46 protein-coding genes and 4 tRNA genes (1 of these 50 only partly in view) are annotated in these 57,671 nt (G+C 55.6%); 23 read left to right on the top strand and 27 right to left on the bottom strand.

Annotated features, from left to right (window positions below; translation table 11 throughout):
• On the top strand, window positions 1-148 hold the 3' end of the coding sequence (locus IE156_RS08270; RefSeq protein WP_189392039.1) for a glucosamine-6-phosphate deaminase. It extends 617 nt beyond the left edge of the window; only the last 148 of its 765 coding nucleotides appear in the window; its start codon lies off the left edge, out of view; it ends in the stop codon at window positions 146-148.
• Here the strand turns inward: IE156_RS08270 and IE156_RS08265 are convergent.
• The 5 genes from IE156_RS08265 to IE156_RS08245 form a co-directional block, all read right to left on the bottom strand.
• Window positions 101-1,531 (bottom strand): efflux transporter outer membrane subunit, encoded by a 1,431-nt coding sequence (locus IE156_RS08265; protein ID WP_229841117.1) that lies wholly within the window; start codon window positions 1,529-1,531, stop codon window positions 101-103. The two genes, IE156_RS08270 and IE156_RS08265, sit on opposite strands and share 48 nt — an antisense overlap.
• Window positions 1,532-1,533: 2 nt before the next feature.
• Window positions 1,534-3,492 (bottom strand): ABC transporter permease, encoded by a 1,959-nt coding sequence (locus IE156_RS08260; RefSeq protein ID WP_189392038.1) that lies wholly within the window; start codon window positions 3,490-3,492, stop codon window positions 1,534-1,536.
• The gene (locus IE156_RS08255; RefSeq protein ID WP_189392037.1) at window positions 3,486-4,664 is read right to left on the bottom strand and encodes an efflux RND transporter periplasmic adaptor subunit; all 1,179 of its coding nucleotides are present in this window, start codon (window positions 4,662-4,664) and stop codon (window positions 3,486-3,488) included. The genes IE156_RS08260 and IE156_RS08255 overlap by 7 nt, the downstream gene beginning before the upstream one ends.
• Before the next feature lie 524 nt (window positions 4,665-5,188).
• Window positions 5,189-7,387 carry a TonB-dependent receptor gene (locus IE156_RS08250; RefSeq protein WP_229841115.1) on the bottom strand — a complete coding sequence of 733 codons (2,199 nt, stop codon included), beginning with the start codon at window positions 7,385-7,387 and terminating at the stop codon, window positions 5,189-5,191.
• Window positions 7,388-7,396: 9 nt separating this feature from the next.
• Window positions 7,397-8,509 (bottom strand): YncE family protein, encoded by a 1,113-nt coding sequence (locus IE156_RS08245; protein WP_189392036.1) that lies wholly within the window; start codon window positions 8,507-8,509, stop codon window positions 7,397-7,399.
• Window positions 8,510-8,727: 218 nt separating this feature from the next.
• On the opposite strand from IE156_RS08245, the gene mutS reads away from it, so the two are divergent.
• The 7 genes from mutS (at window position 8,728) to bioD (ending at window position 19,426) form a co-directional block, all read left to right on the top strand.
• Window positions 8,728-11,364 (top strand): DNA mismatch repair protein MutS, encoded by a 2,637-nt coding sequence (gene mutS, locus IE156_RS08240; protein ID WP_229841113.1) that lies wholly within the window; start codon window positions 8,728-8,730, stop codon window positions 11,362-11,364.
• A 143-nt stretch (window positions 11,365-11,507) separates the two neighbouring features.
• A complete protein-coding gene (locus IE156_RS08235) occupies window positions 11,508-12,698 on the top strand; it encodes a JmjC domain-containing protein (protein WP_189392035.1) in 1,191 nt (396 codons plus the stop codon).
• Between the two features lie 496 nt (window positions 12,699-13,194).
• A complete protein-coding gene (locus IE156_RS08230; protein WP_189392034.1) occupies window positions 13,195-14,439 on the top strand; it encodes a benzoate/H(+) symporter BenE family transporter in 1,245 nt (414 codons plus the stop codon).
• Window positions 14,440-15,015: 576 nt separating this feature from the next.
• Entirely contained in the window at window positions 15,016-16,209 is a 1,194-nt protein-coding gene (locus IE156_RS08225) for a cytochrome P450 (RefSeq protein ID WP_189392033.1), read from the top strand.
• Window positions 16,209-17,375, top strand: a complete 1,167-nt coding sequence (locus IE156_RS08220) for an aminotransferase class I/II-fold pyridoxal phosphate-dependent enzyme (protein ID WP_189392032.1) — start codon at window positions 16,209-16,211, stop codon at window positions 17,373-17,375. The genes IE156_RS08225 and IE156_RS08220 overlap by 1 nt, the downstream gene beginning before the upstream one ends.
• Window positions 17,376-17,381: 6 nt before the next feature.
• Window positions 17,382-18,722, top strand: coding sequence for an adenosylmethionine--8-amino-7-oxononanoate transaminase (gene bioA / locus IE156_RS08215; protein WP_189392031.1), 1,341 nt, complete (start codon window positions 17,382-17,384; stop codon window positions 18,720-18,722).
• Window positions 18,719-19,426: a dethiobiotin synthase gene (gene bioD / locus IE156_RS08210; RefSeq protein ID WP_189392030.1), complete on the top strand. Its 708-nt coding sequence runs from the start codon at window positions 18,719-18,721 to the stop codon at window positions 19,424-19,426. The genes bioA and bioD overlap by 4 nt, the downstream gene beginning before the upstream one ends.
• 2 nt (window positions 19,427-19,428) lie before the next feature.
• Here bioD and IE156_RS08205 read toward each other — a convergent pair whose 3' ends face one another.
• The 6 genes from IE156_RS08205 to IE156_RS08180 form a co-directional block, all read right to left on the bottom strand.
• Window positions 19,429-19,821, bottom strand: a complete 393-nt coding sequence (locus IE156_RS08205; protein ID WP_189392029.1) for a FecR/PupR family sigma factor regulator — start codon at window positions 19,819-19,821, stop codon at window positions 19,429-19,431.
• Window positions 19,814-20,131, bottom strand: coding sequence for a sigma-70 region 4 domain-containing protein (locus IE156_RS08200; protein WP_189392028.1), 318 nt, complete (start codon window positions 20,129-20,131; stop codon window positions 19,814-19,816). Before IE156_RS08200 ends, IE156_RS08205 begins: the two co-directional genes overlap by 8 nt.
• Before the next feature lie 306 nt (window positions 20,132-20,437).
• Window positions 20,438-21,571: an NlpB/DapX family lipoprotein gene (gene bamC, locus IE156_RS08195; RefSeq protein WP_189392027.1), complete on the bottom strand. Its 1,134-nt coding sequence runs from the start codon at window positions 21,569-21,571 to the stop codon at window positions 20,438-20,440.
• Window positions 21,568-22,473 carry a 4-hydroxy-tetrahydrodipicolinate synthase gene (dapA, locus tag IE156_RS08190; RefSeq protein ID WP_189392026.1) on the bottom strand — a complete coding sequence of 302 codons (906 nt, stop codon included), beginning with the start codon at window positions 22,471-22,473 and terminating at the stop codon, window positions 21,568-21,570. The genes bamC and dapA overlap by 4 nt, the downstream gene beginning before the upstream one ends.
• 79 nt (window positions 22,474-22,552) lie before the next feature.
• Window positions 22,553-23,203, bottom strand: coding sequence for a site-2 protease family protein (locus tag IE156_RS08185; RefSeq protein WP_189392025.1), 651 nt, complete (start codon window positions 23,201-23,203; stop codon window positions 22,553-22,555).
• 160 nt (window positions 23,204-23,363) lie between these two features.
• Window positions 23,364-23,990, bottom strand: coding sequence for an L-threonylcarbamoyladenylate synthase (locus tag IE156_RS08180; protein WP_189392024.1), 627 nt, complete (start codon window positions 23,988-23,990; stop codon window positions 23,364-23,366).
• A 194-nt stretch (window positions 23,991-24,184) separates the two neighbouring features.
• Here IE156_RS08180 and IE156_RS08175 point away from each other — a divergent pair.
• The 4 genes from IE156_RS08175 to paaX all read left to right on the top strand — a co-directional run bounded on the left by IE156_RS08175 (window position 24,185) and on the right by paaX (window position 27,454).
• Window positions 24,185-24,260: transfer RNA gene (locus IE156_RS08175), tRNA-His, on the top strand.
• A gap of 363 nt (window positions 24,261-24,623) precedes the next feature.
• On the top strand, window positions 24,624-24,854 hold the full coding sequence (locus IE156_RS08170) for a hypothetical protein (RefSeq protein WP_189392023.1): 231 nt from the start codon (window positions 24,624-24,626) through the stop codon (window positions 24,852-24,854).
• An 11-nt stretch (window positions 24,855-24,865) separates the two neighbouring features.
• Window positions 24,866-26,335, top strand: coding sequence for a phospholipase D-like domain-containing protein (locus tag IE156_RS08165; protein ID WP_189392022.1), 1,470 nt, complete (start codon window positions 24,866-24,868; stop codon window positions 26,333-26,335).
• A gap of 159 nt (window positions 26,336-26,494) precedes the next feature.
• Window positions 26,495-27,454 (top strand): phenylacetic acid degradation operon negative regulatory protein PaaX, encoded by a 960-nt coding sequence (gene paaX / locus IE156_RS08160; RefSeq protein ID WP_189392021.1) that lies wholly within the window; start codon window positions 26,495-26,497, stop codon window positions 27,452-27,454.
• A 137-nt stretch (window positions 27,455-27,591) separates the two neighbouring features.
• Here the strand turns inward: paaX and IE156_RS08155 are convergent, their stop codons facing one another.
• The 3 genes from IE156_RS08155 to IE156_RS08145 all read right to left on the bottom strand — a co-directional run bounded on the left by IE156_RS08155 (window position 27,592) and on the right by IE156_RS08145 (window position 30,042).
• On the bottom strand, window positions 27,592-29,310 hold the full coding sequence (locus tag IE156_RS08155; protein WP_189392020.1) for a cation acetate symporter: 1,719 nt from the start codon (window positions 29,308-29,310) through the stop codon (window positions 27,592-27,594).
• On the bottom strand, window positions 29,307-29,615 hold the full coding sequence (locus tag IE156_RS08150) for a DUF485 domain-containing protein (RefSeq protein ID WP_189392019.1): 309 nt from the start codon (window positions 29,613-29,615) through the stop codon (window positions 29,307-29,309). The genes IE156_RS08155 and IE156_RS08150 overlap by 4 nt, the downstream gene beginning before the upstream one ends.
• A gap of 350 nt (window positions 29,616-29,965) precedes the next feature.
• Window positions 29,966-30,042, bottom strand: a tRNA-Arg gene (locus tag IE156_RS08145).
• 331 nt (window positions 30,043-30,373) lie between these two features.
• Here IE156_RS08145 and IE156_RS08140 point away from each other — a divergent pair.
• Window positions 30,374-31,615: a phospholipase A gene (locus tag IE156_RS08140; protein WP_229841111.1), complete on the top strand. Its 1,242-nt coding sequence runs from the start codon at window positions 30,374-30,376 to the stop codon at window positions 31,613-31,615.
• 8 nt (window positions 31,616-31,623) lie between these two features.
• On the opposite strand, the gene IE156_RS08135 is transcribed toward IE156_RS08140, so the two are convergent.
• The gene (locus tag IE156_RS08135) at window positions 31,624-32,577 is read right to left on the bottom strand and encodes a LysR family transcriptional regulator (protein ID WP_373296510.1); all 954 of its coding nucleotides are present in this window, start codon (window positions 32,575-32,577) and stop codon (window positions 31,624-31,626) included.
• 127 nt (window positions 32,578-32,704) lie between these two features.
• On the opposite strand from IE156_RS08135, the gene IE156_RS08130 reads away from it, so the two are divergent.
• The 4 genes from IE156_RS08130 to IE156_RS08115 all read left to right on the top strand — a co-directional run bounded on the left by IE156_RS08130 (window position 32,705) and on the right by IE156_RS08115 (window position 39,025).
• Window positions 32,705-36,262, top strand: coding sequence for an indolepyruvate ferredoxin oxidoreductase family protein (locus tag IE156_RS08130; protein WP_189392016.1), 3,558 nt, complete (start codon window positions 32,705-32,707; stop codon window positions 36,260-36,262).
• Window positions 36,263-36,506: 244 nt separating this feature from the next.
• Window positions 36,507-38,396, top strand: a complete 1,890-nt coding sequence (locus IE156_RS08125) for an LTA synthase family protein (RefSeq protein ID WP_189392015.1) — start codon at window positions 36,507-36,509, stop codon at window positions 38,394-38,396.
• A 59-nt stretch (window positions 38,397-38,455) separates the two neighbouring features.
• Window positions 38,456-38,532: transfer RNA gene (locus IE156_RS08120), tRNA-Pro, on the top strand.
• A 232-nt stretch (window positions 38,533-38,764) separates the two neighbouring features.
• Window positions 38,765-39,025 carry a hypothetical protein gene (locus IE156_RS08115; protein ID WP_189392014.1) on the top strand — a complete coding sequence of 87 codons (261 nt, stop codon included), beginning with the start codon at window positions 38,765-38,767 and terminating at the stop codon, window positions 39,023-39,025.
• Window positions 39,026-39,059: 34 nt separating this feature from the next.
• On the opposite strand, the gene IE156_RS08110 is transcribed toward IE156_RS08115, so the two are convergent.
• Both IE156_RS08110 and IE156_RS08105 read right to left on the bottom strand, forming a co-directional pair.
• Window positions 39,060-39,476 (bottom strand): c-type cytochrome, encoded by a 417-nt coding sequence (locus tag IE156_RS08110; RefSeq protein WP_189392013.1) that lies wholly within the window; start codon window positions 39,474-39,476, stop codon window positions 39,060-39,062.
• A gap of 2 nt (window positions 39,477-39,478) precedes the next feature.
• The gene (locus IE156_RS08105; RefSeq protein WP_189392012.1) at window positions 39,479-41,101 is read right to left on the bottom strand and encodes a flavin monoamine oxidase family protein; all 1,623 of its coding nucleotides are present in this window, start codon (window positions 41,099-41,101) and stop codon (window positions 39,479-39,481) included.
• A 285-nt stretch (window positions 41,102-41,386) separates the two neighbouring features.
• Here IE156_RS08105 and IE156_RS08100 point away from each other — a divergent pair.
• Window positions 41,387-41,463: transfer RNA gene (locus IE156_RS08100), tRNA-Pro, on the top strand.
• Window positions 41,464-41,561: 98 nt separating this feature from the next.
• On the opposite strand, the gene IE156_RS08095 is transcribed toward IE156_RS08100, so the two are convergent.
• On the bottom strand, window positions 41,562-42,005 hold the full coding sequence (locus IE156_RS08095) for a PACE efflux transporter (RefSeq protein WP_189392011.1): 444 nt from the start codon (window positions 42,003-42,005) through the stop codon (window positions 41,562-41,564).
• Between the two features lie 97 nt (window positions 42,006-42,102).
• Here IE156_RS08095 and IE156_RS08090 point away from each other — a divergent pair, with 97 nt between their 5' ends.
• The gene (locus tag IE156_RS08090) at window positions 42,103-43,008 is read left to right on the top strand and encodes a LysR family transcriptional regulator (RefSeq protein WP_189392010.1); all 906 of its coding nucleotides are present in this window, start codon (window positions 42,103-42,105) and stop codon (window positions 43,006-43,008) included.
• Here the strand turns inward: IE156_RS08090 and IE156_RS08085 are convergent.
• Window positions 42,992-43,717, bottom strand: a complete 726-nt coding sequence (locus tag IE156_RS08085; RefSeq protein WP_189392009.1) for a transporter substrate-binding domain-containing protein — start codon at window positions 43,715-43,717, stop codon at window positions 42,992-42,994. The genes IE156_RS08090 and IE156_RS08085 overlap by 17 nt on opposite strands.
• 81 nt (window positions 43,718-43,798) lie before the next feature.
• On the opposite strand from IE156_RS08085, the gene IE156_RS08080 reads away from it, so the two are divergent.
• Window positions 43,799-44,200 carry a DoxX family protein gene (locus tag IE156_RS08080; protein WP_189392008.1) on the top strand — a complete coding sequence of 134 codons (402 nt, stop codon included), beginning with the start codon at window positions 43,799-43,801 and terminating at the stop codon, window positions 44,198-44,200.
• A gap of 121 nt (window positions 44,201-44,321) precedes the next feature.
• Here the strand turns inward: IE156_RS08080 and IE156_RS08075 are convergent, their stop codons facing one another.
• Genes IE156_RS08075 through IE156_RS08065 form a run of 3 tightly spaced genes read right to left on the bottom strand, consistent with a single transcriptional unit; the run spans window position 44,322 to window position 46,892 of the window.
• Complete coding sequence (locus IE156_RS08075; protein ID WP_189392007.1) at window positions 44,322-45,683, bottom strand: sensor histidine kinase; 1,362 nt, start codon at window positions 45,681-45,683, stop codon at window positions 44,322-44,324.
• Entirely contained in the window at window positions 45,680-46,345 is a 666-nt protein-coding gene (locus tag IE156_RS08070; protein ID WP_189392006.1) for a response regulator transcription factor, read from the bottom strand. Before IE156_RS08070 ends, IE156_RS08075 begins: the two co-directional genes overlap by 4 nt.
• Before the next feature lies 1 nt (window position 46,346).
• The gene (locus tag IE156_RS08065; RefSeq protein WP_189392005.1) at window positions 46,347-46,892 is read right to left on the bottom strand and encodes a PepSY domain-containing protein; all 546 of its coding nucleotides are present in this window, start codon (window positions 46,890-46,892) and stop codon (window positions 46,347-46,349) included.
• Between the two features lie 228 nt (window positions 46,893-47,120).
• Here IE156_RS08065 and IE156_RS08060 point away from each other — a divergent pair, with 228 nt between their 5' ends.
• Together IE156_RS08060 and IE156_RS08055 are read left to right on the top strand one after the other, a co-directional pair.
• Complete coding sequence (locus IE156_RS08060; protein WP_189392004.1) at window positions 47,121-47,531, top strand: hypothetical protein; 411 nt, start codon at window positions 47,121-47,123, stop codon at window positions 47,529-47,531.
• A gap of 267 nt (window positions 47,532-47,798) precedes the next feature.
• Entirely contained in the window at window positions 47,799-49,424 is a 1,626-nt protein-coding gene (locus IE156_RS08055; protein WP_189392003.1) for an acyl-CoA synthetase, read from the top strand.
• Window positions 49,425-49,790: 366 nt separating this feature from the next.
• On the opposite strand, the gene pstB is transcribed toward IE156_RS08055, so the two are convergent.
• From pstB to ppk1, 5 genes are all read right to left on the bottom strand, one after another.
• Window positions 49,791-50,570 (bottom strand): phosphate ABC transporter ATP-binding protein PstB, encoded by a 780-nt coding sequence (gene pstB, locus IE156_RS08050; protein ID WP_189392002.1) that lies wholly within the window; start codon window positions 50,568-50,570, stop codon window positions 49,791-49,793.
• Window positions 50,571-50,603: 33 nt separating this feature from the next.
• Entirely contained in the window at window positions 50,604-51,467 is an 864-nt protein-coding gene (gene pstA, locus IE156_RS08045; protein ID WP_189392001.1) for a phosphate ABC transporter permease PstA, read from the bottom strand.
• Between the two features lie 12 nt (window positions 51,468-51,479).
• Window positions 51,480-52,418 (bottom strand): phosphate ABC transporter permease subunit PstC, encoded by a 939-nt coding sequence (gene pstC / locus IE156_RS08040; protein WP_189392000.1) that lies wholly within the window; start codon window positions 52,416-52,418, stop codon window positions 51,480-51,482.
• A gap of 220 nt (window positions 52,419-52,638) precedes the next feature.
• Complete coding sequence (gene pstS, locus IE156_RS08035) at window positions 52,639-53,682, bottom strand: phosphate ABC transporter substrate-binding protein PstS (RefSeq protein WP_189391999.1); 1,044 nt, start codon at window positions 53,680-53,682, stop codon at window positions 52,639-52,641.
• Window positions 53,683-53,779: 97 nt separating this feature from the next.
• Window positions 53,780-55,852 (bottom strand): polyphosphate kinase 1, encoded by a 2,073-nt coding sequence (gene ppk1 / locus IE156_RS08030; protein ID WP_189391998.1) that lies wholly within the window; start codon window positions 55,850-55,852, stop codon window positions 53,780-53,782.
• 240 nt (window positions 55,853-56,092) lie between these two features.
• Here ppk1 and IE156_RS08025 point away from each other — a divergent pair, with 240 nt between their 5' ends.
• Window positions 56,093-57,583 (top strand): Ppx/GppA phosphatase family protein, encoded by a 1,491-nt coding sequence (locus tag IE156_RS08025; protein WP_189391997.1) that lies wholly within the window; start codon window positions 56,093-56,095, stop codon window positions 57,581-57,583.
• The last annotated feature ends 88 nt before the right edge of the window (window positions 57,584-57,671 follow it).

The raw sequence follows: 57,671 nt of genomic DNA, 5'->3' as shown, positions 1-57,671 counted from the left end.
TAATTACCAGGAAGGCGGCGTCACCCCTGAACTGCCTTTCACGGCATTAAAGCAGCACGCCAACGCCCACATCTTGCTGGACGAGGCGGCTGCCAGCCTGCTAGACCCCAGCCTCTGCCACCGTCCCCTGATCAGCCAGGCTGCTTGAACCGGCTTGCCAGCCCCCGCCCAGCGCCCGAAAGAGCGCCGCGCGGGACTGTAGCCGGGATTGCATCAAGCTGACACGCAAGTCCTGAGCCGAATACAAGGTGCGCTGTGCATCTAATAAGGACAGCAGCGTTTCCGAGCCGGAGCGATAACGCGCTTCGGCCAGTTGAAACGCCAGTTGCGCCTGCTCCCACTCCTGCTCCATGGTTTGCGCCTGTGCATCCAGGCTATGCAACTGTGCCAGCACGCCTTCCACGTCCATATACGCCTGCACAATAGTCTGGCGATACTGCGCCAGCCATTCCTGCAGACGGGCATCGCTTAAGTCTTTGCCTGCTTCCAGACGGCCTGCGTTGAAAATAGGCGCAACCAAACCACTGATCAGGCTGTAGACGGGATGGCGCAAACTGTCTTCCCAGTGATTACCTGAAGCGCCTGCCCGAACGCCCAAGGTCAGGCTGGGATACATGGCAGCGCGGGCCACATGGACATCCGCATGGGCGGCTGACAGTTGAGATTCAATACGAGCAATATCCGGACGCTGCGACAAGAGTTGCGAAGGCAGCCCTGCATCCAGCACCGGTACCTGCAAAGTGGCAATATCTTCCTGCGGCTCGGGCATGATTTCGGTACGACCCAATAAGGTCGTCAGATCCACCCGCGTGCGTATGGCCTGCTCTTCCAGCACAAATAATTTACGTTGCTGTGACGCCAGCAACTGACGCTGTTGGGCCAGTTCCAAGGGCGATGCGGCCCCAGCCTGCAAACGTGCTTCAAGCAAACTCAACAAACGTTGTGCAACGGCCAGATTCTGACGAGCAATAGCCACGCGCTGTTTATCACCCAAGGCTTGCAGACTTAAATGCACCACCTGAGCCTGTACGCTGACACGCAGCACATCCAACTCATACGCTGCCGCCTGGGCCTGGAACAAAGCACTATTGGCCTGGGCACTATTCCGTCCCCACAGGTCCAACTCATAGCTCATGAAAACACCGGCCACATACTGCGAACGGCTATCACCATGACTAGAAGAAAACGGTGCGTCTCGCTGGGCAGACAGATTGCCCTGCAATTCGGGCAATAAGCTGGCACCGGCAATCCGCGCTTGGGCCTGGGCCTGCAAGATACGAGCCTGGGCCTGACGCAGCACAGCCACATCCTCCAACGCTTCCTGCATCAAGGTATTCAAGGCCGGACTGTTATAGGCACGCCACCACTCTGGTTCCACCTTGGCAAGCACCGGGCTGGGAGCTGCCTTGCCTTGCTGTTGATACGCCTGCGGCAAGGTGGGCGCGGTCTTTTCCAGATCAGAGGACAAAGACGTGCAGGCTTGCAGCAAGAGGCAGCTTACGGTTCCCAACATCCATCGGTAATGAGCCATGCTTACTCTCCTGCCAAGGCTTGAACGGGGTCCAGAGCGGCCGCCGTACGTGCTGGCATATAGCCAAAAACCATGCCCGTCACAACAGCGCAGCCAAAGGCGCCCAACGCTGCCCGCAAGGAAAACACCACATCCACCCCACCAAAAATCAAACCAATGCCCACAATGGCTCCCGCCAGAACACCCAGGCATCCGCCTGTAATCGTCAACAAGACCGCCTCAGTCAGGAACTGGCGCATGATGTCGCTTTGTCGTGCGCCCGTTGCCATGCGTATGCCAATTTCCCGTGTGCGTTCACGCACCGTCATCAGCATGACGTTCATGACGCCAATCCCCCCCACGACCAGCGACACGGCCGCAATCAAGCCCAGCATCATGCTCATGGCCTGACGGGTTGACGCTTCGGCCTGCAAGCGGGCAGCCGCATTACCAATGGAAAAGTCTTCCCGACCACCATGGCGCTGAGTCAGCAATTGGCGCATGTCCTGCTCGGCTTCCAGCACCGTGGAGCTATCCTGGGCATCAATCACCACGTAATCGGGCTGCGTCTGCGCCTGATACACACGGGCACGCGCTGCGTGATACGGCACAAACACCATATCGTCGTAGTCTTGCGCACCAGAGTCTGCACCACGCTCTTGCATCACACCGATCACTTCAAAGGGGGAATTGCCGATCAGCAGCTGCTGGCCCAAGGGCACCTCCATATCCGGGAAGAAATGCTTGGCGGCGCGATAGCCCAAGACCACCAAAGGAGCCAGATCCCGGTCCTCGGCATCAGTGTAGTAACGCCCTTGGGCCAGCTGCCAGCGGTGAATATCCGGCATGCTTTCATTAGCCGCAAACACATACACTTGGCGGTCCACACTACCCCGCCGCACGGTGATGGGGTCACCAATAACCGGCATCACTCGTCGTATCAATGGCAGCTCGCCAATCGCCTCCAGATCTTCCTCGGTCAGTTGTCCCTTCGCAACCCCATTGGGTGGTGAAGAACTGCTTAAGTAAATGATGGTGGTACCCATCGTGCCCATCTGATCCATCACGCGTTGGCGGGCACCTTCACCTACCGCCAGCATCACGATGACCGAAGCCACCCCGATAATCACACCTAACAAAGTCAAGGCCGTGCGATGACGGTTGATGAACATGCTGCGCAAGGCGCTGCGGGCGGCATCTTTGATTTCCGAAAACCAGGGCGAACGCCGGTGCTCGGGCTGGGGTAAAGGCTGTTTGGGCTTGCTCTGCGGGGCCGTTTCAGGACGGCTATCCGAGAGGATGCAGCCGTCACGGATTTCAATAATCCGGTCAGCCATGGCAGCGACCTCATGGTCGTGCGTAATCAGAATAATGGTGTGTCCGGAATCCGAGAGCTTACGCAGCAAGGCCATCACTTCTGCACCACTGCGCGAATCCAGTGCCCCGGTCGGCTCGTCGGCCAGAATAACCCGGCCACCATTCATCAAGGCACGGGCAATGGACACCCGCTGCTGCTGGCCGCCGGATAACTGATTCGGCCGGTTATCCAACTTATCCGACAGCCCCAGGCTGCTGAGTAATTCTGCAGCACGCGCAGCACGCGCGTCCTCCTCCATTCCCGCATAAATGGCGGGCATCTGGACATTTTCACTGGCGCTTTCAGTCGGAATCAGGTGATAGCCCTGAAAAACAAAACCAAAGGTTTCACGGCGCAACTGGGCCAGCTCGTCTGGACTGAGCTGAGCGACATCCCGACCTTGAAATAAATAGGTGCCGCTGCTGGGTTTATCCAGACAACCCAGCAGATTCATCAACGTCGATTTGCCCGAACCCGACGCCCCGACAATCGCCACAAACTCGCCAGGCTCAATACTCAGGCTAACGTCAAACAGAACTTGCACGGCGGGCTTAGTGCTGGGCGGGCCGCCGTAGATACGGTTAATGTCGCGCAGCTCAATCAAAGGCGGCGCTGCCTCTACCATTGCAACCACCGCCAGCCACGTTCAGGCATGACCACCGCCAGCACGACCTGTTCACCTTTGCTAAGACCATCCAAAACTTGTACCTGATGGCGATTACGCACGCCCAGGCTAACCGGCTTTTCCTGCAATTTCCCCTGCGCCAGCACCGGCACGGTGTAAGCGTCCGGACCACGCTGCGGATCGGCACGCAAGGTCACCAAAGGCACGACCAAGGCCTGGTCGGCACGATCAATTTCAAACAGCACTTGAGCGGTCATCTGCGGCATGAGTTCGCCATCTTCATTGTCCACATCAAACAGCACCGTATACATGATGGCTTGAGTGGCGGCCGGCGTCGTGGCGGCGCTGTCTTCCTGAGTACTGCCTTCAGGCGCAGGCATGATTTGACGCACCTTGGCCTGCCATTGACGCGCCTGAGTCTCACCCTGCTCGCCCAAGGTCGTGAAAGTGACAGTCATGCCGGGTTTGATGCGGCGAATGTCGGCCTCGGACACGCTGGTCCAGACCGTCATGGTGCTCAGATCCGCAATACGCAAGATATTCGGTGTTTGATAGGTGGCGTTCAGTGTTTGACCTTCACGCGCCTGCACACCAATGACCGTGCCGCTCATGGGGGCGTAGATACGCGTATAACCCAAGCGGGCCTCGTCCGCTTTCAGCGTGGCCTGGGTCTGCTCCATCTGTGCTTGCACATGCGCCACCCGAGCTTGAGCCGAGGCCTGATTAGCCTGGGCGATCTGTATATCTTCCTGGCGGCTGGCCTGCTGACGCTCCAGCTGGCGCTGACGGCTAAGTTGCTGACGTGCCAACAAAAGTTGCGCCTGCTGCTCGGCCAATTGAGCACGATACGCCGCCAAAGAAGCGCGTCCAGCATCGACGGTGGCCTGTTGCACACTGGGATCAATTTCAACCAGCAACTGCCCCTGCTGGACTTGATCACCCGGCGCGACTGGTAGGGCCGTAATCTGCCCCGAAACCTGCGCCCCAACATCCACATAGCTGCTGGGTTTCAAGGTTCCTACCGCCGCAACGGTGGCACGAATATCGCTTTGCTCTACCGCCACCGTTTCAAACTGCTCTGCCGAACGTCCGGCCTGTACGGCCAAGGCCCCCAGTACCAGCACGGCCACCAGGGCCAAGGCCCAGCGGCGCTTTACTGCTTTGGACTTCATAAATAATCCCGTTAAAACCGTAGATCTACACCCGCCCGAATCATGCGCAGCGAGTGATTAAAAAAGTAATAGTGGCCAAAGAGGCGGATGCTTGCTCACACTGAAACTGGCTCAACGCTGCTAAACAGACAGCGAGGGGCATCACCGAAATGGTGCAGTCAAGTGGGCAGGACAAGCGTTCCTTTTTCAGGCCTTCCCTATAAAGACGTTTGAGAGCCCACTTTCCGGACATTTATTTTGTAAAAGTTATAGCTATGGGCTTCAAGTAACATGGGCAAAGCTGAAATAGACCCTTTAAATGAGAATGAATTCTATTATCAACTAGTAACAAAAGGCAAGCTTAAAAAGAAGTGGAATTCAAGCCTTAGCTTTCATTTTCTGGAACACCCAAGACCCGCCCCTGCTCTTGGGCTCAATTACTTTTTGATGGCCTGTTCGGGCATAAAACGGGGAATCACATAAGTACACTGCCAGGCAAAACAATGCGACAGAAAACAGGCAGGGGGGCTACCCCTGCCATAGCCTTAAAACTCGGCAGAAACACTCAGCATGAAGGTACGAGGCTGCGATAAAACCAGGTAACCATTATTGGGATAACCGCCTACCGAAGCCCAGTAAGCCGTATCAGCCACATTCTCCACACTGGCCCTGAACGTCATCGGCACGCCAGACACCTTGCGCTGATAGCTGGCCCCCAGATCCCAACGTACCCAACCGGGCACCCGGATCGCATTGCCCGCATCGGCATAGCGTGCACCGGTTGCCAGCAATTGCGTATCCAGAGACAAGCCTGTCACCTTGGGCACATCCCAGGTCAAGCCCAGGCTACCTTGCCAGCGCGGGACGCCAATAACGCGCTGACCATCGCTAAGCGGATCACCGGTATTTTTCTGCTTGGCATCCAAAGCCGTCACGCCACCCAGAACCCGCAGCGTATCGCTCAACTGACCGTAAAAGCTCAGCTCCACCCCGTCATGACGATCCTTGCCCGACTCCACAAAGCGCAGATCATTATTCACGACACCTCGCGGCTTGGTCGTGGTGAAAAAGCTCAGCCCCCCGCCCATGGAGCCATTGTCATACTTAATCCCCAGCTCTTTTTGTTTGGCTACAAACGCCGACAAGCGCTCTCCGCCATTTTGAACAGGCTGATTGTCAAAGCGGGTAGGAGCCAACGCCCCTTGCGCCAGACTTTCGGTGTAATTACCGTACAAAGCCCATTCTTCATTCAGCTTGAACACCAGACCCACGGCAGGGCTGGTATGTTGCTGGCGATCCTTGCGCTGCAAAGCCTGGGTGCCATAGTCATAGCTGCGCGTTTCCATAATTTGATGGCGCACACCCAGCATGACTTCCAGCCTGTCATCCCAGAGGTACATCAAGTCACCCAGGGTATAGCTGCTTAACTTAGTTCGTCCGACCAAAGCAGGCGACCCTAGATCGCCCCCCGAAAAGGAGATGGGAGCAGGAGCATAGTTCACCGGTTCATACAGATTGCTGTCCTGCACACTGCCCATGGCCCAGGCGTTTTTCTCTTTGTGCTCATACAAAGAAGCAGCCGCAACCAGCTCATGCAGCACAGGCCCGGTTTCAAAACTGGCCCGCAAACCCAGCTCGCCCGTTTTCACTTCGTCGCGCCGGGAGTTGTCAAAGCGCGAGAAAGTGGACTTGCCCGATACCGCATCCGTCACCGTCAAACCCGCTAGCTGGTTTTCTTCCTTGCCATGTTTCATGCCATAGGCGGCCCACAGCGTGATGGAGTCATTCAGGTCATACTCGCCGCGCACCGTCCCAAAAGTGGTTCTTTCATTGGAGTAAGTCCAGGGCTGGGCAAAGTTGCGCTTGTTCGAAGGCAACTCCGGCAAGGCCGACAAGCCTGCCTGCAAGGTGACATTGGGCCGAACTTCACGCAGTTTGTGCTCCTGATAACCTAGGTCAGCCGACAAGCGCACGCGCTCGCCACGCCAATCCATCCCGACGGTGTACATATCCAGCTTGGTGTGCTCATTATCGACAGCGGTATTGCCACTACGCTTGATGGCATTCAGGCGGATACCCGCAGCATCATCGGCAAAACGGCGTGAGATATCCGCCTTGATCTGGCTCTGGCCACCACTGCCATAGCCCACGCCCACCTTAGTTAAGGGGTCTTCACCAGCTCGTTTGGGCAATACATTGATCGTGCCGCCAATGCCGCCCCCGGATGGCGCAGCACCGTACAGAAAGCCGCCTGCTCCCCGCAGCACTTCAATGCGTTCGGCCAGTTCAGCTGCTGTCGCTTGTCTAGGCAGCAAGCCAAACAGGCCGTTGTAGGCAATATCATCCGAGGCGGTCAAAAAGCCCCGAATAAAGAAGCTTTCCTGGAAATTACCAAAACCACGCGCCACCCGCACAGAAGGATCATGGCGCACCACATCCGCTACTGTCGAGGCCTGCAACTGTTCGATATAACGACTGGTATAACTATTGACGCTAAACGGCGAGTCCATATTTCCCAGAGAGCCGAGTATCCCTACCCGCCCCCCGCTGGCAAGCTGTCCACCCGCATACTCGGGCAGCAAACCCTGGCGCGACGCATCAGCACTGGCATTAACCGTAATGGTCGACAGTTCCCGAGGGCCAGCCGCCTCTGGATTATCCTGCGCAACGGCTTGAAGGTGGATAGCAAACAGGGACAAGACAATTGAACGTCCCAGGCAAGGTTTGAAGAGACTTGGCATCATGAGCACCTATCAACCTTTGATATTCTTCAGGTCAATACGCACCACGCTTTCCCGCTTGCTGGCTTTATATTGCGGCGTGAAAGGAGCTTTAACCGTGACGTACAACTGACTGTCCGGGCCCAGCTCCAGGCTATTGGGATTGTCGGGCAAGTTGTATTGCGCTTTGACCGCATAGTTTGCGCCATCCAGTACCGACACCTTGCCCTGCTCGCGATGAGTCAAATACAACTCGTCGCGATCCGCGTTATAGAGGATGTCGAGCGCATCACCCACCGGCAACTCCTGCAGCAGCTTGCCGTTGCGGGCGTCCAGCACATACACGGTTTTCTGTTCTTTGGTCTCTGTCACGTACAAGCGATGGCGGCTGGAATCCAGCGCAAAATTCAAGAGCAAAGCCGGTTTGACGCCCGCCGGTTTCCAACGCTGCTCGATCTTGTTGGTCTGAGTATTGACCACCATGACCTCGCCATCGCCATTGGCGGCATACAGACGGTGCGAGGCTGAATCCACCAACAGGCCAGTAACCCACTTGCCTGCATTCTCTATAGTCTCGACCAAGTCCAGAGTACGATCATCCAGCACCCAGATCACGGCGGGTGCGCCTACAGCCCCTACATAGACACGGCCCTGCTGCGGGTCATGACGAATCGTGCGCGGGCCCATTTTGGTGTCATCAAAACTGGTATTGCTAAAACGCACTCGCTCTATCTTCCCGTCTTCTTTCAGCTCCACTTTGGAGACAGCAGCGGCCAGACTATTGGTCACGTACAAGGTGTCGCCCGAGGCATTGGTAGCCAGACCAAAATTGCTCTCATCGGTGTAAATCGTCCCTTTCACATCCAGAGTCACAGGGTCCAACTTGTAGATCACACCGCCGCGAACCGACGGCACTCTCTCTGCCGAAGCGACGTATAAGGACTGATCAAAGGGGCTATAAACAGTTTGATAAACCCCATAGGCCAGATCCTTGCGCAAGGCTCCTTCTGCCGTAATGGAGGTTTTTTGCGCCAGCTCGGGCGTCAGAGGCAACGAGACAAGCCCAGAGGGCTGGGCGTGAACAAGCGAGGCTGCACTCAACAGAGCAGCAGACAAGACAGACAAGGCAAGGCGGCGTGTAAACATGGCGATATCCCGTTTATAGAAATAGAAGTGATAATCATTTGTATTATTGCATCAAGCACTTCTACGCTCAAAATCGGGACACCGATCCTCTATGGGCACAAGTGCGCGAGACTAAATAAGCCACTTCCCTATCCCCCCACTTGACTGCGCTCGCTACAATATCCACTCAGCCGCCTTTTGGGCGGCCTTGTTGTTGAATTCCCTACCTGTACTGCGCTATGACTTCTGCTGCCGATCTGTCCGCCCACACGCCCATGATGCGTCAATACCTACAGCTCAAAGCTGAGGCTGGCTCGCATCTGCTGTTCTATCGGATGGGAGACTTCTATGAGATGTTCTATACCGATGCCGAACGCGGTGCGCGCCTGCTGAACCTGACGCTGACCAAGCGCGGTTCCTCCAATGGCGAGCCCATTCCTATGGCGGGCGTGCCCTTTCATGCCATGGAAGGCTATCTGGCACGCCTGGTTGCTTTGGGCGAGTCCGTCGCTATCTGCGAGCAGATCGGTGACCCTGCCACCAGCAAAGGCCCGGTCGAGCGCAAGATTATGCGTGTGGTCACTCCCGGCACACTGACCGATGACGCCCTGTTGCCCCCCAAAGCAGACCGCCTGATCGCGGCCTGCACGCTGATTAAAGTGCAGCGTCAGGACATGGTAGGGCTGGCCTGGATGAACCTGGCCAGTGGCGAATTTCTGGTCAGCCAGTGCGAGCCGGATATGCTGGACACGGAGCTGAACCGCATCGGCCCGGTAGAACTGGTCTACCCCGAATCCTTGCGCCCTGCCCCGGTACTGCCCCAAGCCAGTTGCCACACCTTGCCGGACTGGCACTTCGCCCAGGACGGATCGCGCGAAACCTTGCTAGATCACTTCGACCTGGATTCCTTGGCCAGCTTTGGCCTGGACGATCTGCCCGCCGCCACCGCCGCTGCCGGAGCCTTGCTGCGCTATGTGGGTAGCACGCAATCGCAATCACTGGTCCACATTAGCCATATACGGGTACAGCACAGCTCGGACTTTTTGGTACTGGATGCCGTCACCCGCAAGAATCTGGAAATCACCGAAACCATTAGCGGTGAAACCAGCCCGACACTGTTTTCCACCCTGGATCATTGCCAGACCCCGATGGGCAGCCGTTTGCTGCGCCGCTGGTTGCACCATCCGCTACGTTTGAATCAAGCGGTGCAACAGCGCCAGGATGTGGTTTCCCTGTTCTTCCAAACCCAGCAATCAGCCAGTTTGAATGCGGGCGACCCATTGGGGGTACTGCGCCAAGCTTTGCGCCGTTTCCCGGACCTGGAGCGCATTGCAACGCGCATTTCGCTACGCAGTGTGCGCCCTCGGGAACTGGCCAGCCTGCGCGATGCGCTCGCTACCCTGCCCCAATTGCGCCATGAGCTGGAGCAGAGCTTTAGCCACTCCGAACACCTGCAGGCCCATTTGCTGAACCTGGCCCTGGACCCGGAACTCGCGACATTGCTGCACGCCGCCATCACCCCTGAACCGGCCCTGCTGATACGCGATGGGGGCGTGGTTGCTGACGGCTATGACGCCGACTTGGATGAACTGCGTAGTCTGGCCAGTGATAGCGGCGATGTGTTGGTCAAAATCGAAGCCCGCGAGCGCGAGCGTACCGGTATTGCTACCCTACGTGTCGAATACAACCGCGTACACGGTTTCTTTATTGAGGTTAGCCGTGGTCAGGCCGATAAAGTCCCCGACGACTACCGCCGCCGTCAGACCCTGAAAAATGCTGAGCGCTTCATCACGCCCGAACTGAAAGAATGGGAAGACAAAGTCCTGTCCGCCAAGGACCGCAGCCTGAGCCGCGAGAAATTCCTGTTCGAAGAATTGCTGGACAAGCTGAAAAGCTATGCTGGCCCTTTGGCACTGTGCTCCAGCGCACTGGCCGAGCTGGATACCTTGTCTTCCTTGGCCCTGCACGCACTGGACAATAACTGGACGGCGCCGGAGCTGACTGAACAGGCAGGTATCTGGATTGAGGCAGGCCGCCACCCCGTGGTGGAACACAGCATCGAACGCTTCACACCAAACCACTGCGAGATGCATGCCCAGCGCCGCATGCTCCTGATTACCGGCCCCAATATGGGCGGTAAATCCACCTATATGCGTCAGGTTGCCCTGATCGCCCTGCTGGCACGCATCGGCAGTTTTGTACCGGCCAGCAGCGCCCGTATTGGGCAGATTGATCGCATCTTCACCCGTATCGGTGCGGCCGATGATCTGGCTGGCGGCCGCTCCACCTTCATGATGGAAATGACTGAGGCCGCTGCCATTCTGTCAGGAGCCACCCCTTACAGCCTGGTGCTGATGGATGAGATCGGCCGTGGTACATCTACCTACGATGGCCTGGCCTTGGCTTGGTCGATTGCGCATCGCCTGCTCAGCCACAATCAGGCATTAACGCTGTTTGCTACGCATTACTTCGAGATCACCCGTCTGCCTAACGAACTGCCTGCTGCTGCCAACGTGCATCTAGCCGCCGCCGAATCGGCATCCGGCATTGTGTTTCTGCATGAAGTACAAGAAGGTCCAGCCAGCCGCAGCTACGGGATTCAGGTCGCGCAACGTGCCGGCATCCCCTCGGCTGTCATTCGTCAGGCCAGCCGTGAACTCAGCCGTCTGGAAGCGCAGAATGATCCCAGCGCACAGCTGGATTTATTCCATGCAGGCTCTGCCCCGGAAGCCTCAGTGGCAGAGCCTGATCCCACTACAGATCAAGCACTGGAACTGATGGATCGGTTCAAACGGCTGGATGTGGATGAACTCAGCGCACGTGAGGCGCTGGATCTGCTGTATCGCTGGAAAAAAGAGATGAAAGTGGCTGGCTAAGCAATCCAAAAGGGAGCCCACGAGGCTCCCTTTTTTATTCTTCAGTCCCACTTGACTCACGGTTCTCAATTTTGCTGCTCATACACCGTGACAGGCCGGATCAGTTAAGCTACGGACTAATTTAATTCTTGTTCGGGCAGTTCATGAATATCGACCAGCCATTGACCCTGTTGGGTGGCATCAGCGCGCATGAGTTCATGCAAACCTACTGGCAACGCAAACCTTTATTGATACGCGGCGCCATTCCTAACTTCAAGCACTCGCTGAGCATAGACAATATCCGTGAACTGGTAACGCGCGAAGAAGTCGAGTCGCGCCTGATTACTCATGACGGCGAAGACTGGGAGATGGAAACCGGGCCCTTTGACGAACTGCCTCCCGCTTCCCAGCCCAACTGGACTGTCTTGGCCCAGAGCGTGGATCTGCACGACGACAATACTGCTGCCCTGATGCGCCAGTTCCGTTTCATTGGCGATGCCCGCCTGGACGATGCCATGATCAGCATCGCCTCCGATGGCGGTGGCGTAGGCCCACATTTCGACAGCTACGATGTGTTCTTGCTGCAAGCCCACGGCAAACGTCACTGGCGTATCAGCCAGCAAAAAGATCTGAGCCTGTTGCCCGACCTGTCCTTAAAAGTTCTGCGCCATTTCCAGGCCGAAGAAGAATACGTGCTGGAGCCCGGCGATATGCTGTATTTGCCTCCTCACGTCGCACATGACGGCATCGCTATTGGCGACTGTATGACGATCTCCATCGGCTTTCGTTCACCGACTCAGGCCACCCTGATCCGTGGCCTGATGGATGCGGTTTCGGACCAACTGGCCGCTGCTAGTGGTGAAGGCTTTGGTTTGTATGCCGACCCACCGATTGCCATGCCCGAGACCATGCAAAACCGCTACACCGACTCGGATGCCATTGCCAGCAGCACTCCTGCCGCTTTGCCGGAAAATCTGATTCAAAAATCGCTGGAAGCGCTGCACGCCGTCCGTTTTGATGAGTCCCTAGCCTCGCGCTTTCTAGGTGTCTGGCTGACTGAACTGCCTAGCAATAGCTGGTTCGACATTGCCGAAGAACCCATCGACCTGCACGACACTGATCTACCCGCTGGCCGTTTGGTGCTGGATCGCTGCTCGCGCATGATGTATCGCGGCGATGAGCTATACATCAACGGCGAGGTCGCCTCTTGCCCTGCCAGCCCTGCCCTTAAGCAACTGGCCGATCAGCGCGAGATCCAGATTCCGGGCAATGTTTTTGCAGAACTGGATGAAGACGAACGCGAAATGCTAAATGCTTGGCTGGATGACGGCTGGCTACAGTTTCTGGAAGGCTGAAAGCTAAGCCTTTAGCTCACTCAGGCAGGTTCAGAGAAAAGGCGGGACAGCGTGCATGCTGTCCCGCCTTTTCTCTGAACATCCACTGTATTATTCACAGCACGCAGCGCGAATAAATACCATTGTGAACTTCGCCTTCCACTATGCACAAACCCGCTTCAGGCACTGAGCCATTCCCTTTTCAAGGCGAGCGAGCAAAAGCTGGAAACCTGTATTATTCGGCAACGAGACTTCAAGCCACACAAATCTGATAATGCAGCTGGCAAGATGAGCTATTCGTCACAAGGCCCACCCTCAGCGGCTTTGCTACTCATCCCAAATCGACCTTTGGCCACATTCAGCATTCACGCAGCCACCCAAAAAAATTCAGTCAGGCACCTGCCCATCTTAAAAGTGGTCTGCCCTACATGCCAAAAGCGTCCTATCTAGCCAGTCCATTTAATCGCTATAAATAGTGCTTGTTTGTCATCTCTCCTTTTGGAAAGCGCTGAGCACTATGTCTACCTCTCGATCATCCTTATCCCATTTAGTCAGCGATCTGATCCCGCCCATTGTGGCCGGTCTGATCTCGGTCATCGTTAATTACGGTGGTACTTTTATTCTGGTTTTCCAAGCTGCCAAAGTCGCCGGGCTCAGCCCCGAGCTGACTGCCTCCTGGGTATGGTCGATCTCTATTGGTGTCGGTGTCACCGGCCTGCTTTTAAGCTGGGTTTCGCGTGAGCCCATCATCACAGCGTGGTCCACCCCTGCAGCGGCTTTTCTGGTTACCGCCCTGGCCAGCACACCCTATGAAGAAGCCATTGGCGCCTATTTAATATCGGCCGCAGCATTCGTGGTGCTGGGCCTATCATCGTACTTCGAGCGTTTGATCCGCCTGATACCCAACGGCATTGCTGCTGGCCTGCTGGCCGGGATTTTGCTGCAATTTGGCATTGGTGCCTTTGGCAGCATGACGCTGGACCCGAAGCTGGCCGGTTTGCTGATTCTGGCCTACCTGATCATCAAGCGGTTTTCCGCACGCTACGCCGTCGTGGGCATTCTGATTTTGGGCCTGGCATTCCTGCTCTTGGAGCACCGCGTCGACCTAAGCGGCCTGAAACTAGAACTGGCAGCCCCTGTTTTCACCATGCCCGTGTTCACTCTCAATGCCTTGCTCAGCGTGGCCTTGCCCTTGTTTCTGATCACTCTGACTGGCCAATACATGCCCGGCATGCTGGTGCTACGTAACGACGGTTTTCGTACCAGCGCCAACCCCATTGTGTGGGTAACAGGACTGGGCTCGCTCATCATGGCCCCCTTTGGCTCTCATGCCATGAACGTCGCCGCCATTACCGCCGCCATCTGCACGGGCCCCGAAGCGCACCAAGATCCCTCCAAGCGCTGGATCGCCGGGATTGCGGCAGGTGTGTTCTACATTCTGGTCGGTATCTTCGGCTTAACTCTGGCAGCCGTATTTATGGCCTTCCCCGCAACCTTTATCACGACCCTGGCTGGCTTGGCCTTGCTGGGCACGATTGGCGGCAGCTTGGCAGGTGCCATGGCAGAACCGAAATCGCGTGAAGCCGCTTTGATCACTTTCCTGGCCTCGGCAGCCAATATCACCCTATTTGGGATTGGCGGGGCCTTCTGGGGGCTGGTGATTGGTCTGCTGGCATATTTCATTTTGAATGGGAAATTGCCGCAGCGGAAAACGGAGAAGCTGGGGAATGAAGCGCTTCCCACTGCACCAGATACTCGTTGATGAAGCCGCACAGGCACTGACCTGAACGCCTGAAATCACGCCCATTGGCTTTTACTTAAACAATGCCGGTACTACAGGACCCGACGCCTGAAATGTCAAATCATCAGGCGGCCTCTTAAACCGCGACGTTGAGAACAGCAAAGAAGCCCGGCCTTGCACCGGGCTTTTTCTATCTCTTTTTGGTTTGATCAGTGCGTTGGTAAAAGTGGATTCTCTTACTACTTTCCTGAATCGCCACAAAGCAGGCCTCACTCCACAGGCACAGCACACGTCCCCTGGATTCATCTCAGCAGCCAGCAAACGTTCCTTTAAGTCATGGATCTCTTGGCTCACTCAGAAAAACACGGTTCACCTAGAGCAGACAAGCTGTCCAAACACATTGAAACTACAATTCTTCCACCCTAGTTTATTGTGAAAAACAGTTACATAAAAACCACTAAAAATCAGTAAAAATACCAAACCACATGCTAAACACCCCAAAATAAACTGAAAGAACTAATAGTCACAATCTCCTGACTGTCTCATTGCCAGCCAAATGCTAGCCTGCGCTGGCTTTGGTTTTCAGGAAACAGTGTCATGCTTGGCGATTTCAATCTTGCGTCCCCCTATGCGGCTTATGCCTGTCTTCGTCAGGGGCCTCCTTTGGTGTGGGATGCAAACTTCTGTGGTGGGGCCTGGCTGGTTCACAGGCACAGCGATGTACAAGCCTCATTGCGCCATCCTGATTTAAGCGTGCGGCGTGTTGGGGGATGGGTGTCTCAAGCCGGTGCAGCGCCCTCGCCTCGTCTACAGGCTTTTAAGGGCTTGATGGCCAGAACGCTGGTGTTCCTGGATCGCCCTCGTCACACCCGCGTACGGCGCGTCGTCAATACGGCCTTTAGCCCAAAATCACTAGAAACACTGCACAGCACGATCGAGGAGCGCATCACGCAGATCCTCCTAGGCCTGGAGCAAAAGCTACAACACGGTCCCGCTGACCTGGTTGATGAAGTCTGTCGTCCTTTACCCGCTTTGGTCATGATGGATTTGCTCGGTTTAGAGCAGCTACCTTTAGCTATTTTCCAGGTCTGGTCGGAGCAACTAGCTCGTTTTATCGGGCAGGCCACGCCTGATGTTCCCTTATTGATGGACACCCAGAACGCCTTGCTGGATATGGCGGATTTTTTAGGCAATACATCCAATCTGCGTGAGGGCGGTCTTGCTTGGCAGCTTTTACATGACGAGCACCTGTCCCTACACGGCAGGCGTGAGCGTCTGGCGCAGTCCTGTATGTTGCTCTTTGCTGGCTATGAAACCTCCCGGCATCTGCTCAGCACGCTTTTTCAGACCCTGCTCAGCGACACCAGCAAGCTGCGTAGTCTACAAACGCAGCCTGAAAACATTCCTGCTGCCATCAAAGAAGTATTGCGCCACGACAGCCCGATTCAATATACGGCCAGACGCCTGATGCGGGACCAACACTGGCACGGCCAGCACTTGCGCAAGGGGCAGTTACTGCTTCTGCTGTTAGGCGCGGCCAACCGAGACCCTGAGGTTTTTACTGAACCTGATGAATTGGATTTCAGCCGCAACAATCAGGCCGAACTCTCTATGGGCCACGGTATTCATCACTGTTTAGGGGTTGCTTTGGTGCATCTGGAAGCGCGGCTCACCCTAGAAAAAGCCCTCCCCCTGCTGTCCCGCCTTCAACTCGGCCAAGGGCAGCGCATTGACTTACCTGCCTACCGTGGCTGGAATAGCCTGCCGGCCCAATTACGTGAATCGCAATAATGAGTGCCTTTCTTTCCCATGTGGATCAGCAACTGGCCGCTTTAAAAGCAAAGAAGCTCTGGCGTCAACGCGCTATTAGCCGTCCTTTGCCGAACGCACTTATTGAACGCAATGGACAGGTCCTGCTGAATTTTGCTGGCAATGATTATTTGGGCCTAAGCCAGCACCCCAGTCTACAAAAGCTGGAACCACAAAGCGTGGCCGGAGCAACGGCCTCTCCCTTGATTTGCGGTCATCACCCACTTGCTCACGCACTGGAGCAGGAATTGGCGCAATGGAGCGGCTTTGAGGAAAGCCGTCTATTTGTCAGCGGCTATCAAGCCAGCCTGGGGGTGATTCCTGCGCTGGTAGGGCCCGGCGACACAATCTTGTGCGACAGGCTCAACCATGCCAGCCTGATTGACGCCAGCCGACTGTCCGGTGCGCGCTTGCGTGTCTATCCCCATCGGGATATGGAACGCCTGGATGATTTGCTCAGCCGCCCAAGCACGGGGTTCAAGCTCGTCATTTCAGATAGCTTGTTCAGCATGGATGGCACGCTGGCCCCCGTCGATCAACTGCTTGATCTCTGCGAGCGCCATGATGCCTTGCTGTATCTGGACGATGCACACGGTTTAGGCGTATTGGGTGAAAACGGTCGCGGCGCGCCCGAGTGCTTTTTGCTTAGCCCCGCAAAACGCCAGCGCCTTGTCTATCTAGGTACTTTTGGCAAGGCAGCTGGTCAAGGCGGGGCCTTTGTCGCCTGCTCCCACGCCTTGGCGGACTGGTTTACTCAGTCCGCCCGCAGCTATGTGTACAGCACAGGACTGGCTCCCGCCCACTGCGCCGCGCTTCGCACTTGCTTGCACTTGATCAAGCAAGCCCAGCCCCAGCGCTCTTTGTTAAATGAGCACATTCAGACGCTCCAGACCCTGGGTCAAGACCTGCCCTGGGGCCTCGTCCCTTCAGACACGCCTATACAAAACCTGCTGATTGGTGAGATCGAACCCACCTTAAGGCTGTCCGAACTGCTGTTGGAACAAGGCATTTGGGCCCCCGCCATACGTCCACCTACTGTGCCTCGCCACCAAGCCCGATTACGCCTTTCTCTGTCTGCCGCCCACAAGCGTCAGGACATTGAAAAACTCGCTCAGGCTCTACATGAAGCCGGTCACTCTTTACGGTAAGTTGCCATGACACCAAGCCCCCTCTCTTCCCTGGCCCAGCGCAGTTTAAAGACTGTCTGGCACCCCTGCACGCAAATGCAGCATCACGACCAAGGTGTGCCACTGCTGGCAATCAAACGTGCCCAAGGAGCCTGGCTTTACGATACCGACGGCCATCGTTATCTGGACGCCATCAGCTCCTGGTGGGTGAATCTGTTTGGGCACAGTCATCCGCATTTGGTAAAGGCGATCACAGATCAGGCTCAGCAGTTGGACCACATCATGCTGTGCGGTCTGACACATGAACCCGTGGTGCAGTTATCCGAACAATTGACAGCCTTAAGCAATCATCATTTAGGCCATGCTTTTTATGCCAGTGACGGCGCCTCGGCTGTCGAAATTGCACTTAAGCTCAGCCTGCATTACTGGCGCAATCAAGGCCAGGAACACAAACATCGTTTTGTAAGCATCGAGCAGGCTTATCACGGCGAAACACTAGGAGCCTTGGCGGTAACGGATGTGCCTTTATTCCGTGAAAATTACGGCTCGCAGCTGAGCAAACAATACACCGCTGCCAGCCCCGACTTGCGCCAAGCAGCCAGCGCCGAGGAGCAAACCCAGATCACTGAAAAAGCCCTCCAATCGCTGGAGCAGATTCTGGATAGTCATCAAGACATTGCTGCTGTGATCCTGGAGCCGCTGGTTCAATGTGCAGCAGGCATGAAAATGCATTCCCCCGACTATCTACGCGGTGTTCGCGCTCTGTGCGACCACTATCAGGTGCATTTGATCTTGGATGAAATTGCCGTGGGCTGCGGGCGCACGGGCACCTTTTTTGCCTGCGAACAAGCCGGAATCTGGCCTGATCTGCTGTGCCTGTCCAAAGGAATCACAGGTGGGGCCTTGCCCTTGTCCGTAGTGCTGTCCACATCGGCGCTCTACCACGGTTTTTATGACCCAGACTTGCGCCGTGGCTTTCTGCACTCACACTCTTACACCGGTAATCCCTTGGCTTGCCGTGCCGCTTTAGCGAGCCTGCAATTATTTCAGCAGTACCCCGTCTACGAGCTGCAAAGAAAACTGGGACAGCAGATTGATGAAGGATTACAGGCTTTGGCGCTGCGCTCCCCCAAGATGCAGCATCTGCGTCGCACGGGCGTGATTTGGGCATTCGACCTGGATATAGGCCAACCCCGTTACGACCATCTAAGCTTTGCGCGTCGCTTTTACCGCTCGGCGCTGCAATATGGGCTCATGCTGCGCCCCATCGGCAATACGGTCTACCTGATGCCCGGCTATCTGTGGACTGAAGCCGAAGCCCAACATCTGTTAGATGGCTTAGGGCATTTATTGAAGGAATACGCATGAAGACCTGTTTCGTCACAGGCACGGATACGGAAATTGGTAAAACCTTAGTCAGCTCGGCCCTGCTTCATTTATTCGGCCAAGAAGGGGCACGTACGCTAGGCGTCAAACCGATTGCATCCGGTGCAGAGGACAGGGATGGCCGTTTGCATAATGAAGATCTGGACGCCCTGGCGCGACACTCTACTGTCAGGCTTGCCCCTGAAAGACTGACACCCTATCTGTTTCAGGAAGCCGCTGCGCCACACATTCTGGCAGCCCAGGCCGGCAACTATTTGGAGCCCGCTCTTATCCAGCAAACTATTCAGCAACTGAATGGGCAAGCCGACTATATGGTTGTTGAGGGTGTGGGCGGGTTCATGTTGCCATTGGGCCAAGGACGAACGGGAGTGGATTTGGCACAGACCCTGCAGCTTCCGCTGGTGCTGGTCATCGGTGTGCGTTTGGGGGCCTTGAATCACGCTTTGCTGACGGTTCAAGCCATACGCGCCAGTGGCTTGCCTTTGTTAGGCTGGATCGCCAATTGCATCGATCCGGAGATGGGCTATCTCCAGGAAAATCTGCAGACCTTGCACGATTACCTGCCCGGCCCTTGTCTGGGAGTGATTCCCCGGCTGGATTCACCCAATCTGGACGAGCGTATTCAACAGGCAGCGCAATATCTGCATTCACCGTGGGTAGATCAAGGCAGAGTCAACGCGGGATAGTCTTAAAGAAAGTAGCTACCCACGCTGCCTAACACAGCCACGCCCAACAGTAGGCAGATCGCTCCGCTCAAGGCAAAGCGCAGGGCGGGATTAGCGGACCAGGCATCCACGCAGACATTCATCCAACGCTGACGCCAGCCACCTTGCCCTGCTGCCCCCCCTGTTTTCCTGGAGTCAGCGCGCAAGCGATTCAGTTGCTCGGCGCTGATTCCGTCCATCGCCTCCCACTCCAGCTTCCAGCGCAAGAAAGCAGCCTGATGTTCGGGATCAATGGAAAGCCAGGCTCGGAACGCGGACTGGCTGCGGGCATCGCCCTGGTGCTTGGGATCGTGGTGCTTTAGCAGCCAGCTCAAGGCCTGTTCATCAATATGCTGCATGCGCTCGTCCTTAGACATACGAGCCAGCTGGACGTGGCACTGCCCCGTCCACCCGGTTTATCGCCGCTGGGTTGTGACGGCAAGCCAGCATGGCCATGCGTACATACTGCTCCACCACGCGGGGGCTGGTGCCCATCTGGGCAGCGATTTCTTTATAGTTCAGGCCTTCAAAACGATGCAGCACAAAGGCTTCGCGACGACGACGCGGCAAGGCCTCGATCATGGCCAGCATACGTGCGCCAGGCTCTACAGGAGCGTGAGCGGCGGAGGTGCCACGCAGCATGCGCAGGCAAAAACGTAAACCGTTGCGATAAAACGATTTCAGCATGGGCCACTCCCTAAAAGATATCAAATGATAATGGTTCCTATTATCTTTTCTGTTTTAGAGAAAGTCCAGCCCTGTTCAAGAAAGATTAACTATAAACACAAAATTTGGTGTGTCAGGCCTAATGGACGAGCCAACTTCATGGCACACAGATGTGTGGTGTCGCTCTGCGCCGGGCCGGTACAGGACCACAGCTTCTCAGGCGATTGTGGCGTTCGTCCCTTGCTGGTCAAGAATCCGACAGACAAAAAAAGCCCTGGTACAAAACCAGGGCTTTTTCCAGGCGGCCCTAGGGCCGACTCAGCTCAATCAGTTGCCGGGACGCAGATTGGTGGACAGCACATTGATAATGCGCTTGGCTGTACCGGTAGTCTGTTCCTGACCTTGCTGATCCAGCACGGTCACGCGAGTGCCAGCACCTTGGGCGCTGAGCTTGATGCGGAACGGTGTGGCTTCGGCGGTGTTACGGCTGCCGAAGATGCGGCCAATGATGTTTTGCTGTTCGATCTTCTCGCCCGTATCCGAATCCAGATAGCGGATGAAGAACTCGCCAGCGGAACGATCGCGGTCTTCAACCGAGAAGCCGGCGGAGTCGATGGCTACGCCAACACGACGCCATGCACGGTCAAAGGACTCGTTCAGCAGCAGCTCTGCCTGATCGCCTTTGTCCGAAGCCTGAACTTGAACACCGGCAGGGTCTTTGGAAGCATTGGCAACCTGTTCACGAGCCGTTTCAATATCCAGACCCAAGAACACCATCATGCGAGCCAGCATGGCTGCATTCAGACCTGGATCTTCTTTGGCGAACACCCATTTAAAGGCGGAACCGTCTGCTGTGGGAGTTTCTTCCATGTGCTGGTGGGACACATAGATTTCAGTCTTGTTGCCGACGCGCTCAAAGCGTGTGCGGAAGCGATCGCGCTCGCCACTATCAAACACCTGATCAATGATGGAGCCCAAGGCACTGCGAATCCAGCTTTCTGGAATCTTGGCGCGGTTTTCAGCCCAGTCGGTCTGAATCAGACCAGCACGAGGATCTTGGGACTGAATAGTGAAACCATTGTCACCCCAGAAATCAATAATACGGGGGAACAGGTCTTCCACAGGACGGTCCACGACCAACCAGCGCAAATCGCCGTCGCGCATCACTTTGATGGCATCGGACTTAGGCAGAATATCGTCTGCCCCGCCTTTAAGCTGCTGTGCGTTTTGACCTTGTGCGTAGACCGAGTAGGACGTGGCACCTTCAGGCGCGCGGTAATGCGCATCGCGGTTAGCCTGGGTCAGATCCGGAGGAATGCTCAAGGGATCGCCTGCAACCGTACTTTTGTAATTAACCGATTCGCCTTGGCCCATTATCTGGTCCATCGTCGAGCAGCCCGACAGCACCAACAGGCTCAGGGACAGCCCGATCAGGCTTTTATTAACTGGCTTAGCAATCATGGAAGAAGATCCGCAAGTTTCAAAGATTGACGCAGCAATTCGTGATGCTGTGCATTTAACGGCGTCAATGGTAAACGATAACCCAGCTGAGTAAGGCCCATTTCTGCAACGGCCCATTTCACGGGAATGGGGTTAGCCTCAACAAACAGGTTCTTGTTCAGACCTGCCAAATGGGCATTCAAACGACGTACCGTGGGTACGTCCATATCCAGCGCGGCCTGACACAGCTGGCTCATCAAGCGTGGCGCCACGTTGGCCGTCACGGAGATATTGCCTTTGGCACCCAGCAAGATATAAGAAGCGGCAGTAGGATCATCCCCGCTGACCACAATGAAATCTTCCGGTGCATCACGCAGCAGCAAGCCACCACGCGCCAGATCGCCCGTTGCATCTTTGATACCAATGATGTTGGGGATTTGGGCCAGACGCAAAACGGTATCGTTTTGCAGGTCGGCAACCGTGCGGCCAGGCACGTTGTACAGGAACTGGGGCAGGTCAACCGCTTCGGCAATGGCGCGAAAGTGCAGATACATACCTTCCTGGGTAGGACGGTTGTAGTAAGGCACCACCGACAAACCGGCATCGGCGCCCACTTCCTGGGCATGACGCGACAGTTCAATAGCTTCACGCGTGGAGTTGCCACCCACACCGGCAATCACGGGAACACGCCCGGCGGCATGCTCAACAGCGACCTTGATCAGTTCAGCGTGCTCATCAACCGACACCGTGGGCGATTCGCCCGAGGTTCCAACGACCACCAGCACACGGGTTCCTTCCTGTATGTGCCAGTCGATCAGCTTTCGGTAAGCGGCAAAATCCAGACCCCCATTGGGATCCATGGGTGTAACAAGGGCAACCATGCTGCCCTGAAAATTGGAAATAGCAGAGTCCGAACTTGCCATGATGAGATGAATCTCCGGGTTTAAGGCCCTACAGCCCAAAAAAATAATGACTCACAAGTTTAACGGATAAGCCGTTAAATCATAAGAACCATTTCAATACGCCTTCACCCAACGCAATCAAAGGCCTCATCAGGGTCCACAGTGCGCCGGTAAACATCAGCAAGATCAAAATGACCATGCCGTAAGGCTCGATACGAGAATAATGATAGGCCAAACGATCAGGCAATAGACTAAATACAATGCGGCCCCCGTCCAGAGGCGGCAAGGGCAGCAAATTCAGTGCCATCAAAACCAGGTTGACCTGTACACCTGCGATAGCCATGCCCATCCAGAAACGGCTGTCGCCCTGGCCCAGCTTGACCATCAAATGGGCGTACAAAACCCACAAAATAGCCATCAACATATTAGAGGCAGGCCCAGCCAGCGCCACCCAAAGCATATCGCGCTTGGGATTGCGCAAGCGGCTCCAATCCACAGGCACAGGCTTGGCCCAGCCAAAGAGAATGCCGCCCATGCCCATCATGGCACTGGAGAGCAACAGCACCGCCGGCACCACCACTGTGCCTATCGGATCAATATGGCGTAATGGATTTAGGCTGATACGGCCGGCCAGCATGGCCGTAGGGTCGCCAAACATGCGCGCTACGTAACCGTGCGCGGCTTCGTGCAGCGTAATGCCAAAAATGACGGGCAAAGCATAGACCGTTAAGGTCTGTATAAAAGAGTCCATGGTGATCCTTGGTCCGGGCTGGGGACTTATCCGCTACCGATCAAAAGAGATAAGCCACCTGCAATCAGCCCGTCTGATTGGGACAGCGAGTGCTGCCCCAAGGTTCAGAATTGAAACACGGATACGCATCTGGACGCGAGTTTTGTGCAAGCCAAGGGGATCAAGACAGGCCCAAAGTGGCAGGATCACCCGAACCACGACGCAGCACCTCCGGTGTCGGACCGGTCAAATCAATCACGGTCGTGGCTTGCAAGGGGCAAGGTCCGCCATCGACCACAGCAGCCAATTGGTGAGCAAAGCGCTCCAGGATTTCCTGGGCATCATTTAAAGGTGCATCTTCGCCCTCGGGAATCAGAGTAGTGGAAATCAGTGGGCTGCCCACTTCTTCCATCAAAGCCAACGCTACTTTCTGGTCAGGAACCCGAATACCAATCGTTTTACGCGAGGGATGCGACACGCGACGCGGTACTTCTTTAGTCGCTTCCAGAATAAACGTCCAAGGACCTGGGGTCGCCATCTTCAACAAGCGGTACTGCGGATTGTCCACTTTGGCAAAATGACTGATCTCGGCCAGATCACGACACAGCAAGGTCAGATGATGACGATCATCCAGGCCACGCAAACGACGCAGGCTATCCGCCGCGGACTTGTCGTCCAGACGGGCGACAACGGCATAACTGGAATCGGTAGGAATGGCTAACAGCCCTCCTTTAGCCAATAGTTCAGCCGCTTGAGCCAATGCGCGGGGTTGGGGGTTTTCGGGATGAACGACGAATAATTGAGACATTTCGCGCTTCCTTGCTATTACGAGGGGAAATCATTAAACCTGAGTCCCCTGCTTATCGGCAATACCGAGGGCAGACTCAGGGTTGAGACATTCTTACAAGGCTGTTGCATTATTTGGAAAAGCCATGCTAGAATACATTCTTTACTTCACAGCCCACCCCTAGGTAGGCCAGAAGCAAGAAAGCAGTAACAGTGGTGGCCGTAGCTCAGTTGGTAGAGTCCCGGATTGTGATTCCGGTTGTCGTGGGTTCGAGCCCCATCGGTCACCCCAAAAATTTACCGCTTCCAACGTTTTGTATATCTCCTTAAATGGCGACAAAATCAGGAAATGGAAAAACATACTTTAAAGCCCGCCACGTTGCGGGCTTTTTTGCGTTTGTTCATCGTAGCAAGTTTGGCGCCTTCGCACACCCCCGCACAGGTACCGACTGGACAATAAACTGTGTTTGATTGTGAACCCACAGTCTAACGACACCCCCTCCTTTACCGCTCCATCGGCAAGCAACCAAGCCCCGCTGCCAAACGTCACTCCAGCCGTTATCCCAACTTTTCAGACTGCCTCACCAGCAAGAGAAACTGGCACAAAATCACGCTTTCTTATACTCTAATCTGTCCCATTTTCTGGAAGTTGCTGATGACACTCGGTTTTCCCTGCTGGGATCAGGCACCCGCTCATTGGGACTGGTTAGCACAAGACGAAGACGGCCAGTGGTTTTGGTATGGCGTCCAGCCCTCCCCCGGCATAGGCGGTGGCGTATGGCGCTCCCCCTCCCGCCTGCAGCAGTTTGCAGCCCAAGGCGAACCTAATCCATCCTGGATGCATAGCCTCTACCAACGCCCTGAACAGCCTTCACGAGAACCGTAGCACCTGAACCCATGCAAGAGCATCTGATACACCTGCGCTCCCTGTTGCACGATTATTGGCCGCATCTGGCTCTGGCGCTGAGCGTTATCCTGGGCGCTTCGGCGGCGATTCATGCCGCCATGACCAAAAATGATGTCCGCGCCGCCATCAGTTGGGTCGGTGTCATCATCATGTCCCCGCTATTAGGGCCGTTTTTGTATCTGATTGCCGGTATTAACCGGGTGCGCCGTCAAAGCCGGCTGGAACACAGTGCCGATGTGTTCTATGAACAAGTCACCTACCTGCATCCTCCCGTCTCCGATATTGGTGCCTTGGTGGGCGCGCCCTTCCGTTCTTTACAGATTCTGGGGGACCGGGTCAGCCGCAGCCAATTACGCAATGGAAACAATGTACGGGTACTAATGGGCGGCGATCAGGCCTATCCCGCCATGCTGGAAGCCATTCACCAGGCTCGCAGCACGATTGCCTTGCAAAGCTATATTTTCGACAGTGACCGCTTAGGGAGTGAGTTTGTCAGTGCGCTGTCCAAGGCCCATCAGCGCGGTGTGCAGATACGCGTCCTGGTTGATGCCATCGGTGCCAAATATTCACGCATTCCCATTGTCCGATCGCTGCGCCGCGAAGGCATACGTTGCGCCTTGTTCATGACCAACCCCCTGGGCTTTTTACGCATGCCCTACGCCAACTTGCGTAGCCACCGCAAACTCTTAATTGTGGATGGCACAGTGGGGTTTACCGGCGGCATGAACCTGCGCGAATCCTTTATGGAGCAGTACAGCGACGGCAAGCCCTCCCAAGACACCCACTTCCGTTTGGAAGGCCCGGCTGTCATGCAATTGCTGGCCTCCTTTCGCCACGACTGGCAGTTCACCACCCGCGAGGATCTGTCCCCCGCCTACTGGCATGCCAGTGCCTCGCCTGCTCCCAAGCCCCATGTTCCCGCACGTTGCATTGCCTCCGGCCCTGATCGCTTCATGGCCAGCACACACCATATGCTGCAAGGCGCTTTCGCGGTTGCCCAACGCCATATTCGCATTCAGTCTCCCTATTTTCTGCCAGACCAGATTTTGCTGGGAGCCTTGAACACGGCCGCCCGACGCGGCATACAAGTGGATATCGTCATTCCTGGACAAAACAATCTGCGGCTGGTCAATTACGCCATGACGGCCCAGCTGGATCAGGTCCTGCGTGCCGGGTGTCGCGTCTGGCGGGCTTGCGGCCCTTTCAACCACTCCAAGCTCATGACCATCGATGGTGTCTGGTCTTATATTGGCTCGTCCAATCTGGACCCGCGCAGCCTGCGCCTGAACTTTGAGCTGGATGTAGAGATTTACAGCCGCGATACGGCCCGCCAAATCCAGAACCTGATTGATCGGGAAATTGAAGAGGCCGAAGCCGTTAGCCTGGAGTCCTTGACCTCAATCGGCTTTGGCAAGCGTTTGCGCAATCGCCTTATCTGGCTGGCCAGTCCTTATCTCTAGTGTGGGTACGCCTAAAAATCGTACAGGCTTCAAGAAAGCCCTTGGCTTGCACAATCTTTCAATCCGCTTGCGCACCCACCCTCTATAATCAAGCACTTAAACGGTCTACACAGATAGGCGTGCCGTTCCCATACAGCCTTGAGCGCCTTTAAAAAAACAATGTCCGAGCTTCCCTATTCCGATCTGGCCCACTGGGCCGCCCACCATCTGGAAAATCGCCCTCCCCGTGCCAAGTCCCTGGTCATGACCTTGTTTGGCGACGTCATCCGCCCGCATGGCGGCAAACTGTGGTTGGGTAGTTTGATTCAACTGCTGGCCCCCTTTGGGATCAGCGACCGGCTGGTGCGCACCAGCGTGTATCGACTGGCAGAAGAAGGCTGGTTAAGCGCGCAGCGTGAAGGGCGACGCAGCCAGTACACCTTGCGTCCCGAAGCCAGTCGGCGTTTTGAACACGCGTATCAACGCATCTACACCCCGACCTATCTGGCCTGGGATGGGCAATGGACGCTGATCTTCAGCATGCCCAGCCTGATGATGAACTCCAAGCAACGCGCAGACCTGCGCAAAGAACTGCTGTGGGAAGGTTTTTGCGCCCTGTCCCCTACCGCTTTCTTGCATCCCAATCCGGACCACACCATTCTGGATTACATCTTGCAGGCCACGCAGGCCCAATCCCTGGTCTATGTGGGCAAGCTGGAACCGTCTCAGCTGCCACAGACCCGGCCCCTGTCTCAATTGATTCAGGACAGCTGGGATCTGGCCCAGGTAGCCAGCGGCTATGGGCAGTTCATTCAGCGCTTTGCACCGGCCTTGGCAATGCTGGACGCCGGCCAGTCCTATGACGACGAACTCGCTTTTGTGATTCGCACTTTGCTGATTCACGAATTCCGCCGTATTCAATTGCACGATCCCCAGTTGCCCATTGAGCTGCTGCCTGCTGGCTGGGCCGGAAAGCAAGCTTACGAGCTGTGCCGGGATGTGTACCGCCAGGTCTGCGCCAAAGCCGAACGCTATATCCTGTCCACCTTGCGAGCCGAGGACGATCAAGCCCCGGAAGCCGCTGCTTATTTCTACGAGCGTTTTGACGGCTTGCCCACCCCTGCCAAAGATCAAGCCTGACGCTGATACCAGCACCTTCCAAGCAGCCGTAAAGGCTCATAAAAAAACCGGTGTGACTTTTAATCACACCGGTTTTTTTGTGCCCAGTGATGAGCAGAGCCAGGCTCGGGCGGGTAAGCCCGGCCTGTCAGGATGGCTTAGTGCGAAGACGCGGCTTCTGCACCCACACCTGTTTCGGAACGGACGGACTGCGCCTCAAAGCCGGCACGGTCAATCGCCGCACGCTCGCTTCTATCAGTGATCGAGAAGAACCAGATCGCGATAAAGGCCAAAGGCATGGAGAACAAAGCAGCCGATGCATAAGGGAATGGCGCCGAACCAACCGGATTACCCAGTGTGGCTTCCCACACCGATGGCGAGAGCATGGTCAGCAGCAAGGCAACGATCAAGCCCAGGAAGCCCCCAATCGTGGCACCACGAGTCGTGCAGCCTTTCCACAGAATGGACAGGAACAAGACAGGGAAGTTAGCCGAAGCAGCAATCGCGAAAGCCAGAGACACCATGAAGGCGATGTTTTGCTTCTCAAAGATAATGCCCAGCAATACCGCAATGACACCCAGTATCAAGGTCGTGACACGCGATACACGCATCACTTCCTCGTTGGTAGCCTCGCCTTTCTTGATCAGCGTGGAATACAGGTCATGCGAAACCGCCGAGGTACCCGACAATGTCAGACCCGCCACCACAGCCAGAATCGTGGCAAAGGCAACAGCCGACATAAAGCCCAGGAAGACGTCACCACCCACGGCATCAGCCAAGTGAACCGCCGCCATATTAGAACCACCAATCAGGTCGCCGCCAATTTCCAGGAAACGTGGATTGGTCGACACCAGCACGATGGCGCCAAAGCCAATAATGAACGTCAGGATGTAGAAGTAGCCAATCCAGGTGGTTGCCCAGAACACGGATTTACGTGCTTCTTTGGCATCAGGCACCGTGAAAAAGCGCATCAAAATGTGTGGCAAGCCTGCCGTACCGAACATCAAAGCCATACCGAAGGAAATGGCACTGATGGGGTCTTTGATGAAGTTACCAGGCCCCATAATGGCCTGACCAATCGTGGAGGCCTGGACGGCGTCCTTGCCGGCAGCAAGAGCAGCATCTGTCTTGACCTGAACCGCAGCAGCAAACAGCTTTTCAGGCGAAAAACCATACTGAGCCATCACCATAACGGCCATGAACGTGGCACCAAACAGCAGCAGACCGGCTTTAATGATCTGTACCCAGGTGGTGGCTGTCATGCCGCCAAAGAGCACGTACACCATCATCAGCACACCCACCAACACCACAGCAACCCAGTACTCCAGACCAAACAAAAGTTTGATCAGCTGGCCTGCACCCACCATTTGGGCGATCAGGTAGAACAAGACCACAACCAGGGTGCCCGAGGCCGCAAAAGCACGGATAGGACCTTGGCGAAAGCGATAAGCCGCCACGTCAGCAAAGGTAAATTTGCCCAGGTTACGCAGTTTTTCTGCCAACAGGAACGTAATGATGGGCCAGCCGACCAAAAAGCCGATGGAGTAGATCAGGCCGTCATAGCCGTTGATCATCACCGCAGCCGAAATACCCAAAAAGGAAGCCGCAGACATATAGTCACCGGCAATGGCCAGGCCGTTTTGAAAGCCTGTAATACCGCCACCTGCCGTGTAGAAGTCAGAGACCGACTTGGTGCGGGCAGCCGCCCATTTGGTAATCCACAAGGTCGCCAGAACAAAGGCCGCGAACATGCCAATGGCCGTCCAGTTGGTCGGCTGCTTTTGCAGCTCGCCCAAGTCACCGCCCGCCGCCAGCAAGGCGGGGCTGACCAGCATCAAGCCCAAAACCAGGCCAGAACGAAGATGGGAATGCTTCATTTACGCACCTCCTCGAGAACTTCCTTGGCCATCTGGTCAAATTTGGTATTGGCACGCCAGACATAAATGCCCGTAATGACAACCGCCAGGACAATCACTCCAAAGCCAATGGGAATACCCAAAGTCATGACGCCATCACCCAGCCGCTCTGCAAACAATTCCTTGTCGAAAGCAATAATGCCGATATAGCTGTAGTAAGCCACCAGCATGATAATGGTTAATATCCAGCCCAACCGCAGCCGGGTCTTGACCAGATTCTGATAGCGAGGATTGGCCGTAATCCGACCTACAAGGGGGTCTTGCATAGTTTGTCTCCGCATTGTTCTGAACGCCTTATTTTGCTGGCGTATCTTATTGAACCGGCTCAGCCAGGAAAGGCTGAAAACGGCGCTGTAAAGACGCCTGCCGACGCCTATGCGGTGAACATTAGAGCCCGACACTTACACCATGCTTACTGTTAGCACGGCATCAGGGTTATGCCTAGGACAGGGCAAACACACCCCAGCACCACAGGACAACAGCCCCTGGGAAAATCAGGAAAAACACTGTTAAAACAGCGACTTACAATAGAATAAGCAGCAAGAAAAGACCACGCAGGAAGGTGGTGGCGGCCCGACAAGGACAGGCAGGCGCTGCGTAAGAAAGGACGTAGATATGGCGCGGGTGGAGGGGTTCGAACCCCCGGCCCCAGGCTTAGAAGGCCTGTGCTCTATCCAACTGAGCTACACCCGCCAGGTTCTGATAGCACCGCCAAACCAGGCTGGGCGATGCAAGGTCCTGAAATTCCGGTTCCGTAAGAATCTGAACCGACTCAAGGCCACATTTTTGCAAAAAAACAGGGCCAAAAAGGACAATCGAGTATTCTAGCCTGAAAAGTAATTTTAGATAAGCGGCAAGCTAGTCAGAGTGTCAATACTGTAAGAAAAATAATTATAAGTAGTATTTCAGGGACCAAATGGTACAGTCGTGTACGGATTAACTCGTTTTTCTGGACTCTCTTTTCATGCCGACCAAAAAGAAATTAAGTAAGCACTCTTTAATACTATCGGCCCCACTTCTTCTCTTGAGCGCACTCCTGAATACCGCACAGGCGGGTATTAGCTATCAGTTGCGCCAAGTGCAGGCCAGTTCCGGCGAGAGCGTCAATATTGATGCCATCGTCTATAACGACACAGGCAGCTTGATGAGCTGGACCGCCCCGCAAAACCTGGTTTTGCAGTGGCGCGACAATAACGGCAACGTCATCCGCAGCTTGGCCGAACTGGTTACCGCCCGACCCCGAGCGTCAATCCCTACCAATAACTTCAGCGCTTATAGCTGGCGAGCGGTCGTCCCCAATGGATTGACTGGCCTGCAAGCCGTGAATATTGAGGGGGAGCGTGTGATGCTGGCGCTGGATACCAATCCGGAAGGCCAAAGCCCGATTACCTCGCGCCCCGCAGCCGCGCCTGTTATCAACGCTGGTGCAGGCAGCGATCCGCGTGTGATTGATCCTGAACTGCCTTATGCGCAAGCGGTCGCCGCTGGCGCACGCCCCGAAGGCCCGGCTATTAATAGCGGCGAGGGCTTGCGTCCTGCAAATTCGAGCTTCGAGAACTTCAGCAACGCCATTTCGGCACACGACCCCACTTACTTTATCGGGGGCAATAAGGGCGGCACCAATGCTCGCTTCCAGCTGAGCTTCAAGTATCGCCTGCACTCGCCGTCCGATCCGAGCAACCCGCGCTTCTACGACCACTTCTACATCGGCTATACGCAGACTGCGCTGTGGGATCTGCACGCCGACTCCAAGCCGTTTGTAGACACCACCTACCGACCCAGCTTCTTCTGGCGCAAGGATTTCATCTGGGAATCCGAGCAAAAGCGTCTGTTCATGGGTCTGGCCACTGGTTATGAGCATGCCTCCAACGGTAAGGCCGGAGATGACTCCCGTTCCATGAACGAGGTCTTCATCCAGCCCGAATTCAATTACCGTTTCGATCACGGCGCGACGCTGACCTTTGCCCCGCGCATCAAACACTATGTGTTTATGGGCGAAAACGCAGATTGGGCGCACTACCGTGGCCGTTACGACTGGAAGCTGCGCTACGCCCAGGACAACGGGCTGGTGCTGTCAGGCATGTACAACAAGGGTGCAGGTAGCCGGAATACGCACGAGTTTGCTATTGCCTGGCCACTGAATCGCACGCCGCTGAACATGAATGGCTATATCTATGGCCAGTATTTCTCGGGCTATGCCGAAACCATGTTGGGCTACCGTGATCGTTCTTCGCAATTCCGCATTGGTCTGGCTTTAGTGCCGTAAACCGAGCATCAAAGCAGTCCCCCACCGCGTCGGCTACCCATGCCGGCGCGGGCCATATCATGATCACAGGCCTGGATCAAAAAGCGCTGGAACATAGCCACCAAACCTTGCGGCTCCCGTCCTTTTGGCCATAACAAACCCACCTCGACTGACTCCACCGGATCGCTAATCCCGATGGCGTGGATACGCTTGCCTTCCAGGGACCAGGGTCGGTAAACCATATCGGACAAAATCGTCACACCAAAGCCGTACGCCACCAAACCGCGCACAGCTTCCAGGGAACGCGTCCGCATTGCCACACGCTCAGGAAAATCAGGCAGCCCCCAATGCCGCCTAGCTGCGGTCTCTGCGTCGTCCACCGTCAGAAAAATAAAGGGATAATTGTTGATCTGCTCCAGCATCACACTGGATTCATTTGCCAAGGCATGCTGATCTGACACCCATAAGCGACGACGCGAGCTGCTCAAGCGATGATGCCCATACCTGGCCAGATCGCTAATATTCGACAAAATAGCAACACCCAAATCGATACGTTCGCTTTGCAGAGCCGCCTCCATTTCGGGGCGTTCCATATCCACCAGTTCGATATCGATATTGGGATAACTGTGCTTGAAGCGGCTGATCAGATCGGGTAAGAAATACCCTAAGACGGTATAGCCCGCCGCCACCCGAATCTGCCCCTCGATATTTTGACGTCGCAAATCCGCATGGTTTAGCGCATCGCTGACCGCATCAATCACATGATGGGCATGGTGGAAAAACGCCTGCCCCTGTGGCGTTAATTCCACGCCATGCGGCAAGCGTTCAAACAGCGCCACATTTAGCTGGCGCTCCAAACTTTGCACTGCATTGCTGATGGCCGACTGCGATACGTTCTCCGCCTGGGCCGCAGCAGAGAACTGCCCGCTGACCGCCGCAGCAATGAAATAACGGAACTGTCTCAAGGTCACTTCGTGTTTCATAGCCATCCGTTTTTCAGATATCAGGTACACGTAAATTTGATTTTACGATAACAAAAAGCTGTCCTAGACTAAAGAACAAACTACAACAACTTGCACGAAAACCATCCTTCTTGCAGGAGACAAACTCATGAATGCCCCACTCAACAAACCTTACAAGGCCATGTTGGAATCCGTGTCCCTGGACGACAAATACACTGTCACCAAGGGCCGCGCCTATATGAGCGGCACCCAGGCGCTGGTGCGCTTGCCCATGCTGCAAAAAGAACGCGACCAGCGCGCGGGTTTAAATACGGCAGGCTTCATCTCTGGTTACCGGGGCTCCCCATTAGGGAGCGTAGACCAGGCGTTGTGGCAAGCCAGCAAACACCTGAAAGAACACGACATCGTCTTCAAGCCCGGTCTGAACGAAGACCTGGCAGCCACTGCCGTTTGGGGTAGCCAGCAAACCAATCTCTACCCCAACGCCCGTTTCGATGGCACTTTTGCCATGTGGTACGGCAAAGGCCCTGGCGTGGACCGCTCCATGGACGTGCTCAAGCATGCCAACTCGGCCGGCAGCGCCCGCCACGGCGGTGTGCTGGTACTCGCGGGCGATGACCACGGCGCCAAATCCTCCACCGTCGCCCATCAATCCGATCACGTTTTTGCCGCCGCCGGGATTCCCGTGCTGTATCCGGCCAACGTGCAGGAATACCTGGACTTCGGCCAGCATGGCTGGGCCATGAGCCGCTTCTCCGGTCTGTGGGTGGCCTTGAAGTGCGTCACCGAAGTGGTGGAATCGAACGCCTCTGTGGACCTGGACCCGGACAGCCTGAAAATCGTCCTGCCCGAGATTGAGGACATGCCAGCTGACGGCCTGAATATCCGTTGGCCCGATCCTCCGCTGGCTCAAGAAGCCCGCATGATGAACCACAAGTGGTACGCGGCTTTGGCCTATGTGCGTGCTAATAAGCTGAACCGTGTCGAGATTGACTCCGAACAGGCGCGCTTTGGCATCATGACAGCCGGTAAAGCCTATCTGGACACCCGTCAGGCATTGGCCGATTTGGGCTTGTCCGACGATCTCTGTGCCGAACTCGGTATCCGACTCTTTAAAGTAGGCTGTATTTGGCCACTGGATGGGCAGGACGCCCGCCAGTTTGCTACCGGCCTGTCCGAAATTCTAGTGGTAGAAGAAAAACGTCAGATTCTGGAATACGCACTTAAAGAAGAACTCTATAACTGGCGCGACGATGTACGCCCCAAGGTCTACGGCAAGTTCGACGAGACTGAGCATGGTGGCGGCGAATGGTCCCTGTCGCGCTCGCCTTGGCTGCTGCCCCCTCAAGGTGAACTATCACCCGCTATCATTGCACGCGCCATTGCTCGCCGCCTGGGCACCATGGATATTCCAGACGAGCTGCAAGCCCGTATCCAGGCTCGACTGGCTATTCTGGACGCCAAAGACCGTGAAGCCCGCATGCCACGCGTCAGCGTCGAGCGCAAACCCTGGTTCTGTTCGGGCTGTCCGCACAATACCTCCACCCGCGTGCCTGAAGGCTCCCGCGCCATGGCCGGGATTGGCTGTCACTACATGACCGTCTGGATGGACCGCAGCACCTCCACCTTCAGTCATATGGGTGGCGAAGGGGTGGCCTGGATTGGCCAACAGCCCTTTACCGATGAAAAACACGTGTTCGCCAACCTGGGCGACGGCACCTATTTCCACTCGGGGGTTCTGGCCATTCGCGCCTCGATCGCGGCCAATTCCAATATTACCTACAAGATTCTGTATAACGACGCCGTCGCCATGACAGGCGGCCAGCCGGTAGACGGGATTTTGAAAGTCACCGACGTGATTGCCCAGGTGCACGCCGAAGGCGCCCGCAAGATTGTGGTCGTCACCGACGAACCCGAAAAGTTCAAAGGTCTGAGCCTGGCAGGCAACCCGCCCATCTATCACCGTGATGAGCTGGATCGTGTGCAGCGCGAATTACGCGAAGTACCCGGCACCACCATCCTGGTCTACGACCAGACCTGCGCAACAGAAAAACGCCGTCGTCGCAAAAAAGGCACTTATCCTGACCCCGCCTTGCGCGCCTTTATTAATGACACGGTCTGTGAAGGCTGTGGGGACTGCTCGGTCAAATCCAACTGTTTGTCTGTAGAGCCTTTGGACACCCCTATGGGTTCCAAACGCCGCATCAACCAGTCTTCCTGTAATAAAGACTTTTCCTGCGTCAACGGCTTCTGTCCCAGCTTTGTCACCCTGAAAGGGGCACAGCTACGCAAACCCGAAGCCCAGGGCCGTTCGCTGGAATCGTTCAATCTGGCCGAGTTGCCGCTACCCAAGCTGCCCAACCTGGACAAGACCTACGGCATTCTGATCGCCGGTATCGGCGGTACCGGTGTGGTGACAGTAGGCGGCCTGCTCGGTATGGCAGCCCATATCGAGCAAAAAGGCGTTAGCGTGCTGGATATGGCCGGCCTGGCTCAGAAAGGCGGCGCCGTATTAAGCCACGTGCAAATTGCTCGCCAACCCAATCTGCTGCATGCCACCCGCGTGCCTACCGGCGAAGCCTCTTTGCTAATTGGTAGTGACGCCCTGGTCAGCGCCTCGACCGATGTACTTAGTCGCGTCAGCCGGGACCGCACGCACACCATTATCAATACCGCCGCCAGCCCAACCTCGGATCTGATTGGCAACGCGCACTGGAAGTTCCCGCTGCAAACAGCCTGCACGGATATTGAAAGCGCGGTTGGCCAAGACATCCGCTACCTGGACGCCAATGCGCTGGCCGTACACGTAATGGGCGACGCGCTCTATGCCAACCCCATCTTGCTGGGCTATGCCTTCCAGCGCGGCTGGATTCCCCTGCATATGGACAGCTTGCTGCGCGCCATTGAACTGAACGGCGTGTCCGTTGAGGCCAACCGCAAAGCCTTCCAGTGGGGTCGTCTGGCGGCTGAAAAGGGTCTCGACGCCTTGATGGAAGGTGCTGAACCCAAGGCACGCGCCGTTGCATTCCCTGAAAGCGTGCAATCCCTGACCAAGCGCATGGAAGAGCATCTAAGCGCCTACCAAAACCCCGCCTGGGCCAAGCGCTATCGTGATGCTATCAATACGATCATGGAACGTGAATCCCACTTGGACCAAGACAAGGCTTTGCCTCTAAGCCGCATCGCCGCCACACAACTGGCCAAGCTGATGAGCTACAAGGACGAGTACGAAGTTGCCCGTCTCTATACTGATCCCGCTTTCCTGGACAAGCTGCGTGCTCAGTTTGCAGGTGAGCCTGGCAAGAACTACCAGATCCAATACCATCTGGCTCCGCCCCTGCTAGGTCGCAAAAACAACCAGGGCCAGCCTATCAAGAGCAAGTTCGGTCCATCGACCCACAGCCTGTTCAAGATTCTGGCCGGTCTGCGTGGTTTGCGCGGCACCGCCTTGGACATCTTTGGCTACACCCAGGAGCGCCGCCAGGAGCGTCAGAACATTGAAGACTATCTGGCCGACCTGAATGAAGTCAGCGCACACTTGGATGCGGACAATCTGGAAGTCGCGCAGCGTTGGCTGAACTACCCGGATCTGATCCGTGGCTACGGCCATGTCAAGGAAGCCGGTCACCTCAAAGCCTATGCCCTGCGTGAACAACAACGCAGCCAGTTCCGCTCCCGGACGGAACCCAGCAAACGCGTTGCCTAAAGCTATCGCCAGCCCTGCACACAGGGCTGCCCCCCCCTTTAACTCCTCCTTAACAGCAGGCTGTCTTACTAAGCGGCCTGCTCTTTTTTCGTCTTTAAACGCCGCCTTACCGATTGATCGCTCTCCCCTGGCAGACCTCGCCCGTTTAGCGACATAGTTTGCTCATTAAACTGACATACAATCGTGCAATTCGATGCCAGTGCCACCGTCCGTGGCGCATGGGTCGGCCCAGGACCACATTCTTATGCGCCATCTTGTTTACGCCTTCATTCCCTCTGCCCTGATTTTGCTGACCGCGTTCAGGCTGGCCTTTGCCTTGTGGCAATGGCCACGTGTGCGTCAGGCAGGAGGACTGTTTCCTATCTTGATCGGCGGTTTGCGAATTGACGCTTTGATCATTGCTGCCTTGAGCGCACCAGTTATCCTGCTGGCCCCCTGGCTGGGGCATTTCCCGGTGATGACAACGGTAGCGGCCATCTGGTTTACCTTCGCCTGGTTCTTGCTGACCCTGCTGGAAGTCTCCACGCCCCAATTCATTATTGAATACGACACTCGCCCGAACCGGCTTTATGTGGACTATCTGAAGCACCCCCAGGAAGTCATGGGCATGCTCTGGAAAGGCTACAAACTGATGATCGGTATCGCCCTGATCGGGCTGGGGCTGATTGTGTATTCAGGCTGGTCTATTTTTGGGCATATCGCCCCCGATCCCGTCATGAGCTGGTGGCTGCGTCCGATCTGGATGCTGGTCGGCGCGGCCTTGTGCGCCCTGGCGATACGCGGCACCTTGGCACACCGCCCCATCAACCCTTCATCGGTGGCCTGGAGCAGCGACAGCATGCTCAATACCCTGCCCTTGAACTCGCTGTACAACGTAGCCTACGCCATCTACAGCATGAAAAACGAGCGCTCGGCCGAAGACATTTATGGCGGTATGGACACCGCAGAAATGAACCAGATCGTGCGTGATGCGGCGTCCCTACCAGCCGGGCCTGATAATCTGCCCACGTTGCACCACCAGACTCCCAAGCAGCAACGCCCGCGCAAACCCAATCTGGTGCTGATTGTGGAAGAAAGCCTGGGTGCGCAATATGTGAGCAATCTGGGTGGTGCGAACCTGACGCCAGAGCTGGACAAACTGGCTCAAACTGGCTGGAACTTCCGCCGCGCCTACGCCACAGGCACCCGTTCAGTCCGGGGTCTGGAAGCGGTTTCTGCCGGTTTCCCGCCCACGGTTGCCGATGCCGTCCTGCGCCTGCCCGGCTCCCAAACCCGCTTTTTCACCTTGGCCCAATTGCTCAAAGAACAAGGCTACCGCTCACGCTTTATTTATGGCGGCGAGGCCCACTTTGACAATATGAAAAGCTTTTTCCTGGGCAATGGCTTTGATGAGTTGCACGAGCAGTCCAGCTTTGAGTCTCCCGAATTTGTCGGCACCTGGGGTGCCAGCGACGAGGATATGTTCAACAAGCTGCATCAACTGCTTAGCCAGGACACCGAACAACCCACCCTGACGCTGGCTTTTTCCGTCAGCAATCACTCGCCCTGGGAATACCCGGCTGGCCGTATCCAGGTTGAAGGCGACCCAGCCACTGTTGAAAATACCGTGCGTTATGCCGACTGGGCCATTGGCGACTTTTTCAAAAAAGCCCGTGAGTCCAACTACTGGGACAACACCGTATTTTTGATTGTGGCCGATCACGATTCACGCGTAGGCGGTGCCAATCTGGTGCCCTTGCGACACTTCCACATCCCCGCCCTGATTCTGGGTGCCGGCGTTCCCAGCCGCCAGGACGAACGCATCGTCAGCCAGATCGACATGGCTCCCACCTTGCTGTCCCTCATGGGTATTGAAAGCGAGCACCCCATGATCGGGCGCGACCTGACCCAGCAAGACAGCGACCGGGCCATGATGCAGTACTTTGAAAACTACGGTTATCTGAAAGGCGACATCCTGACGGTACTGATGCCACACCAGCCCCCTTTCCAATACCGCTATACCGCACCAGACAAGTACGAAGCACTGGAACAGATTGACGAAGCACTGGCCAAAGAAGCCCTGGCCCACGTGCTGTGGCCTAGCTGGGCCTACCACGAACAGGCTTACACTCTGCCCCACCTACAAAAACGTTAAATCTGGATGGGTAGTGCTTGACGGAGTCAGAAATACGTTCTATCATGCTTGTCTTTAGTCGGGGCGTAGCGCAGCCTGGTAGCGCATCTGGTTTGGGACCAGAGGGTCGTAGGTTCGAATCCTATCGCCCCGACCATTAAAGAATTAAAGGCTTAGTTCATTACACAGTGAACTAAGCCTTTTTCTTTGCTCGTTCGTCGGGCATGGCTTGTTTTGCTTGCTAACGAATTGCAGCCATCAGCGGGCTACATTCTATAGACCTGCCTCGTCAGGCTGAGCTTGGAACTTATATCTCCGCTTCCAGCGACATCAGATTGCAGCCTTAATTGCGTTATGCTTTAAGCGCAAAATATCATCGGGAATCAGAGATGAGCCATTCAAAAATCCTGGGCTTGAGCGCACTCTCCTTGCTGCTATGCCTTCTGACCCTACCAACCCTGTTTTTGATTCTGCCGGTATTCCTGTTCCCATTGCTTGCCTGCTTGATCAGCACCTACGTCTATCGACGGGGTCTACGCGGTCAACAACGCGGTTTCGGTATTCGGGCAATCGCCTTACTTCCTTTCCCGCTTGCCCTACTGACTTTTGGCTTTTGCATGCTGCTGATTCAGCAGGGCTATCAGGCCTAAAGCCCCAGCCCTGCCTTCACAAGCAAAACAATGATTAGTTCAGATCAAAGTATTGGTGGTCTTTAGGCCGCTGGGCAGCGACCTCTTTTGCACTGACTTTGTCGCTGAACTCATTGCCAAAGTTAGAGCGTACATAATTGACGACTTCGGCAATCTGTTCGTCATTTAACACGCCCCCCAGCCCGGGCATCCCTTTATTGCCTTGGGTCACCATAAACACCGCATACGCGGGCGCTCCCAACTTAGGGTTCTTGGACAGGGACGGATAGGTTCCAGCTCCCTGCGCCCCCTTGCCATCGACCATGTGGCAAGAAGCACAGACCTGCTCATACAGATCCTTGCCCGTTTTCTGAGTAAAGACCTGCGTGTCCCCCCCCACTACCGCCGTATCGGCATAGCTGACGGTCAGAAACCCCGAGGCCAGCAAGGCAGCTAAAGATCGCATCATCATGACTAGGCTCCTTTGGAATCGGCTTGCTGATTACCAACAATATGGCTGTGCAAACGGCTAATAGCATTCAGGGAGGACAAAATCGCCCCTTCCTGCCAGGCGTTGATATAGGAAGCGTGCTCCCCAGCCAACACCATCCGCCCGTCGATCTGGCACAGATTGTCGTAGTGCGCCTTGCGGGTTTGATCCGTCCACATGCCATAGCAGCCCAAGGTCCACGGAACCCGATGCCAGGCCACCGCCACCCCATTTTCAAACTCATCCTTATATTGCGGGTGAATCTGCGCTCCATACTGAACAGCGTGCTTGACCCGGTCCTCCGGACTAAGCGAAGACCATTCAGTTGCGCTGGGCCCAAACATATAGCCACCCAGCAAAACCCCCTTGCCGCCTGCATTCATTCCGCCGCTGGGGTAAGAGATTTGAGTAATGGGCAAATCGGTATAGCTGATCCCACCATAAATGGCTTCGTCGTCTTCCCAGAAGCGCCGCTTAAACTGCAGCCCGATTTTCACCGAAGGGGCATAGGGAACGGCATCAATAGCCGCCCGCATTTCCTTGCTGGCATCCACATCAATCTGGCTCAAAATCGACAAAGGGATAGTGCAAACACACCAGTCTGCCGTTTCCGTGTGTTCCCCTCCCTTAACGTGGTCGGTGTAGCTCACCGTCACTTTGCCGTCACCCTGTTTGATGGCCGTAACCTTGGCATTGAAGGTAAACAGGCCCTCCAGCTCTTTGCCAAAGGCCACCCCGATCTGATCCATCCCTCCTACAGGCTGGAACATGGTCTGCTGAAACTCGTATAAATCGTGAATGCCCATATTGTGCCAAACACTGGAGCGCACAATATCGCTAAGAGCCAGGGGCTCGGAGAAAGTCGGCTCGGCATTCAGGCCACCGCCCGCATCGCGCTCAAAACCACGCACCTCTGAGCTGGCATGGCCTTTTACATAAGCCATGTTCTTGTCCAGCGCTCCCCAGCTACGCAGGGCCTCCAGCAGCTTTTCCTGATCTTCTTTGGAGATAGGCGCATCCAGTGCCTGGGTATTAATGGCCTTGGACAGGAGTTCGGCAACCTGCCCCTGAAAGTCCGCGTGAATATGGCGAAAGCGCTGAGGCTTGCCATCAAAACTCTTGCTGCTGTGCAGGTAGGCGTTGTAGTTGTACTGGACAAACGGCTCCAGTCGGACTTTGAGCCGCTTGCAGTAGTCCATCAGGGCTCTGTGGTGAAAAGGGATACGCCACGGGCCAGGGTTGATGTATTGATCCTTATCGAACTTCACATCCTGCTTGGCACCGCCCAGCTCAGTAAAACTGTCCCCGCCATGCAAAGACCAGTTTCGACCCCCTACTTTTTCCCGATATTCCAGAATTTTGACTTTATAGCCTGCGTTGCGCAGTTCTAAAGCGGCAACCATCCCGGCCAAGCCTGCCCCCAGAATCACAACAGAGGTTCCTGGCTTGGGCTTACCTTCAAGACGAATAGGGCCGTCGTAGCTCCCTTCCGCCGCATGGCCCAGACGCATCATGGCCTGATACATCGCCGCGCCACCTGCGGCATACCCGACCATGGTCAGGAAATGTCGCCGTGTCAGTATTCCACCCTGTGAAACTTGGCTCATCGTGCTTTCTCCTTTGGGAAAAGTGATGAGCAGCATTCGCCCCCAACGTCTTTGCCAACTCCCGGTGCATAAATGCTACTCGTATGGAAAACAACAAAGAACACAATGCCGTGTTATCAGCTTGTATCTCAACTATAAGCACCTAAAATGTTTAAGCCCAAGACAAGAAACACATCTTTACAGCCCTGAAAATCAGCTGACTTCGGATGCGCCTTTGTCGCACTACTTTTACAAGGGCATTTGCTTGCCAAGTTGATCGCCACAGGATATAATTTTTTGCTTAGTCGGGGCGTAGCGCAGCCTGGTAGCGCATCTGGTTTGGGACCAGAGGGTCGTAGGTTCGAATCCTATCGCCCCGACCAAAAAATTCAAAAGCCTTGCAGAGCAATCTGCAAGGCTTTTTTGTTTGGCCGGCTTAGTTACCCGACACTACCAGCACCAACAAGCACAACTACAACGCTTAACTCTGGCTTGGGTTTGGGCTCGCGCCGACCGAATCAGGCAAACCAAAAATAGAATCAAACGCCCAGTTATACAGAAAAGCGAAGATCGGGAAGAAGGCCAGCAACACTGCCTCCATCAGGAACGCCTTCCACAAACTGACCTCCAGCCACCAGGCAATCAGCGGGATCAGCAAAGACACCAGCACGAGCTGAAAACCGGCTACATGCAGTATCCGGTGCCAAAAGGTGCGCGCCTGAATCTGACGACGACGCTCCCAGGCTTCAAACAACATGTTGTAGAACAAGTTTACGGACACCGCGCAGGTGCTGATCATAAAGGACAGCACCCCGCTCTCCATCGCCCCCGCCCCGCTCAAGTGCCCTAATACGGTTGCCGCGACCAGCATGCCCAACAGTTCAAACATGCCTACATAGGCAACTCTTCTTTTCCATCCCTGCACAATAAATATCCTTGATCAAAACATCAGAAAGGATGATTATCCGCAGTACAGCTTTTAGAAAAAGTCAGATTCCATCAGTTTTACTTATGGTTTAGTCATGCTTACTAGCGATCATCTCGAACTACTGCTGGCCGTGGTCGAACACGGCTCTTTCTCCGCCGCTGCGCGGGCCTTGCGGCGTACTCAATCTGCCGTCAGCATGGCCGTGGCCAATCTGGAGGCGGAGCTTGATCTGACACTCTTTGATCGAAGTCGACGCGAGCCCGTCCCCAGCGCCGAGCTGCTGGCCATGTTGCCGGATGCCAAACTGATCGCCAGTCGCTTGCAAGGTCTGCGCCTGCATTTACAAGAACTGTCAGGCGGGTTGGAAAGCCACTTACGGCTAGGGATCGTGTGCGACGTAGACTCCCAACCAGCCTTAATCGCCCTGCAAACTCTTGAGCAACGCTACCCCGGTCTAGATATAGAACTGCGAACCGCACCGCAAGACAGCCTGATCGATGCCTTGAAAAAACGCGAGCTGGATCTGTGCATCGCCTATGGCGGGCTGGAACTGGAAAGCGTGGGGATTGTGCAGTCGCTGTGGACCGAGACCATCAGCGCCGTGGCCGCGCCCGGCCATCCCTTGCTACAAGACAGCCCTAGGCCACTCGAAGATTTGAAAGCCTACCGGCAGATTGTGATTAGCAGCCCCGGCCTTGATACCAGTAAAGACCGCTCCATGCTGAGCCTGCGGCAGTGGAAGACAGACAGCTTGCCATTGACGCTGGAGCTGGTGGAGCGAGGGCTGGGCTGGGCGAATCTGCCCCTGTCTTGCCTGGGCCCCGCGCTGGAGGCGGGCCGCTTACGCCGTATTCAGTTCTCTACAGGCAGCAATGGCCTGGACTTGCCGATTTATCTGCTGCAATCCAAGGGCCAGGAGGCGGGTAAAGCCCAGGCCCTCTTCAGACAGGCCCTGTACGACGAACTGAATACGCGTATTCAAGCTACTCCGGCACGGTGACATTGGCCTGGCCACTATCGGCCAGAAACTGCGCCACCATGCCTGCTTTTTTCTGATGGGCAATAAAAGCCTCTAGCCAGGCGTGGGCCAGCGTGCGCTCCGAAGGCACCGCCATTGCCTGACGAATCACGGTAAAACTGTCTGGCAAGACACGCAAGCCACTACGCGAGCTGGCATAACGCTCCAGCGGCTGACGCACACCCGCTGCGGCATCCAGTTCTTCTTCCACAAACAGATCAATAGCGGCGGCAGAAGTTGTGGCACGCACCAGATCGGCATGTCGCAACGTGCGACTTAAAAACAGGTCATATGCCGCGCCTTTGCCCACGGCAATGCACACCCCTTGCTGATCCAGCTCATCAACCGTTTGGAAGGCAGAGTCGGCACGCAGCAGATACGTACCTTCAATATGGACATAGGCCTCAGTAAAACGGATTTTCTCCGCGCGCTTGGGATCGATCGCCAGAAAAGCCAGATCCCACTCGTGCTTGTAGACGCCCTCCACTACTGCCTGGGCCGCATCGTAGGCATGAAACTGCACACTTAAACCCAGCTCCTGCGCGACGCTGCGCGCCAGGTCCGCCGATACTCCCCGGGGCGACTGCTCATTGCTGCCGCGCTGGGCAAGAACGGGATTACCGTAATTCATGGCAACACGCAAAACCCCGGTGGGGGCCAGTTCTGCTGCAAGCACCTGTTTCTGTGTCATGTAAATGCTCCGTCATACTTTTAAGAACCCGTTCTTCTACAATAACGCACCTTCCTGTCCCAAACATAATGGAGCGCCTGTATGTCTCGCGATGATCTTGGAAAACTCTTGCTTCGTGTCACGGTCGGTGTGTTGATCCTGCTACACGGCATCGCCAAGATACGTTACGGCATCGGAGGGATCGAAAGAATGCTGATTGCCAACAATATGCCCGGCTTTCTGGCCTGGGGCGTATACATAGGCGAAGTCATTGCACCTGTCTTAATGATTCTGGGTTTTTACGCCCGCGCCGGCGGTTTAATTGTAGCCATGAACATGGTCATAGCCCTGTTGCTGGCCCACAGCAACCAGATTGGCAGCTTTAATGCCCAAGGCATTTGGGCGCTGGAGCTACAAGGCATGTTCCTGATCGGAGCGCTCACCGTAGGTCTGATTGGTGCGGGGCGCTACAGCTTGGGTGGGGAAAGCGGCCCCTGGAACTAGGCACACCCTTTCCAGAAGTTACACCGCCAAGAAAAAGCGCCCGTTCTGCCGGGCGCTTTTCAATATTTGCATAGTCGCCAGCGTCATACATCAGCGCGGACTGCTTTAACAAGACTCAGCCTTAACTGGCCAGCATCAAATCCAGACGCAAACCGCCCTTCTTCGACGCACTGGCCTGCACCTGTCCCTGATAGCTACGCGCCAACTCGCGCACAATATCCAGCCCCAAACCAAAACCGGGATGGCGTTCGTCTGCCCGTTGACCACGACCAAACACACGCTCCAGCTGCTCGGGGTCCAAACCAGGGCCATCATCTTCCACCACCAGATGCAGCACATTGTCCTGCTGCCACACCTGACACCAGACATGGTTCGTCGCCCACTTGCAGGCATTGTCCAGCAAGTTGCCGGCCATCTCCTGCAAGTCCTGTTCTTCGCCTTTAAAGACCAAGCTTTGCTCGGAGATATCCAGATGAATCTGCTTGTCGCTATGCAAACGGCCCATCACCCGACACAAGGATTGCAGGCAGGCAGACACATCGGTACGTACTCCTATGGCTCGCACCGCCATCGCCCGCGCCCGTGATAGATGGTGATCAACCTGACGCTGGGCCAAGGCCACCTGTTCGCTGACCAGAGCCGCCAGATGCGGATCTTGTGCCTGCGCGGCATTGCCCATAATCGTCAAAGGCGTCTTGACCGCATGGGCCAGATTACCCGCTTGTGCACGCGCTCTGTCTACCATGCCCGCATTGGCACTTAGCACCGCATTAAAGTCATCCACCAAAGGCTGAATTTCACTGGGAAAACTGCCACTGACTTGCGGCTCCCGACCTTCCCGCACATCCAGCAAACGACGTCGCAGCAGTTGCAAGGGATACAACGCCAATACCACTTGCAGCACAGCCGCCAGAATTAGTCCAACTGCCAAACCACCCAACGATAAAAACAAAATGCGTTCAAAACGGGCCAGAGGTTCAGCCAGCAATTCGCGATTGCCGCCCACCATAATTTGCAGACTCTGGCCTTTCTCGTTCACCTCGTCCAGCTCTTGACGCAGCACCACCAGGCGCTGTTTTTCAGGTCCAGTCAGTGATAGCATGCCCGACGGGGTATCCGGTGCGTTCACATCCAGCGCCTCATCCCACAAGGAGGTGGAACGCAAAGCGACGACCCACTGATCACTACCCGCCTCTTGGCGTGCAATCTGCCAATACATCCCCGAATAGGGCTGTTCGAACAAAGGGTCGCTCAGTCGCGACTGCAAGGTCACGCTGTCCGCCGCATCCAGATTCACGTCTGCCATGATCTGGTCCAGATGGGTCTGCAAACGCTGCTCGAACTGCCGGTACACGTGGTCTTGAAACAAGCGATTCAAGCCCAGACCAGCCAAAATAATACTGAGCAAGATCCAGGCCAAGGTCCCCAGCAACAGCCGGCTGCGCAGGGAACCCAGAGCGGTGCGACCGCGAACGGCAATCATGCTTTAGGGTCCACCAGACGGTAGCCCATGCCACGCACGGTTTCGATAGAGCCCGGTGGCAGTTTCTTGCGTAAGCGACCAATGAAAACTTCGATAGTATTGGAATCGCGCTCGAAATCCTGGGAGTAAATATGCTCGGTCAGCTGGGTACGGGACAGGACCTGCCCAGGGTGATGCATCATGAACGCCAAGAGCCGGTATTCGTGGCTGGTCAGCGACAAGGCCATACCCGCACAACTGATCGAAGAAGAACGCGCATCCAGTTCCAGTTCACCCAGCTGCAAACGAGGATTGGCTTGCCCGGCGGCACGGCGCAACAGGGCACGCATACGGGCCAGCAACTCCTCCATGTGAAACGGCTTGGCGACGTAATCATCAGCGCCCGCATCCATGCCTTCCACCTTGTCATGCCAGTCGTTGCGCGCGGTCAGAATCAGCACGGGCATATTGATATCGGACGCACGCCAGCGCCGTAATACCGATACCCCGTCCATGCCTGGTAATCCCAGGTCCAGCACCACTGCATCAAAAGCTTCAACCTCGCCCTGGTAATGGCCTTGCTCACCATCGTGGGCGACCTGTACCGCGTAACCCGCCCGCTCTAGCGCCTGCTGCAATTGCCCCGCCAGGGTCGGTTCGTCCTCGACAACCAATATCCGCATATCAATGTCCTTTGGGGTGCGGGCGTTTGACACCACGCACAAGCAGCACTTTGGCACTCAAGGCATCTACTTTCAGGCGCAGGAGACGATTGTCGTCAAACAGCATACGGATGTCGTACACCCAAAGCTCAAAGTGATCATCATATTCAAACTGCACGCGCAGCACCCGGCCCGGATAATCCTCGCGAACGCGTCGCATGACTTCCCTCAAGGGCAAGGCCTCGCCACGGCGCACAGCCTCGCGAGCCTGATCATGGCCCCGATAGGCTGGGCCTGGAGGCCAACCAGGGCTGGGCCCAAAACGATCTCGGGGGGGCGGTGGCGGGGCCGGCCTACGTTCACAATCTTCACCCTGCCTCTCATCGCGCCAATACTCATGTCCAGACCAGTCAGGAATCTCTTCTGCAGCCCCATACGAATCGCCCCGCTGCTGTGATTCACAGGCGGGGTCATCGTAATCATGCGAATGGGCCACTGCCAGGGGAATTCGGGCGGTCAAGACCACCGCCAGACACACAAGCAGCGCAGATCGTTTTAAGGACGTCATGGGAACCGGTACGCGCAACACAAAAAAAAGGGGATCAAAAGATCACGCCCCCCTTATATAGCAAGCTGCGGATGAACATAACATGAACAGCGACTTCAGTTTAGATTCAGAGCCGCTTACGCATAATGGGCACCAGGCTGGCAGGACAAACAAACCTTCCCCACTCAAAAGGAAGCTACCCAGGAATCTGACAGCACTACTTTCCGATTACTTGAAGGAGCTACACATATGAAACGCACTTCCCTTTTCTCCGCCTTGGTGTTGAGCGCAGGTCTGTTGGGTGGCACCGCTGCCATTGCTCAGGAAGCCACGACCGCAGCCCAAACGCAAACCGCCCAAACACAGACTCGTCAGGCTCGCGACCACAAACCCCTGACGGCTGACGAAGTCAAAGATATCGGCCCCGCCTACCAGCGCCTGAAAGACGCCGGTTACACCAAGGTCGGCAGCCTGCACCAACGTGGCGACCACATCATGGCCGTGGTCGTTGATAAAGAAGGCAAAGTCGTCCGCGTCCGCTCCGAAGGTGAAAACGGCGCCTTCACTGTGGTGGAACGCAAAGCCGATGGTCAGCACCGTCGTGGCGACCGTGCCGGACACCAGCAACACCGTGATGCCGCCACGAAAGAAGCCAAGTAAGCCCTGATTCTGAGCGTGTCAGAATCACTTTCCCTAAGCAGTCACTGTTCGCAACAGTAGTTAGTCGTTGAAGCTGCAACCGCAGTTGTTTTAGCAGTCGGTAGTTGTACTTTGTAGTTGTAGCAAAAGCAGTTGTAGTGAAGCAGGACGAAAAACGGCGCTCCCCCTGGCGCCGTTTTTCTTGTCTACTGACTAGCCCGGATAGGGGCGTCCGGCTCAAGGCGTTAGGATGGAGCTTGTAGTTCACCCTTGGAAAAAGTGCCTCCCATGCTGTCTGCTGATTCTGTTTACTCACAAAGCTACTCGGAATTTCACTGGTCCATCCCCGAGCACTACAACATCGCTCAAGACGCCTGCGACAAGTGGGCCGATGGTTCCGGACGTCTGGCCCTGATCCAGCAACAATCCGATGGTCAGATCAAGCGCTACACCTTCGATCAACTCAAGACTTGGTCCGACTCCCTGGCGGCCGCCTGGCAAGCCCAGGGGATACAGGCAGGCGACCGTATCGCCATCCTGCTGGCCCAAGGGCTGGAAACGGCTTTGGCGCATCTGGCCACCTACAAGATCGGTGCCATTGCCATGCCCTTATTCACTCTGTTTGGCACAGACGCCCTGCGTTATCGCCTGAATGACTCGGGTGCCAGTACGCTCGTTACCGACCAACAGGGTCTGGATACTGTCTTGCTTTTGCGGGAACAGCTGCCGCAGCTCAAACACCTTTATCAAAGTGATAGCCCTCACAATCAGGGCCCCGCGCTGTCCTTGTGGCAAGCCATCCAGACACACCCTAACCCAGCTCCGTCCACACTAAAAACCCGTGCTGACGACCCTGCCTTGCTAATCTACACCTCCGGCACCACCGGCTCTGCCAAAGGTGCCCTACATGCCCATCGCGTGCTGCTGGGGCATCTACCCGGCGTGGAGATGTCGCACAACTTTCTGCCCCCTGGCGAAGGTCTTATGTGGACACCTGCCGACTGGGCCTGGATTGGCGGCTTGCTGGATGTACTCTTGCCCGCCTGGCACCACGGCATTCCCGTGCTGGCCTACCGCTTTCCAAAGTTCGATGCTCAAGCCACCTGGCAGCTGATGTCTGAACATGGCGTCACACATACTTTCTTGCCACCTACGGCGCTCAAGATGTTGCGACGCAGCCAATGGTCACGCGAGCAATGGCCTTTGAAACTGCAATCCATCGCCAGTGGTGGCGAATCGCTGGGCGCACAGCTACTGGATTGGGCCAAGCTGGAGCTGGGCATCACCATCAACGAGTTCTACGGGCAGACCGAGTGCAATATGATCGTGTCCTCCTGCTCCGCTTGGTTTCCCGGTCAGGCAGGCAAGATCGGCAAGGCGGTACCGGGGCACAAAGTCGCAATTGTGGACGAGCAGGGCCACATCCAGCAGCCGGGAGTGGAAGGCCATATAGCCGTTCAATCCCCCGACCCGGTCATGTTTTTGGGCTATTGGCAACGTCCCGACGCCACCCATGAAAAATTCGTGGGTGACTGGCTATTGACGGGCGATAAAGGCATGCAGGACGAGGAGGGTTATATCCAGTTCGTCGGCCGGGATGATGATGTCATCACTAGCTCCGGCTACCGCATTGGTCCCGGTCCGATTGAAGATGGGCTGATGGGGCATCCTGCGGTGGCCATGGCAGCCGTTATTGGTGTGCCGGACCCGGAGCGTACCGAAGTTGTGAAAGCCTTTATTGTGCTGAAAGAGGATATTGAACCTTCCCAAGAGCTGGTCCAGGAGATTCAGGATCACATCAAACGTCGGGTGGCAGCACATGAATACCCACGTTTGATTGAGTTTGTGGATGCCCTGCCCATGACGACCACAGGAAAAGTCATACGCCACGCTTTGCGCAAGTTGAGTCCATAAGCCTCAAGCGATGAGCAAAGTTAATAGGGGCGGGGCAATCAGTCCGAATGCTGAATGAGTGCCATGGAAGGCTCCCTGAGCCGCGATACGGTCCTCTTGTTCATACAGCCCTGACCTTGCGCGACTCGGGACAGGATTAGAGCACTGCCCCGTGCAGATCAAATAGACTGCGGCTAGCGAATCCATTTACCCAGCATCAACCCAGGCATCCTCTACCCGAACAGACAAAAAAACACCCCAATCGCTGGATGATAATCCAATGATTGGGGTGTTTTTTGCACGGGAACGGCAATCCCGTACTCACTATCACTTGCGATCAAACAGCAGACAAAGCCCCCAAAGGCGGCTTTGTCTGAATCTGTCTGATTAACCGAAACGACCGGTAATGTAGTCTTCTGTCTCTTTGCGAGCAGGTTTCACGAAAATCTGGTCGGTTTCACCAAATTCCATCAGCTCGCCCAGGTACATATAAGCGGTGTAGTCCGAGCAACGAGCCGCCTGCTGCATATTGTGGGTCACGATAACCACGGTGTAGTCCGTTTTCAGTTCGGCAATCAGCTCTTCAATCTTGGCCGTAGAAATCGGGTCCAGTGCCGAACAAGGTTCGTCCAGCAACAGAACTTCAGGCTTGATGGCCACACCACGGGCAATACACAGACGCTGCTGCTGACCACCGGACAAGCCGTTACCGCTTTGGTGCAGCTTGTCCTTCACTTCGTTCCACAGCGCCGCTTTGGACAAGGCCCACTCCACACGCTCGTCCATCTCGCCTTTGCTCAGGCGCTCGAACAAACGCACGCCAAAAGCCACGTTGTCGTAAATGCTCATGGGGAACGGCGTCGGTTTCTGGAACACCATGCCCACTTTGGCGCGGATCAAGGAAATGTCTTGCTTGGAAGTCAGCAGGTTTTCATTGTCCAGCAGGATCTCACCTTCAGCACGTTGGCCTGGGTACAACTCATACATGCGGTTCAGCGTGCGCAGCAAGGTGGACTTACCGCAACCCGAAGGTCCGATAAAGGCCGTAACTTTCTTTTCCTTGATGGACATGTTCACGTTGCGCAGCGCATGGAACTTGCCATAGTAGAAATTCAAGTCTTTGATTTCAATCTTGATCGATTCGGCGGGGGTAATAATTTGACTCATAGCGATAGCCGACAAGGGCGCTCCGTGAAAATGTTATTTTTGGCGGAAAAGGCTGCGGGCCAGGATATTGATACCCAACACCAGCAAGGTGATCAGGACTGCACCCGCCCAGGCCAGTCGGTTCCAGTCCTCGAAAGGGCTGGCAGCGTATTGGAAAATCACCACCGGCAAGTTAGCCAGCGGCGCGTTCATGTTCAAGGACATGAATTGGTTGTTCAGGGCTGTAAACAACAGCGGTGCCGTCTCACCAGCGATACGAGCCACCGCCAGCAGCACGCCCGTCACGATACCGGGCAAGGCAGCACGGTAGGAGATGGACATTACAATCTTCCACTTGGGGCAACCCAGGGCAGCAGCCGCTTCGCGCAGACCGTTGGGCACCAGCAGCAGCATATTGTCAGTCGAGCGCACCACCACCGGAATCACCAGAATGGCAAGTGCCAAGGCACCGGCCCAGCCTGAATAGTGCCCCACCTGGGCCACGTACACAGCGTAGATGAACAGACCAATAATGATGGACGGCGCTGACAGCAACACGTCATTCAAAAAACGAGTGGCCGGGGCCAGCCAGCCACGCTGACCGTACTCGGCCAGATAGGTGCCGGCCAGAATGCCGATAGGTGTCCCAATCAAGGTCCCCACACCGGCCATCATGACACTGCCAACAATGGCGTTCAGCAAGCCACCTTCGCCACCCGGAGGGGGGGTGCTTTCAAGCAGCAAGGACCAGCCCATAGCACTGCTACCCTTTTCAATCAGGGTCCAGATGATCCAGAACAGCCAGAACAGGCCAAAGATCAAAGCAGCAAAAGACACACCCAGCATCAGGCGGTTGAAAACCTGCCTGCGTTTGTAGATCGGGTTGCTCAGACTAATTGCGGATTTTTTATCAAACATGGTAGGTGATCCTTAGCGCGACGTGCCTTCGTTCTTGGCCAGACGCAACAAGAGCAACTTGGAGATCGCCAACACAACCGTGGTGATCAGGAACAGGATCAGACCCAGCTCCAGCAAGGCAGACTTCTGCATGCCACCGGCCTCGTTAAATTCGTTGGCCAGGGCCGACGCAATCGAGTTGGACGGCGAGAACAGCGAATTGGGCAAGTTAAAGGAGTTACCAATCACAAAGGTGACGGCCATGGTTTCACCCAGCGCACGCCCCAGGCCCAGCATGATGCCGCCGATCACCCCGTTTTTGGTGAAAGGCAAAACCACACGCCACATCACTTCCCAAGTGGTGCTGCCCAGACCGTAAGCGGATTCTTTGAGCATAGGGGGTACCAGCTCGAACACATCACGCATCACCGCGGTAATAAAGGGGATCACCATGATGGACAGAATCAGGCCAGCGGTGAACACACCAATCCCGAAGGGAGGGCCGGCAAAGATCTGGCCAAGCAAGGGCACGCCCTCGAACAAGGAAATCAGGTTGGGCTGTACATAGGTCTGGAACAGGGGCACAAAGACAAACAGGCCCCACATGCCATAAATAATGGAAGGGATGGCTGCCAGCATTTCAATGGCCGTACCCAAAGGTCGACGCAACCAGGCAGGCGAGAGTTCCGTCAGGAACATCGCAATCCCAAAAGAGACCGGCACCGCAATACAGAGTGCGATCAGGGACGTGAGCAAGGTACCGGCAATAGGCACCAATGCACCGTATTCGTTATTGACCGGGTCCCAGTTATTCGTCCAGAGAAAAGAGAAACCATATTCGGCAATGGATTCCCGGCTTCCATAGATCAGGGAAATAGAGATGGCAGCCAGCAATATGAACACGAGAAACGCAAACGAGCGCGTCATGTTCTTGAAAATGCCGTCCATATAGACGTTCTGATTTGATTTCATGTAGACAGATGAAGGCTCAGGCCGGAATGGGACAAACGCACTGCAACCGATTTACGGATTCTGTAACAGCCTAGGCTGAGCAGGTTGGGTAAAACGGATAAGGTCACGCGCTGTGCGTCCAAGACAAAACCGTAATTTTTACATAATAAAGACGGCACCACCAAAAGGTGGGCCGTCTCACTAGATCAATTTACAACTGACCTGTATTTGAACACGAATCTTACTTCCAGACCGCAGCGCCGTCTTTGGACTTGATCTCTGCAGCCCAAGCCGCTTTGATCTTGTCCGTTACGTCTTTAGGCAAGGCAACATAATCTAGGTCTGCAGCGGACTGAGCACCGTTTTCAAAGGCCCAGTTAAAGAAATCCAGCACTTCTTTACCGCTCTCAGGCTTATCTTGCACCTTGTGCATCAAGATGAAGGTAGCCGACGTGATAGGCCAGGACTGTGCGCCGGGCTCTTCAGTCAGGATGACACCCATGCCTGGCGTACCAGCCCAATCTGCATTGGCAGCAGCGGCGGCAAAGCTATCCTGACCAGGCTGAACGAACTGGCCGTCCTTGTTCTGCAACTGGGTCCAGGACAATTTGTTTTGCTTGGCGTAAGCGTACTCAACGTAGCCGATCGAGTTCTTCAGCTGGCGCACATAAGCCGCCACGCCTTCATTACCCTTGCCACCTTGACCAGCAGGCCACTTCACAGCCTTGCCTTCACCAACCTGGGATTTCCAGTCAGGCGAGACTTTGGACAGGTAGTTGGTCCAGCCAAACGTCGTGCCCGAACCGTCCGAGCGGTGAACCACAACGATGTCTTTGTTAGGCAGGGTCAGATCTGGGTTCAGCGCCTTGATAGCTGCGTCATCCCACTTGGTGATCTTGGCCAGGTAGATATCGCCCAGCACTTTGCCGGACAGTTTCAGTTGACCAGGTTCGATGCCTTCCACGTTGATCACAGGAACCACACCACCGATCACGGCGGGGAACTGCAACAGATTTTCTTTTTCCAGCGTCTCGACCTTCATCGGGTCATCCGATGCGCCGAAATCCACGGTCTTGGCAATAATCTGCTGCTGACCACCACCCGAACCAATCGACTGATAGTTAACGCGGTTATTGGTTTGTTTGGCGTATTCAGCCGCCCATTTGGCATAGATTGGGTAAGGGAACGACGCACCGGCACCGGTTACGTCTGCAGCTGTGGCAGTAGCCGCAAAAGCGCTGAACGCCAGAGCAATACTTACCTTGTTGAATACACGTTTTAACATCGAGAAATCCTCTTGATGATAGTCAGAAGACAGGCCCACCCTGTATGTGAAGTCATAATAAACAGGCTATGTGACACGTTAATGACAGTCTGATTTTTCACACACCACCGAGACGCTGCATCATACTCAAATGCAGATTAAAGGGGGCCCCACGACTGCGGATGCGATTGTACGTACCATCGGGACTGGCCTTCCAGGACAATTGATTGTCACGCAAGGCGTAAGTGAAGGCCTCGGCAATCACCCGTTTTCTCAGGCTGCGGTCTAGCACCGGCACACCCAGCTCCACCCGTCGGAAGAAGTTGCGGTCCATCCAGTCTGCCGAGGAGATAAAGACTTCTTCCTGGCCACCATTGTAGAAATAGAAAACACGCGAGTGTTCCAGAAATCGTCCAATAATCGAACGTACCTGGATATTTTCCGACAAGCCTTTCACACCCGCCCGCAAGGCGCAGGCGCCGCGCACAATCAGATCCACCTTCACGCCGGCCTGGCTGGCGTCATACAGGGCTTGAATGATCTTGGGCTCCAGCAGGGAATTCATCTTGGCCATGATGCGTGCTTTCTGGCCTGCCAAGGCGCGTTCCGTTTCCGCCTGAATCCGGTCCATCATGCTGTCGTGCAAGGTAAAGGGAGATTGCAGCAGTTTCTTCAAAGGCCGCCAGGCCCCCAGACCGGTCAGCATCGAGAACACCTTGTCCATGTCCTCGCAGACATCCTGGTTGGCGGTAAGCAAGCCGAAATCGGTATACAAGCGAGCGGTACGCGGGTGATAGTTACCCGTGCCTAAATGCCCATAACGGCGGATCGAGCCGCCTTCTCGGCGCAACACCAAAGCCATCTTCGCGTGGGTCTTGTGCCCTACGACCCCGTAACTGACGTGCGCGCCTACTTCTTCCAGCTTGGCAGCCCAATTGATATTGGTCTGCTCGTCAAAGCGAGCCATCAGCTCAACAATCACGGTCACTTCTTTACCGGCACGGGCTGCCGACAGGAGGATATTCATCAACTCCGAATCTTCGCCCGTACGGTAAATGGTCTGCTTGATGCCTACAACAGCCGGATCCGCCGCTGCTGCACGCAAGAAGCTCAGCACAGGCTGAAAAGACTGGTAGGGGTGATGCAGCAACTGATCTTTGCGGGCAATGGCTTCAAAGAACTGGGCCGGAGATTCAAAAGATGAATCAAAAGGTGCCGGAATCGGTGCGCGGTAATCCGGAAAAAGCAGATCAGGACGGTCCGGCACATTGCACAGCTGCATCAGGCGCGTCAGATTAACCGGGCCGCTGACACGATAGGTATCAGGCACCTCCAGGGAGAACTCGCTTTGCAGGAAACGCTCCAGGCGTTCCGGCATGGAGCGATCGATCTCCAGACGCACAGCAGCACCAAAGTTGCGTTGCGACAGCTCGCCCTGCAAGGCCGCCCGTAAATTGGTGACTTCTTCCTCGTCCACGAACAAATCGCTGTTGCGCGTCACCCGCCACTGATAACAGCCCTTCACATCCATTCCGGGGAACAATTCCCCCACGAAGACGCTGATCAGGGAAGTCAGCAGCATATAGCCTTGTGGGATGCCCGCAATATCGTCAGGAACGCGGATAACGCGTGGCAAGGCTCGTGGCGCCTGCACAATGGCAATAGTGCCTGTACGAGCAAAAGCGTCCTCGCCACTGAGTTCAACAATGTAATTCAGGCTTTTGTTGTAAACACGGGGAAAGGGATGCGCTGGGTCCAGGCCAATAGGCGTGAGCAAAGGCATGACATCACGCAAAAAGGTCTGATACGCCCACTCGCGCTGCGCCGGTGTCCATAGCGCGGTCAGCAGCAAACCAATTCCCTCGTCCATCAAGGTAGGCAAGACCTCGTCCATCAACAGGTCATTTTGCTTCTCAATCAACTGATGGGCAGCAGCCTGAACTTTGTCAAAAGCCTGCTGAGGCAAAAATCCGTCATCCCCCACTTGATGAGGGTTTTGCAAAATCTGTTCTTTCAGGCTGGAGATACGAATTTCAAAAAACTCATCCAGGTTGGAACTGACAATGCAGATGTAGCGCAAGCGCTCCAGCAAAGGCGTGGTCGAGTTTTCGGCCATGGCCAGAACTCGCTCATTGAACTTGAGCAAGGACAACTCACGGTTTAGCAAGGTTGAATCTGGAGAAGGCAGCATGGTGAGGTCGTTAAAAAAGCCAAAGAAGATGGGATCGTGAGACTTTTACTACATGAATGTTACAGCTCTATGACCCTGACCGATTCAAGTCTAAATCACCACCCGGCAGCACGCGTTCAAATACCACATCGCCTTTCCAAAGATGCTTTCGTCTAACTTTTCTTAATTTTCCGGTTCATGTAACAAAACCCATGATTAATGTCCTTATAATCGCACAGTAATCATCCCGAGCGATGCCTCATGGAACAACTTCTAGCCGCTGTGGACCTGGGCTCCAACAGCTTTCGTTTATCCATTGGACGAGTGGTTCAGCACAACGGTCATGCCCAGATCTACACCATTGACCGGCTTAATGAATCCGTCCGACTTGCCGCAGGCATGGGCCCCGACAAGTACATCAGCCCCGATGCCATTGAACGCGCCGTTGTCATCCTGAAGCGCTTTAACGAACGTCTGGCAGGTTTCCACCCCAATCGTGTTCGTGCTGTGGCCACCAACACCTTTCGGGTGGCACGCAATTTAAGCGAGGTTCTGCCCGCTGCCGAGGCCGCCTTTGGCTTTCCTATCGAGGTCATCTCCGGCCACGAGGAAGCACGCCTGATTTTCTCGGGCATCAGCAACGAATTACCCCCCTCCCCTAACCGCCGCCTGATGATCGATATTGGTGGCGGCTCCACGGAAGTCATTATCGGCAAAGGTTTGAAGCCTTTGCTGCTGTCGTCCCTGTACATGGGCTGTGTCAGCTATACCGACAAGTTCTTTGCCGATGGCGTGATCACCGAAGAGCGCATGAGCAATGCGATTTTGACGGCCCGCCGCGAGCTGGAAGGCATTACGCGCCAATACCGCAAGACCGGCTGGCAGGAAGCTTATGGTTCCTCCGGGACGGCCAAAGGTTTGATCGCTATCCTGCAAGAAAACGGTATGTCCAAAAAGGGCATCACGCTGGAAGGCATGGAGCAACTGCGCAAACGTCTGGTACACGACGGCAAGGTCGATACGCGTCACTTAAGCGGCATCAAACCGCATCGTGCGCCTGTCCTGGCTGCTGGACTGGCCATCATGATGGCCGCCTTCCAGGAACTGAAAATCCGCCAGATGCTGCCCGGTGAAGGCGCTCTGCGTGTGGGTGTGCTCTACGATATGCTGGGCCGTGAATCAGAACATGATCAGCGCGATCAAACCGTGCAGCAGATGGTCAAGCGCTATCAAGTCGATACGCGTCAGGCGCACCGTGTGCACGAAGCCGCCCTGCAATTTTTCACGCAACTGAAACTGCCCGACTCGCCTGAAGCCCAGGAACTGGAGCGTCAATTAGGTTGGGCTGCTGATCTGCATGAAGTCGGATTGAGTATTGCGCACGCGGATTACCACAAGCACACAGCCTACGTGCTGGAGCATGCCGATATGCCCGGCTTCTCCAACGACGACCAAGCCCTGCTCAGCTTCCTGAGCCTGGGGCATCAAGGCAAGCTGGGTAAGCTCAAACGCTTCGAAACCAATAATGCCTGGTGGCTGACCTTGCTGAGCCTGCGCTTGGCAGTCATGCTGATGCGTCGCCGCGAAGATCGGGAAACCTTGCCACTGAGCCTGCAACTGCGTGGCAAAACCGTCTTGATCCACCTGGATCATGAGTGGATGACTAGCCACCCACTGTCGCAAGCCTCCCTGTTGGCCGAAGTCCAGGCTTGGCAAACCGAACTGAATGACTTGAGCCTGGAGCTGGTTTAAGTCTAGTGGAGTTCCAGCGGTAGGCAGACCGGCAAAAACCCGCTGTTTGCCCTCTGCTCAAGGCCGTTGACGGTAGCCCCAAGGCTGT

This window comes from Alcaligenes pakistanensis (assembly GCF_014652815.1).
Taxonomy (GTDB): Bacteria; Pseudomonadota; Gammaproteobacteria; order Burkholderiales; family Burkholderiaceae_B; genus Alcaligenes; species Alcaligenes pakistanensis.
This window is presented reverse-complemented; position numbering and strand designations above follow the sequence as displayed.

Excerpts from the sequence above, each read along its gene's own strand:
- IE156_RS08130 (WP_189392016.1), top strand. The coding sequence starts at position 32,705 with ATGAATGCCCCACTCAACAAACCTTACAAGGCCATGTTGGAATCCGTG.
- pstS (WP_189391999.1), bottom strand. The coding sequence starts at position 53,682 with ATGTTAAAACGTGTATTCAACAAGGTAAGTATTGCTCTGGCGTTCAGC.
- IE156_RS08055 (WP_189392003.1), top strand. The coding sequence starts at position 47,799 with ATGCTGTCTGCTGATTCTGTTTACTCACAAAGCTACTCGGAATTTCAC.
- pstA (WP_189392001.1), bottom strand. The coding sequence starts at position 51,467 with ATGTTTGATAAAAAATCCGCAATTAGTCTGAGCAACCCGATCTACAAA.
- mutS (WP_229841113.1), top strand. The coding sequence starts at position 8,728 with ATGACTTCTGCTGCCGATCTGTCCGCCCACACGCCCATGATGCGTCAA.
- bioA (WP_189392031.1), top strand. The coding sequence starts at position 17,382 with ATGACACCAAGCCCCCTCTCTTCCCTGGCCCAGCGCAGTTTAAAGACT.
- IE156_RS08170 (WP_189392023.1), top strand. The coding sequence starts at position 24,624 with ATGACACTCGGTTTTCCCTGCTGGGATCAGGCACCCGCTCATTGGGAC.
- IE156_RS08105 (WP_189392012.1), bottom strand. The coding sequence starts at position 41,101 with ATGAGCCAAGTTTCACAGGGTGGAATACTGACACGGCGACATTTCCTG.
- IE156_RS08165 (WP_189392022.1), top strand. The coding sequence starts at position 24,866 with ATGCAAGAGCATCTGATACACCTGCGCTCCCTGTTGCACGATTATTGG.
- IE156_RS08260 (WP_189392038.1), bottom strand. The coding sequence starts at position 3,492 with ATGGTAGAGGCAGCGCCGCCTTTGATTGAGCTGCGCGACATTAACCGT.
- IE156_RS08230 (WP_189392034.1), top strand. The coding sequence starts at position 13,195 with ATGTCTACCTCTCGATCATCCTTATCCCATTTAGTCAGCGATCTGATC.
- paaX (WP_189392021.1), top strand. The coding sequence starts at position 26,495 with ATGTCCGAGCTTCCCTATTCCGATCTGGCCCACTGGGCCGCCCACCAT.
- pstB (WP_189392002.1), bottom strand. The coding sequence starts at position 50,570 with ATGAGTCAAATTATTACCCCCGCCGAATCGATCAAGATTGAAATCAAA.
- IE156_RS08025 (WP_189391997.1), top strand. The coding sequence starts at position 56,093 with ATGGAACAACTTCTAGCCGCTGTGGACCTGGGCTCCAACAGCTTTCGT.
- IE156_RS08220 (WP_189392032.1), top strand. The coding sequence starts at position 16,209 with ATGAGTGCCTTTCTTTCCCATGTGGATCAGCAACTGGCCGCTTTAAAA.
- IE156_RS08075 (WP_189392007.1), bottom strand. The coding sequence starts at position 45,683 with ATGATTGCCGTTCGCGGTCGCACCGCTCTGGGTTCCCTGCGCAGCCGG.
- IE156_RS08245 (WP_189392036.1), bottom strand. The coding sequence starts at position 8,509 with ATGTTTACACGCCGCCTTGCCTTGTCTGTCTTGTCTGCTGCTCTGTTG.
- IE156_RS08250 (WP_229841115.1), bottom strand. The coding sequence starts at position 7,387 with ATGATGCCAAGTCTCTTCAAACCTTGCCTGGGACGTTCAATTGTCTTG.
- IE156_RS08185 (WP_189392025.1), bottom strand. The coding sequence starts at position 23,203 with ATGGACTCTTTTATACAGACCTTAACGGTCTATGCTTTGCCCGTCATT.
- IE156_RS08200 (WP_189392028.1), bottom strand. The coding sequence starts at position 20,131 with ATGCTGAAATCGTTTTATCGCAACGGTTTACGTTTTTGCCTGCGCATG.
- IE156_RS08135 (WP_373296510.1), bottom strand. The coding sequence starts at position 32,577 with ATGAAACACGAAGTGACCTTGAGACAGTTCCGTTATTTCATTGCTGCG.
- IE156_RS08235 (WP_189392035.1), top strand. The coding sequence starts at position 11,508 with ATGAATATCGACCAGCCATTGACCCTGTTGGGTGGCATCAGCGCGCAT.
- IE156_RS08155 (WP_189392020.1), bottom strand. The coding sequence starts at position 29,310 with ATGAAGCATTCCCATCTTCGTTCTGGCCTGGTTTTGGGCTTGATGCTG.
- IE156_RS08070 (WP_189392006.1), bottom strand. The coding sequence starts at position 46,345 with ATGCGGATATTGGTTGTCGAGGACGAACCGACCCTGGCGGGGCAATTG.
- IE156_RS08255 (WP_189392037.1), bottom strand. The coding sequence starts at position 4,664 with ATGAAGTCCAAAGCAGTAAAGCGCCGCTGGGCCTTGGCCCTGGTGGCC.
- IE156_RS08125 (WP_189392015.1), top strand. The coding sequence starts at position 36,507 with ATGCGCCATCTTGTTTACGCCTTCATTCCCTCTGCCCTGATTTTGCTG.
- IE156_RS08080 (WP_189392008.1), top strand. The coding sequence starts at position 43,799 with ATGTCTCGCGATGATCTTGGAAAACTCTTGCTTCGTGTCACGGTCGGT.
- IE156_RS08065 (WP_189392005.1), bottom strand. The coding sequence starts at position 46,892 with ATGACGTCCTTAAAACGATCTGCGCTGCTTGTGTGTCTGGCGGTGGTC.
- ppk1 (WP_189391998.1), bottom strand. The coding sequence starts at position 55,852 with ATGCTGCCTTCTCCAGATTCAACCTTGCTAAACCGTGAGTTGTCCTTG.
- IE156_RS08085 (WP_189392009.1), bottom strand. The coding sequence starts at position 43,717 with ATGACACAGAAACAGGTGCTTGCAGCAGAACTGGCCCCCACCGGGGTT.
- pstC (WP_189392000.1), bottom strand. The coding sequence starts at position 52,418 with ATGAAATCAAATCAGAACGTCTATATGGACGGCATTTTCAAGAACATG.
- IE156_RS08225 (WP_189392033.1), top strand. The coding sequence starts at position 15,016 with ATGCTTGGCGATTTCAATCTTGCGTCCCCCTATGCGGCTTATGCCTGT.
- IE156_RS08115 (WP_189392014.1), top strand. The coding sequence starts at position 38,765 with ATGAGCCATTCAAAAATCCTGGGCTTGAGCGCACTCTCCTTGCTGCTA.
- dapA (WP_189392026.1), bottom strand. The coding sequence starts at position 22,473 with ATGGCAAGTTCGGACTCTGCTATTTCCAATTTTCAGGGCAGCATGGTT.
- IE156_RS08265 (WP_229841117.1), bottom strand. The coding sequence starts at position 1,531 with ATGGCTCATTACCGATGGATGTTGGGAACCGTAAGCTGCCTCTTGCTG.
- IE156_RS08110 (WP_189392013.1), bottom strand. The coding sequence starts at position 39,476 with ATGATGATGCGATCTTTAGCTGCCTTGCTGGCCTCGGGGTTTCTGACC.
- IE156_RS08205 (WP_189392029.1), bottom strand. The coding sequence starts at position 19,821 with ATGTCTAAGGACGAGCGCATGCAGCATATTGATGAACAGGCCTTGAGC.
- bamC (WP_189392027.1), bottom strand. The coding sequence starts at position 21,571 with ATGATTGCTAAGCCAGTTAATAAAAGCCTGATCGGGCTGTCCCTGAGC.
- IE156_RS08060 (WP_189392004.1), top strand. The coding sequence starts at position 47,121 with ATGAAACGCACTTCCCTTTTCTCCGCCTTGGTGTTGAGCGCAGGTCTG.
- IE156_RS08180 (WP_189392024.1), bottom strand. The coding sequence starts at position 23,990 with ATGTCTCAATTATTCGTCGTTCATCCCGAAAACCCCCAACCCCGCGCA.
- IE156_RS08090 (WP_189392010.1), top strand. The coding sequence starts at position 42,103 with ATGCTTACTAGCGATCATCTCGAACTACTGCTGGCCGTGGTCGAACAC.
- IE156_RS08150 (WP_189392019.1), bottom strand. The coding sequence starts at position 29,615 with ATGCAAGACCCCCTTGTAGGTCGGATTACGGCCAATCCTCGCTATCAG.
- bioD (WP_189392030.1), top strand. The coding sequence starts at position 18,719 with ATGAAGACCTGTTTCGTCACAGGCACGGATACGGAAATTGGTAAAACC.